Raw genomic sequence first — 56,647 nt, 5'->3', positions numbered from 1 at the left:
GCCCGGTGTGAGCAGCGCTTTGGTTTCCTGATAGAGATAAGTCTTGTTTGCGGAGCCGCCGCCCTTCGCGATGCAAAGGAATTTGTATTCATCGCCATCGACGCTGTAGAGGTCAATCTGCGCCGGCAGGTTGGTGCCGGTGTTCACCTCTTTATACATATCCAGCGCGGCGTTTTGCGAGTAGCGCAGGTTATCTTCGATGTAGGTGTTGTATACCCCACGCGCCAGCGCCGCCTCATCACCACCACCGGTCCAGACGCGCTGGCCTTTTTTGCCGACAATAATCGCCGTGCCGGTATCCTGGCAGGTTGGCAAAATACCCTTCGCCGCGATGTCAGAGTTGCGCAGGAACTGCAGCGCCACATATTTGTCGTTTTCGCTGGCGTCCGGGTCGCGCAGAATATCAGCAACCTGTTGTTGGTGTGCGGGGCGCAGCATAAATGAGGCGTCATGGAAGGCCTGGCGCGCGAGCAGTGTTAACGCTTCCGGATCGACTTTAAGGATCTCTTGTCCTTCAAATTCGGCGACGGAGACGTATTCACTGGTCAGCAGGGTGTATTCGGTATCATCCTTTTTAAGGGGAAAAGGATCCTGATAATGAAAGGGTTTGTTTGACATTGTTCTCTCACTTACTGCTCGGTCTGATTTTCTTAGGCTTCAGGGCAGATGTTCCATTGCCCTCGTTAAAAGCGAGTTACACTATCCTACACAATTTTTTAACAAAAACTGAGACAAGTACGACTTTTTGCGCCCACAGGTTACTTCCCACAGGTTTCTTGCTTTAATAGTCGAATTAAGTTCCCACTGATTTCCAACTTGCAACAGGGCATTGAACATGCAAAAACTCATCAACTCCGTGCAGAACTACGCCTGGGGAAGTAAAACGGCGCTGACGGAACTCTATGGTCTGGCGAATCCGCAGCAGTTACCTATGGCAGAGCTGTGGATGGGCGCCCACCCGAAAAGCAGTTCAAAAATTGAAGATGCCAGCGGTCAGGTCGTCTCGCTGCGTGATGTGATTGACGGCAATCAATCCGCGCTGCTGGGTGATGCCGTGGCAGAGCGCTTCGGCGAATTGCCGTTCCTGTTCAAAGTGCTGTGCGCCGCGCAGCCGCTGTCCATCCAGGTGCATCCGAACAAGCGCAATTCTGAAATTGGCTTCGCTAAAGAGAACGCCGCCGGTATCCCGATGGATGCCGCAGAGCGCAACTACAAAGATCCCAATCACAAGCCGGAGCTGGTCTTCGCGCTGACCCCGTTCCTTGCCATGAACGCGTTTCGCGAGTTCTCTGAAATCGTTTCGCTGCTGCAACCGGTGGCTGGCGCACACACTGCCATCGCTCATTTTCTCGAACAGCCCAACGCCGAGCGGCTGAGCCAGTTGTTTGCCGCTCTGTTAAGTATGCAGGGTGAGGAGAAATCCCGTGCGCTGGCAATTCTGAAAGCGGCGCTGGAAACCCAGCAAGGCGAGCCGTGGCAGACCATCCGTCTTATCGCGGAGTTTTACCCGGACGACAGCGGCCTCTTCTCACCTCTGCTACTGAACGTGGTGAAGCTCAATCCAGGTGAAGCGATGTTCCTGTTCGCCGAAACGCCGCATGCCTATCTGCAAGGTGTGGCGCTGGAAGTGATGGCCAACTCCGATAACGTGCTGCGCGCGGGTCTGACGCCGAAATACATCGACATTCCGGAACTGGCTGCCAATGTGAAGTTTGAAGCAAAACCGGCGAACCAGTTGTTGACCACGCCGGTGAAACATGGCGCGGAACTTGATTTCCCGATCCCGGTTAATGATTTCGCGTTCTCCCTGCACGACCTGTCTGCGCAAGAAACCGCGATTGACCAGCAAAGCGCCGCGATACTCTTCTGCGTTGAGGGCGAAGCTATCCTACGCAAAGGCGAGCAGCGCCTGGTGCTGAAACCGGGAGAATCGGCATTTATCAGCGCCGAAGAGTCGCCGGTGAGCGTCAGCGGCGTGGGCCGTGTGGCGCGGGTTTACAACAAACTCTAGCAACTTACTGAATTTTGTAGTTACTCTTGCTAAGCTTGTAATCGGCTTATGACTTTGCCAGGCGGTCTCTACCGCCTGGTTTCATTTTATGGATAAACAATATGAAAAAATCGCTGGTAGCTGCAGGTGTGATTGTCGCACTCGGCGTCGTCTGGACGGGCGGTGCGTGGTACACAGGTAAAAAGCTGGAAACCCATCTTGCTGAGATGGTCGACCAGGCCAATGCGCAGATTAAACTCACCGCGCCGGAAGCAAACGTGGAACTCGCTTATCAGAACTATCAGCGTGGCATCTTCAGCAGCCAGTTACAGTTGGTGCTCAAGCCGGTGGCCGGAAAAGAAAATCCCTGGCTGAAAGCAGGCCAAAGCGTGGTGCTTGACGAATCCGTCGATCACGGCCCCTTCCCGTTCGCGCAACTGAAAACCTTTAATCTTCTGCCGTCGATGGCCTCGGTGAAGACGACCCTGGTCAACAATGACGTCAGCAAACCGCTCTTTGAGATGGCGAAAGGTGAAACGCCTTTTGAGATCAATTCGCGAATCAGCTACAGCGGCGATACCCGTTCCGCAATGTCGCTGAAACCGCTGAACTACGAAAAAGGGGCGGAGAAAGTCGCCTTCAGCGGCGGCGAATTTATTTTCAATGCCGATAAAGAAGGCAACGTGGTTTCCCTTTCCGGTGAAGCGAAGAGCGGTCTGGTCGATGCGGTGAACGAATACGATCAAAAGGTCCAGCTCTCCTTTAACGACCTGAAAACAGAAGGTTCCAGCACGCTTGCCAGCTTTGGTGAGCGCGTCGGCGATCAGAAAGTCACGATTGGGAAAATGGCCCTCGCCGTTGAAGGCAAAGAGATGGCGCTGCTGGAAGGCATGGAGATCAGTGGGAAGACCGATCTCGTGGATGACGGTAAAACCATCAACAGCCAACTGGATTACACCCTGAACAGCCTCAAGGTTCAGAATCAGGATCTGGGAAGCGGCAAGCTGACGCTGAAAGTCGGTCAGATTGACGGCGCGGCATGGCATCAGTTTAGCCAGCAGTATAATGCCCAGACCCAGGCGCTGTTATCGCAGCCGGACGTGGCGGACAACCCGGAACTGTATCAGCAGAAAGTGACCGAAGCTTTCTTTGGTGCCCTGCCGCTGTTGATGAAAGGCGAACCGGTCATTACCATTGCGCCGTTGAGCTGGAAAAATGCCAAAGGCGAAACGGCGCTGAATTTGTCCCTGTTCCTGAAGGATCCGGCCACCGCGCAAGGTGAACCGCAAACGCTGGCCGACGAAGTCGACCGCTCGGTGAAATCGCTCGACGGTAAGCTGTCGATTCCGGTGGATATGGCCGTTGAGTTTATGACTCAGGTCGCCCGTCTGGAAGGTTATCAGCAGGATGAAGCCGCTAAACTTGCCAACCAGCAGGTGAAAGGCCTGGCCGCGATGGGACAGATGTTCCGCATTACCACCCTTGAAGACAACACCATTGGCACCAGCCTGCAGTACGCGAATGGTCAGGTGACCTTAAACGGGAAGAAGATGCCGCTGGAGGAGTTTGTCGGAATGTTCGGCATGGTGCTGCCCCAGCCGTAATCACCAGAACCCCTCTGCGGAGGGGTTTATTCTTGCACCACCAGTCGCGCAGATAGCGTCTGACTGCGGGTGTGACTTTCCTCACGCGCAATGCGTTGCAGGATGCGTTCCGCCAGACTGTAGCCCATTTCCCGCGCCGGCATTGTCGCCCAGACAATTGGCAGATCGTCCAGCGCGTTTTCCGCCACATCGGCAAAGGCGCCTAATGAAACCTGCTGCTCAAAGTAGCGATCAACCCCCACTTCACCGCTCTGCCGTCCCGCCCGCATCAGGCCAAACCATGCGCCCATCGCAATCGTTTCGTTGTAGCACACCACGGCGCTGATGGTCGGATTGCGTCGTAGTAACGCGCCGATGGCCTCGGCGGCCTGCTTCTGGCTGGATGCGCATTCCATGACCCAGTCGCTGTGAAACGGTAAACCGTATTTCAGCAGTGTCGCACAGTAGCCGCCGACGCGTTCCGCACGCGTTAATGATGAACTCTGCCCACCCAACCATGCGATGCGCTGATGACCGTGACGAATCAGATGCTCCGTCAACAGTTGCGCGGCCTGCATATTGTCCGGACGCACGGTATCTACGTCGTCCAGATAACTGGCTCGCGAGGCGAAAACCACCGGAATGCCCTTTTCTTCCGCCATCAGGCGCAGGTCATCGCTGCTGCCCGCCGCCCCGGCGATCACCACGCCGTCAACGCCCTGATTCAAGAGCATGGCAAAACGCTGCGCCAGTTGTTCACCATCCTGACCACCATGCAACAAAAACGCCATCCGGCCCTGTGCTTCCAGTGCTTCCGTTAATCCCGCCGTCAGTTCAGCATAAAACGGAGCCGACAGATCGCGGACAATCAATCCAATCACTCCGCTCTGGCCCCCCCGTAACACCGAAGCCTGACGGTTACGCACAAAACCGAGTTGTTCTATCGCCGCATTCACCCGTTCGCCGGTGGCGGTTGAAATACGACCTTTGCCGCTGAGTACCAGTGAAACCGTGCTGACGGAGACGCCCGCCGCCAGTGCAACATCGTGGATAGTGATTTTTTTGGCTATGGCCATAAAAACGCCAGACTCCCTGATAATGTGACAGATAAAACGTTTTATCTATTACTTCTATTTATACGCGTTAATATCGTCTGATAATGTGATTTTCACCGCACTAAAAAGTGATAAAACGTTTTATCTTCTTGATCAAATTTTCTCATTACCGATGGATTTGCACAAGGAGTCGTTAGATGACGGCGAAAACAACACCAAAAATTACGCTGTGGGAATTTTTCCAGCAGTTAGGGAAAACGTTTATGCTGCCCGTGGCGCTGCTTTCGTTTTGCGGGATTATGCTGGGGATTGGCAGTTCGCTAAGCAGCCACGATGTGATCACCCTGCTTCCGGCACTGGGTAATCCGGTGCTACAGGCCATCTTTACCTGGATGAGCAAAGTTGGCTCCTTTGCCTTCAGTTTCCTGCCGGTGATGTTCTGTATTGCGATTCCGCTCGGGCTGGCGCGCGAAAACAAAGGCGTGGCGGCGTTTGCCGGTTTTGTCGGTTACGCGGTAATGAACCTCGCCGTTAACTTCTGGCTGACAGCAAAGGGTATTCTGCCGACCACCGATGCGGCGGTCCTGAAAGCCAACAACATCCAGAATATCCTCGGTATTCAGTCAATTGACACCGGGATCCTCGGTGCGGTAATCGCCGGTATTATCGTGTGGATGCTGCACGAGCGTTTTCATAACATTCGTTTGCCGGATGCGCTGGCCTTCTTCGGCGGCACCCGCTTTGTCCCAATCGTCTCCTCAGTGGTGATGGGACTGGTTGGTCTGGTGATCCCGTTGGTGTGGCCGGTTTTCGCGATGGGGATCAGCGGTCTGGGTCATATGATTAACAGTGCGGGCGACTTTGGTCCGATGCTGTTTGGTACGGGCGAACGCCTGCTGTTGCCGTTTGGTTTGCATCACATTCTGGTGGCGTTAATTCGTTTTACCGACGCCGGGGGCACCCAGGAAGTGTGCGGTCATACGGTGAGCGGCGCGCTGACCATTTTCCAGGCGCAACTGAGTTGCCCGACCACGCAGGGCTTCTCAGAAAGCGCCACCCGCTTCCTGTCACAGGGTAAAATGCCGGCATTTCTCGGCGGCTTGCCAGGTGCGGCGTTAGCGATGTACCACTGCGCGCGTCCTGAGAATCGTCACAAGATCAAAGGGCTGCTGATCTCGGGTCTGATTGCCTGCGTCGTTGGCGGCACCACGGAACCACTGGAATTCCTGTTCCTGTTTGTCGCTCCGGTGCTGTATGTCATTCACGCATTGCTGACCGGTCTGGGCTTTACCATGATGTCGGTTCTGGGTGTGACTATCGGTAATACTGACGGCAATATCATTGACTTTGTGGTGTTTGGGATCCTCCACGGACTGTCCACCAAATGGTATCTGGTACCGGTCGTCGCGGCAGTCTGGTTCGTGGTGTACTATGCTATCTTCCGCTTCGCTATCACTCGCTTTAACCTCAAAACACCGGGTCGTGACAGTGAGATTGCCAGCTCGATCGAAAAAGCCGTTGCCGGTACGCCGGGAAAATCAGGTTATAACGTACCTGCTATTCTGGCTGCGCTGGGCGGTGCGGATAACATCGTTAGTCTGGATAACTGCATTACCCGACTGCGTCTTTCTGTTAAGGATATGTCGCAGGTTGATGTGCAGGCGCTGAAGGACAATCGTGCCATCGGTGTCGTGCAGTTGAATCAACATAACCTGCAGGTGGTGATTGGCCCGCAGGTCCAGTCGGTTAAAGATGAAATGGCCGGTCTGATGAACACCGTTCAGGCATAAGGACACGCACATGTTTGATTTTTCACAGGTTGTTGACCGTCACGGTACATGGTGCACGCAATGGGATTACGTAGCCGATCGCTTCGGCACTGCCGACCTGCTGCCGTTTACTATCTCTGATATGGATTTCGCGACGGCTCCCTGCATCCTGGAGGCGCTGAATCAGCGCCTCGCTCACGGTGTGCTGGGCTACAGTCGCTGGCAGAATGAGGCGTTTCTCGGCGCGGTTGCCCACTGGTTTGCCCGGCGCCACAATACGCGTATCGATACCGGATCGCTGGTGTATGGCCCTTCCGTGATCTATATGGTGTCACAGCTCATCCGCCAGTGGTCTTCTGTCGGTGACGGCGTGGTGCTCCATACCCCTGCCTATGACGCGTTCTATAAGGCTATCGAAGGCAATCAGCGCCATGTTGTTCCGGTGGCACTGGAACAGCGCAATGGCCACTGGCATTGCGATATAGAGAAACTGGATGCGGCGCTGGCGCGCCCGGAAAGTAAAATTTTGCTGCTGTGCAGTCCGCATAACCCAACCGGTAAAGTCTGGACGCGCGAGGAACTGGAAGCGATGGCGGAACGCTGCCAGCGTCACGGCGTGCGGGTCATATCTGATGAAATTCATATGGATATGGTCTGGGGCGAACAGCCGCACATCCCCTGGAGCAATGTGGCGCGTGACAATTGGGCGCTGTTTACCTCTGGCTCCAAAAGCTTCAATATTCCGGCGTTGACCGGCGCTTACGGGATGATTGAAGACGCTGACAGTCGTGATACGTATCTCAACGCGTTGAAAGGTCGCGACGGTCTGTCCTCTCCCGCCGTGCTGGCACTGACTGCTCATATCGCGGCCTATGAACAGGGTGAGCCGTGGCTGGACGCGCTACGGGCGTATCTCCGGGACAATCTACACTACATTGCAGATACGCTGAACGACGCTTTTCCTGAACTTAACTGGCCGGTGCCGCAGTCGACCTATCTCGCGTGGATCGATCTGCGGGCATTAAACGTTGATGATAATGCATTGCAGAATGCGCTGATTCAGCAGGAAAAAATCGCCATCATGCCCGGCTTTACTTACGGTGATGAAGGACGCGGTTTTGTACGACTGAATGCCGGTTGTCCACGTTCAAAACTCGAAAAAGGCGTGAACGGATTAATTAACGCGATCCGATCAGTACGCTGACCCCGGTTGCGCAATGGAATTAATCATTGCGCAACATAGCTTTTCTCCTGCTTTTGTTTTTATAATAGCGCGCACTTTTATATACGAATAATGAGTGCGACCATGATTGATAATTCCCTGCCGTTAACTGACATTCATCGCCACCTTGATGGTAACATCCGGGCACAAACCATTCTGGATCTTGGCCGCCAGTTCAATTTGCCCCTCCCCGCGCAAACCCTTGAAACGCTGATCCCTCATGTACAGGTCACGGCCACTGAACCGGATCTGGTTAGCTTTCTGTCGAAACTGGACTGGGGCGTGAAAGTCTTAGCGTCCCTCGACGCCTGTCGCCGCGTCGCGTTTGAAAATATCGAAGACGCCGCCCGCAATGGCCTGCACTATGTAGAACTGCGTTTTTCTCCGGGCTACATGGCAATGACACATCAGCTGCCGGTTGCTGGCGTGGTGGAAGCGGTCATCGCTGGCGTACATGAAGGCTGTAAAACCTTTGGCGTGCAGGCGCAACTGATAGGCATCATGAGCCGGACCTTCGGCGAGGCCGCGTGTCTACAGGAGCTGGAAGCACTGCTGGCGCACCGCGATCGGATCACCGCGCTTGACCTTGCCGGTGATGAACTGGGCTTCCCCGGCAGCCTGTTCCTGTCCCATTTCAACCGCGCGCGTGACGCAGGCTGGCACATTACGGTGCACGCCGGAGAAGCTGCCGGTCCGGAAAGCATCTGGCAGGCCATTCGCGAACTGGGTGCGGAACGCATCGGCCACGGCGTGAAAGCGGTTGAGGATCCGGCGCTGATGGATTTCCTCGCGGAACAACGGATTGGCATCGAATCCTGTCTGACGTCGAATATTCAGACCAGCACCGTGGCATCATTGTCCGCGCATCCGCTGAAAACGTTCCTCGAGCATGGCGTCCTCGCCAGCCTGAATACTGACGATCCGGCGGTTCAGGGAGTGGATATCATTCACGAATATACCGTTGCGGCACCGGCAGCAGGACTGAGCCGTGAGCAGATTCGTCAGGCACAGATTAACGGACTGGAAATCGCCTTCCTGAACGCGGCGGAAAAACAGGCGCTGCGAGAAAAAGTGGCGGCGGCATAGCGAAAAGAGGCCCGTCGTGATTCATCGGGCCTTTCAGACATCAGGCAAGGCATAACGTCGAACGATGTTTCGCCGACTCAATTCCCAGTTCAATCAGTTCCATAATCTGGATAGCCTGGCTCGCCGGTACCGGGTTCTCTCCGTGACCATTCAACGCATCGCGGATCCCGGCATAGTACGCCGGATAATTCCCCGGCACGGTCAGCCAGGTCTCTTCCACCCGTGTTTCGCCTTCAACGCGTGTGACGATGCCATCACGCATATCGTAGCCCCAGTCTTCTTGCGGCAGGCGCTCGCCATTTTTCAGACGCTCTTCCTGCGGATCCAGACCGTACTTCACATAGCTGCCGCGCGAACCATGCACGATGTAACGCGCCGATTCCGCTGCCGCCAGCATCGTACCGTGTAAGATCACCCGACGCTGCGGGTAGGAAAGCGTGGCATGGAAGTAGTCGGTTGACTGTGCCCCCGGGCGCAACTGGGCCAAATCTACCGTCATGCTGACAGGCAGACCGAACAGATTGATCGCCTGATCAAGCAGATGCGGTGCCAGATCGTACCAGATACCGCTTCCCGGTCCCCCTTGCTCACGCCAGCGATCCCGTACCTGCGGACGAAAGCGGTCGAAATGCGATTCAAAATAGGCGACCTCACCCAAAACGCCTTCCGCCAGCATCGCTTTCAGGGTCAAAAAGTCACTGTCCCAACGACGGTTGTGGAAAACAGAGAGCACCCGTCCCAGACTGCGTGCCAGCGCATCCAGTTCGCGCGCTTGTGACAGTGTCACGGTGAAAGGTTTATCAACCACCACATGTTTACCCGCTTCCAGCGCCGCTTTGGCCAGCGGGAAATGGGTATCGTTTGGTGTGGGTATGACGATCAGATCAATATTAGGGTCGTTAAACAGATGCTTCGGCTCAGAGACAACGGCCACGGAAGGCCAGTCCGCCTTCACTTTCGCTGCATCGCTACTGGAAACGACGGCCAGTTCCAGTCCCGGCGTGCCATCAATCAGGGGGGCATGGAACGTTTTACTGGCGTATCCGTAGCCAATCAGTCCTACACGGATGTTGTCACTCATATATATGCCTCTCGTTTCAGTCTGTGACTATTTCACACTATCCATGAACCACTCACAATAGTTTAATAACCCTGAGGCTATAAAGGTCGTTATTTAACTTAAGTCAAATAAATGTCACTTTCGGGCAGTTTGTCGGTATAAAGTCGCTGAAATCGTTCCCGAAACACTTGCCGGGATAATTATTGCTAAGTAACATCTGCTGCCGGTATTTAAGGATAAATCAAGCAAATGTCGTCAGTCATCAATCGTCTTATTGAATTAACAGGTTGGGTGGTTCTTGCGGTGTCCGTGGTCCTCCTTGGCGTTGCCAATCATATCGATAATTATCAGCCTCCCGAACCGACTGCCGCTGTTCAGCAGAAATAGCGCACCAGGCGGCGTATGTCGCCTGGAAAGTCGGTTTTCCCGAATTATTTGCAGAAAAAGCCGAAAAATTATCTGAAAAAGCGAATTGTGCGGCCTCCCATGCCGGCGCTTGTTGCCAGTGATGGCGAAGCGCGTTACCCTTCGCTCTGGTGTCGTCTGGCACTGCAAACATCATTTAAGAAAATACTTTTTCGGCCTTTACCTGCCGGTTCCTTTCACCGGGACAGGTTTATTTTACCTTCACCACTCGTGGCTTTATTTTTATATATAGGGATCCCTGTTTATGACTGTTCAGGATTATTTATTAAAATTTCGCAAAATTAGCTCGCTCGAAAGCCTGGAAAAGCTGTTTGACCACCTGCACTACACCCTGACCGACGATCATGACATTATCAATATGTATCGCGCGGCCGATCATCGCCGCGCAGAACTGGTCTCCGGCGGTCGCCTTTTTGATGTTGGTCAGGTACCGAAATCCGTCTGGCACTACGTGCAATAAGAAAGTAGCGCTTGCCGGTAAAAGCTTTATAATAATTGCCCCAAAAACAACGGTACGTCTGGCAATTCCGGAGATTTTATGACCACAACACCGGCACAGCGCATTGGCGGTTGGTTACTGGGCCCGCTGGCCTGGCTTTTAGTCGCCTTGCTGAGTGCGTCGCTGGCCTTGTTCCTGTATGCTACGGCGCTCGCCTCGCCCAAAACGTTAGCGATGCTGGCAGAGCAAAGTACCGGCAACCTGCTGTTGTGGGGCGTCTCTTTTCTCACCGCGATTGCCATGTGGTATTACACCCTGTGGTTGACGATTGCGTTCTTTAAGCGCAGACGCAGTGTGCCGAAGCACTATATTATCTGGCTGCTGGTCTCCGTCTTACTGGCGGTCAAGGCTTTTGCCTTTTCACCGGTGCCCGACGCCTTAGCTGTGCGTCAGTTACTCTTCCCGTTGCTGGCGGCAGCACTGTTAGTGCCCTATTTCAAGCGTTCCTCGCGTGTGAAAACGACCTTTGTGAACCCGTAATAACCTTACAGTTAACCTGTTGTCGCCTGCTGTAGATTGTCAGATAATAGGCGGCTTTTTTATTTCAGGCCGAAAAATGACTGATTACCTGCTGCTGTTTGTCGGAACTGTACTGGTCAATAACTTTGTACTGGTTAAGTTTCTGGGGCTTTGTCCTTTTATGGGCGTTTCCAAAAAGCTGGAAACCGCGATGGGGATGGGGCTTGCGACCACGTTTGTGATGACGCTGGCCTCAATCTGCGCCTGGCTGATTGACACCTGGATCCTGATCCCGCTCAATCTCATTTATCTGCGCACGCTGGCCTTTATTCTGGTTATCGCGGTCGTGGTGCAATTTACTGAAATGGTGGTGCGCAAAACCAGCCCGGCGCTCTATCGCCTGCTGGGGATTTTCTTACCGCTGATCACCACCAACTGCGCGGTTCTCGGTGTCGCGCTGCTGAATATCAATCTCGGCCATAACTTTTTACAGTCGGCGCTGTACGGTTTTTCCGCCGCCGTCGGCTTCTCGCTGGTGATGGTGCTGTTTGCGGCGATTCGCGAGCGTCTCGCCGTTGCAGATGTACCGGCACCGTTTCGCGGTAACGCCATTGCGCTGATTACCGCCGGGTTAATGTCTCTGGCCTTTATGGGCTTTAGTGGTTTGGTGAAGTTGTAATGAATGCTATCTGGATTGCCGTTGCCGCCGTGAGCCTGCTGGGCCTGGTGTTCGGCGCTATCCTGGGTTACGCCTCCCGTCGTTACGCGGTGGAGGATGATCCTGTCGTGGAAAAAATCGATGAGATTCTGCCGCAGAGCCAGTGTGGGCAATGCGGCTATCCCGGCTGTCGCCCCTATGCGGAAGCGATTGGCAGTCAGGGTGAAAAAATTAACCGCTGTGCGCCTGGCGGCGAAGCGGTGATGTTAAAAATCGCTGAACTGCTGAACGTGGATCCCCAGCCGATTGATGGCGATGAACAGGATGTGGCGCCGGTCCGCATGCTGGCGATGATTGATGAAGCCAACTGTATCGGCTGCACCAAGTGTATTCAGGCCTGCCCGGTGGATGCCATTATTGGCGCAACGCGTGCCATGCACACGGTGATGAGTGATTTGTGCACGGGCTGCAATCTGTGCGTGGATCCCTGCCCGACTCACTGCATTGAACTGCGTCCGGTCGCCGAAACACCTGACAGCTGGAAGTGGGATTTGAACACGATCCCCGTGCGTAATATCCCCGTGGAACAACATGCTTAAGTTATTCTCTGCTTTCAGAAAAGATAAGATCTGGGATTTCAACGGCGGTATCCATCCGCCGGAAATGAAAACCCAGTCAAACGGCACGCCGCTGCGTCAGGTTCCCCTCGCGCAGCGCTTTGTTATGCCGCTCAAACAACATATCGGTGCCGAAGGTGAACTGTGCGTCGCCGAAGGGCAACACGTATTGCGCGGACAAGCGCTGACCCGTGGATGGGGAAGAATGCTCCCGGTTCATGCGCCCACTTCCGGGACGGTGGTCGCCATTGCGCCCCACTCAACGGCGCATCCTTCGGCATTAGCTGAACTTAGCGTGATCATCGACGCCGACGGCGAAGACCGCTGGATTGAACGCGAAGGTTGGCAGGATTACCGTTCGCAGAGCCGCGAAGCCCTAATCGAACGTATTCACCAGTTCGGCGTCGCTGGACTGGGCGGTGCCGGCTTTCCAACCGGCTATAAATTAAAGGGTGGCGGCGACAAAATTGAAACGCTGATCATCAACGCGGCGGAATGTGAACCCTATATCACTGCCGACGATCGGCTGATGCAGGATTGTGCGGCGCAGGTTGTCGAGGGTATCCGTATCCTGGCGCATATTCTGCAACCGAGTGAAGTCCTCATCGGTATCGAAGATAACAAACCGCAGGCCATCTCAATGCTGCGTGCGGTGCTGGCCGACGCGCGGGATATCTCACTGCGTGTCATCCCGACGAAATATCCGTCGGGCGGCGCAAAACAGCTGACCCAAATCCTGACCGGGAAGCAGGTTCCGCACGGCGGTCGTTCTTCCGACATCGGCGTACTGATGCAAAACGTCGGTACGGCGTATGCGGTAAAACGCGCGATCGTCGATGGAGAACCGATTACTGAACGGGTTGTGACCCTCACCGGTGAAGCGGTCAGTCGTCCAGGCAACGTCTGGGCGAGGCTGGGTACACCAGTGAAACATCTGTTAAATGATGCCGGTTTCTGCCCTTCTGCCGATCAGATGGTGATTATGGGCGGCCCGCTGATGGGCTTCACCCTACCGTGGCTCGATGTGCCGGTCGTAAAGATCACCAACTGTTTGCTGGCACCGTCAGCGACAGAGATGGGTGAACCACAGGAAGAGAAAGGCTGCATTCGCTGTAGCGCCTGCGCCGACGCCTGCCCGGCAGATCTTCTGCCCCAGCAGCTTTACTGGTTCAGTAAAGGGCAACAGCATGACAAAGCCACGGCGCATAACATTGCCGACTGCATTGAATGCGGTGCCTGTGCCTGGGTTTGCCCGAGCAATATTCCGTTGGTGCAATATTTCCGTCAGGAGAAAGCCGAGCTTTACGCAATAAGCCAGGAAGAGAAACGCGCGGCAGAGGCTAAAGCGCGCTTTGAAGCGCGTCAGGCTCGCCTGGAGCGAGAGAAAGCGGCGCGTCTGGAACGTCACAAGAAAGCCGCCGTGCAGCCTGCGGCAAAAGATCAGGATGCCATTGCCGCCGCCCTGGCTCGCGTCAAAGAGAAACAGGCGCAAGCGACTCAACCGGTCATGATCAAAGCCGGTGAAAAACCGGACAATAGTGCGGTGATAGCCGCTCGCGAAGCGCGCAAAGCGCTGGCACGAGCAAAACAGGCCGGGAACGTCACCGCAGTGGATGCCGATCCGCGTAAAGCCGCCGTCGAGGCCGCTATCGCCCGTGCGAAGGCGCGCAAACAGGAACAGCAGGCCAGCGACGAACCAGTTGCCCCTTCCCTGGAACCGGTCGACCCACGCAAGGCGGCCATCGCCGCTGCAATAGCGCGCGCAAAAGCTAAAAAAGACGCTCAGCAGCAGGTTGTTAACGAGGAATAAATGGTATTCAGAATCGCAAGTTCTCCCTACACGCATAATCAGCGTCAAACCTCGCGCATTATGCTGCTGGTCTTACTGGCTGCGGTGCCAGGCATCGCCGTGCAATGGTGGTTTTTCGGCTGGGGGACGCTGTTCCAGATCGTACTCGCCTGCGCCAGTGCGCTGCTGGCGGAGGCCGCCGTACTCAGATTGCGTAAACAGCCGGTAGTGGCGATTTTAAAAGATAACTCCGCGCTGCTGACCGGTCTGCTGCTGGCCGTCAGTATTCCTCCCCTCGCCCCCTGGTGGATGGTGATCCTCGGTACGGTATTCGCGGTGATCATTGCCAAGCAATTGTATGGTGGTCTGGGACAAAACCCGTTCAACCCGGCGATGATTGGTTATGTGGTGCTGCTAATCTCCTTCCCGGTGCAGATGACCAGTTGGTTGCCCCCACAGGATATTGCCGCCAGCGCGCCGGGACTGGTCGATGCGCTGCAGGTCATCTTTACCGGGCATACCGCCAGCGGCGGTGATATGAATACGTTGCGTATGGGGATTGACGGGGTAAGCCAGGCCACGCCGCTGGATACGTTCAAAACCTCTCTGCATGCAGGTCATTCTGTTGAGCAGATCATGCAGTGCCCCATTTACAACGGTATGTTTGCCGGTGCGGGCTGGCAGTGGGTCAACCTGGCCTGGCTGGCTGGCGGTGTTTTTCTGCTACAGCAAAAAGCTATTCGCTGGCATATTCCGGTAAGCTTCCTGCTCTCATTGGGCGTCTGTGCGACGCTGGGCTGGCTGTTTGTCCCCGAGTCGCTGGCTTCCCCGCAAATTCATCTGCTCAGTGGGGCAACGATGCTTGGCGCATTCTTCATTCTGACGGATCCGGTGACGGCCTCGACGACCAATCGCGGTCGTCTGGTGTTTGGCGCACTGGCGGGCCTGCTGGTGTGGTTAATCCGTAGCTTCGGCGGCTATCCGGATGGCGTGGCCTTTGCCGTACTGTTAGCCAATATTACGGTGCCGCTGATTGACTACTACACGCGCCCGCGCGTGTACGGACACCGCAAAGGATAATCCATGCTGAAAACGATTCGTAAACATGGCATCACCCTGGCGCTGTTTGCCGCTGGCTCGACCGGACTCACCGCCGCCATCAACCAGTTGACCAAAACCACCATTGATGAACAGGCAGCCATTCAGCAAAAGGCGCTGTTTGATCAGGTCTTGCCTGCCGATCGCTATAATAACCGTTTGCAGGATCGCTGCGTCGTGGTCAGCGCCCCTGAGCTGGGCAAAGGCGAGCATCGCGTTTATATCGCTGAGCAGGACGGGACTCCCGTGGCGGCGGTACTTGAGGCGACGGCACCGGATGGTTATTCCGGTGCCATCCAGTTGTTGGTCGGCGCCGATTTCAGCGGTACGATTTTAGGCACTCGCGTGACGGAACACCATGAAACGCCGGGTCTGGGCGATAAAATAGAACGGCGTCTGTCTGACTGGATCACCGGTTTCAGCGGAAAAAAAATCCAGAGTGATAACGACAGCCACTGGGCCGTGAAAAAAGACGGCGGGGATTTTGACCAGTTTACCGGGGCGACGATTACGCCACGTGCGGTGGTCAATGCCGTCAAGCGTGCCGGACTGTATGCCCGGACGCTGCCGGCACAACTTCCTCAACTTCCGGCCTGCGGAGAATAAATCATGAGCGAAATTAAAGACGTCATCGTTCAGGGATTGTGGAAAAACAACTCGGCGCTGGTACAACTGTTGGGACTGTGCCCTCTGCTGGCGGTAACCTCTACGGCGACCAATGCGTTGGGACTGGGTCTTGCCACCACGCTGGTATTGACCCTGACTAATCTGGCGGTCTCGACATTACGTCGCTGGACGCCGGCAGAAATTCGTATCCCAATTTATGTGATGATTATCGCGTCGGTCGTCAGTGTGGTACAGATGCTGATCAACGCCTATGCCTTTGGCCTCTACCAGTCGCTGGGGATTTTTATCCCGCTGATCGTGACCAACTGTATTGTGGTGGGACGTGCTGAAGCCTTCGCCGCCAAAAAGGGTCCGGCGCTCTCTGCGCTCGACGGGTTTTCCATCGGGATGGGCGCAACCGGCGCTATGTTTGTGCTGGGCTCTCTGCGTGAGATTATCGGCAACGGAACCTTGTTTGACGGTGCGGATGGGCTGCTCGGTAGCTGGGCAAAGGTACTGCGCGTGGAAATTTTCCACACCGACTCTCCTTTCCTGCTGGCAATGCTGCCCCCCGGCGCCTTTATTGGCCTGGGACTCATGCTGGCGGTGAAATATCTCATTGATGAGAAGATGAAAAAACGTCGCGCCAGTGCGTCTGTCGCAACGGAGTTGCCTTCCGGTGAACCAGGGAATGTCTCATGAATAAAGCAAAGCGGTTAGAAATTTTAACCCGATTACGCGCGAATAATCCGCATCCGACGACCGAACTGAATTTCAGCTCGCCCTTTGAACTGTTGATCGCCGTGCTGTTATCGGCCCAGGCGACAGATGTCAGCGTGAACAAGGCCACGGCGAAACTCTACCCGGTTGCCAATACCCCCGCCGCCATGCTGGAACTCGGCGTTGAAGGCGTGAAGTCCTATATCAAAACGATCGGCCTGTTTAACAGCAAAGCCGAAAACGTGATTAAGACCTGCCGCATCCTGCTTGAGCAACATCATGGCGAGGTGCCTGAGGATCGTGCGGCGCTTGAAGCCCTGCCGGGCGTGGGTCGCAAGACGGCAAACGTCGTGCTGAACACCGCCTTCGGCTGGCCCACCATCGCCGTCGACACGCATATCTTTCGCGTCTGTAACCGTACCCACTTTGCGCCCGGCAAGAACGTTGAGCAGGTGGAAGAGAAATTGCTGAAAGTGGTTCCCGCAGAGTTTAAGGTCGACTGCCACCACTGGCTGATCCTGCACGGTCGTTACACCTGTATTGCCCGCAAGCCGCGCTGTGGCTCCTGCATCATCGAAGATCTTTGTGAATACAAAGAGAAGGTCGATATCTGACTCGTCGGGGCAACCCCATCCGCCCCGCCATAACTTTTTGTTATCCTCTACTTCTTCCTCTTCATTCCGTCAATGATTCCACGTCATCAGGTTTAGACAAATGAATAATCCTGGTGATTAGTGCTTATTCAGGTTAATCCTTTTTTTAATAACGAAAATTTCTATCCAACTGTGATCCCGATCATAGTGATAACCCTATGTAAATTATTTTGTTGAATTTGGTTAATTCTACAATCAGATGACAAGGAGTCAGTTTTTATACACAAAACATTACACTGGCTATTTTTTAGATACTGGCCTTTATCACTAGGTTAAACGGCATATAGCAGAACATATCGCCATATAGCGATTTTCAGGGCCCGTTGACAGCGTAAAAAACTGCCATTACGCAATTAAAAAAATTTAACGCTAGATAACATTTATCTACCCCGATGAATTCACCAGATGAGATATATGTAACAGGTTATTACAAAAGACTTGTCTGAAAGTGCAAGATAGTGAACATTACTTGCCGTTTCCCCTCCCACTATAACAATTTCACGGCTACCCAGTGGTATCACGTGACAGAACACCCCCGTTAATATGGGATGTAAAAAAAGAGGCTAAAGTGTCTACTGCAAACAAGAAACCAACGGAAAGCGTCAGTCTTAACGCTTTCAAACAACCGAAGGCGTTCTATCTCATCTTCTCGATTGAGCTCTGGGAGCGTTTCGGTTATTACGGCTTACAAGGAATTATGGCCGTTTACCTGGTTAAACAACTGGGTATGTCTGAAGCGGATTCAATCACTCTTTTCTCGTCTTTTAGCGCCCTGGTTTACGGTCTGGTCGCCATTGGTGGCTGGTTAGGCGATAAAATTCTGGGTACCAAGCGCGTCATTATGCTTGGTGCGGTAGTCCTGGCTATTGGTTATGCCCTGGTGGCATGGTCCGGACACGACGCTGGCATCGTTTATATGGGGATGGCCGCCATTGCCGTGGGTAATGGTCTGTTTAAAGCTAACCCGTCCTCGCTGCTCTCAACCTGCTATGCAAAAGATGACCCGCGTCTTGATGGTGCATTTACGATGTACTACATGTCCGTCAATATCGGTTCATTCTTCTCAATGCTGGCAACGCCGTGGCTTGCCGCGCATTACGGCTGGAGCACCGCGTTCGCGTTGAGCGTTGTCGGTATGCTGATCACCGTGGTGAACTTCGCGTTCTGCCAGCGTTGGGTGAAGAACTACGGTTCTAAACCTGACTTTGAGCCGATTAACTTCCGCAACCTGCTGCTGACCATCGTCGGTGTTATCGCGCTCATCGCGATCGCCACCTGGCTGCTGCATAACCAGCAAATCGCCCGCATGGTTCTGGGTGTGATCGCGCTTGGTATCGTGATTATCTTCGGTAAAGAAGCCTTCTCTATGCAGGGTGCGGCTCGTCGTAAAATGATCGTGGCGTTCATTCTGATGCTGGAAGCGATCATCTTCTTCGTGCTGTACAGCCAGATGCCGACATCGCTGAACTTCTTCGCTATCCGTAACGTTGAGCACTCCATTCTTGGCATCGCGTTCGAACCTGAACAGTATCAGGCGCTGAACCCGTTCTGGATCATCATTGGTAGTCCTATCCTCGCGGCTATCTATAACAAGATGGGCGACACTCTGCCGATGCCGACGAAGTTTGCCATTGGTATGGTGCTGTGTTCAGGCGCGTTCCTGATCCTGCCGCTGGGTGCCAAATTCGCCTCTGATGCGGGCATCGTTTCCGTTAACTGGCTGATCATCTGCTACGGCCTGCAAAGTATCGGTGAGCTGATGATTTCCGGTCTGGGCCTGGCCATGGTGGCACAGCTGGTTCCACAGCGTCTGATGGGCTTCATCATGGGTAGCTGGTTCCTCACCACTGCAGGCGCCAACATCATTGGCGGTTATGTCGCCAGCATGATGGCGGTTCCGGAAAACGTAACGGACCCGCTGATGTCTCTGGAAGTGTATGGTCGCGTGTTCCTGCAGATTGGCGTGGCGACCGCAGTGATCGCTGTTCTGATGTTGCTGACGGCGCCGAAACTGAACCGCATGACTCAGGACGACGAACCTCGCGAGAAAGCGTCTAAAACCGCTACCGCGTAAATTTCTGGGAAACGCATAATGAAGCTGCTAACGTTGCGTTAGCGGCTTTTTTTTTGCCTGAACCCGAACCAGGATACGTTAAACCTCAGTTGAAAGGAGTTATCGATGAAACTGTTCTACAAGCCAGGCGCCTGCTCTCTTGCCTCCCATATTACCCTTCGCGAGAGTGGGAAAGATTTCACGCTGGATGGCGTGGATTTGATGAAAAAGCGTCTGGAAAACGGCGATGATTTTTTCGCGGTCAACCCGAAAGGACAGGTTCCCGCTTTGCTGCTCGATGATGGTACGCTGCTGACCGAAGGCGTGGCGATTATGCAATATCTCGCCGACAGCGTTCCTGATCGCCAGTTGCTGGCTCCCGTGAGCAGCATTTCACGCTACAAGACGCTGGAATGGCTTAACTACATTGCGACTGAACTGCATAAAGGCTTCACGCCGCTGTTTCGCCCTGACACTCCAGAAGAGTATAAACCGACCGTTCGCGCGCTTCTTGAAAAGAAAATGCAGTACGTTGATGCCGCTCTCAAAGAGGGACAATGGATTTGTGGCTCGCGTTTCACTATCGCGGATGCCTACCTTTTCACCGTACTGCGCTGGGCGTATGCGGTAAAACTCAATATGGACGGGTTAGAGAATATTGCGGCATATATGAAACGAGTGGCTGAGCGTCCGGGCGTTGCGGCAGCGCTGAAGGCGGAAGGAATACAGTAAGCGAATCAGGCCGGATGGCGGCGGTCAACGCCGCATCCGGCAGGCAAGTCAAAGCTGTGTGGCGCTAAAGTAGTGGTCTGGTTGAGCGATACGATCCTGCGCCGCCACCACCTGCAGTTCATATTCCTGCATTGCTTTGGTAGCAATCATAATCTCATACACCGCCGCCGTCACATGTTCCAGCGCCTGCTGGATTGTCGCCCCCTGCAGCAATTTCACTAACAGTAAACCACTGGTCACATCGCCCACGCCGACCGGCTGACGGACACCGAAATCCACCAGCGGACGACTGATGTGCCAGGCGTCATCGGCAGTAACCAGCAGCATTTCAAAACGATCCTGACTGTAACCCGCTCGCGCCAGGTGTTTGACCAGCACAATCTCCGGCCCCTGTGCAATGAGCTCGCGGGCGGCGGTAACCGCTTCATCCACGGTGTTCACCGCGTGTTCACAGAGAATTTCCAGCTCAATCAGATTCGGGGCGATGATGTCGCTGGCAGGTAACGCGTGGCGAACATGAAATTCGGCGACGCCAGGCGCGACAATGCACCCCTTTTCCGGATGTCCCATCACCGGGTCACAAAAATATTTCGCCGCCGGATTCGCCGCTTTCACCTGACGCACAATCCCCAGAATATGCTCGCCCTGCTCGGCAGAACCCAGATAACCGCTCAGCACCGCATCACAGCGCTTCAGCTGATCGATATCGGCAATGCCCTGCACAATCTCCGTCAGATGAGAGGGCGGCATGACGCAGCCAGTCCATTTGCCGTATTGCGTGTGATTAGAGAATTGAACCGTATTGAGGGGCCAGACGTTGGCACCGAGGCGGCGCATCGGAAACTCCGCGGCGCTATTGCCAGCATGTCCAAAAACAACGTGGGACTGAATGGCGAGGATATTCTTCATTTTTTGCTTACCACAACCCTGAAAAAATAAAGGGGCGTGGTTTCCCACGCCCCTGCTAACTTTCGATTACTTCCAGCACACCAGACAGTAATTCTTCTTACCGCGACGCAGCAGCGTGTAGCGGCCGTACAGACGATCGCCTTCGGTGAAGGTGTACTCCGGATCCGACTGCTTCTCGCCGTTAATGGTGATCGCGTTTGACGCAATGGTCTTACGCGCCTGACCACGAGACGGCTGCAGTTCGGAATCCACCAGCGCCTGCATCAGATCTGCGCCTTTTTCCATCTCGACCATTGGCACACCGTCCTGCGCCAGTTGTTCGAAGTCCGCTTCGCTCAAATCGCTCAGCGTACCGTTGAACAGGCTCTCGGTGATGCGTTTCGCCGCGATAAGGCCCTCTTCGCCATGCACCAGACGCGTGACCTGCTCGGCCAGCACGTACTGCGCACGCGGCGCTTTCCCGCTGTTCTTGTCTTCTTCTTCCAGCGCATTGATCTCTTCAATGTCCATGAAGGTGAAGAACTTCAGGAAGCGATACACGTCGGCGTCCGCCGTGTTGATCCAGAACTGATAGAATTTGTACGGACTGGTTTTCTTCGGATCCAGCCATACTGCGCCGCCTTCGGTTTTGCCGAACTTGGTACCGTCCGCTTTGGTGATCAGCGGAACGGTCAGACCGAAGACCTGATTCTGATGCAGACGACGCGTCAGGTCGATCCCGGAGGTGATGTTACCCCACTGATCGGAACCACCGATTTGCAGCGCCACGCCATGCAGTTTATTCAGACAGGCAAAGTCATAACCCTGTAACAGGTTATAGGAGAACTCAGTGAAGGAGATCCCTTGATCGTCACGGTTCAGACGCTGCTTCACCGCTTCTTTGTTGATCATCTGGTTGACAGAGAAATGCTTACCGATATCGCGCAGGAAGGTCAGCACGTTCATGTTGCCGAACCAGTCATAGTTATTCGCCGCGATAGCGGAGTTGTCGCCGCAGTCGAAATCCAGGAACGGAGCAACCTGTTTACGGATTTTGTCTACCCACTCCTGAACGGTGTCTTCGGTGTTCAGTTTACGCTCGGCGGCTTTAAAGCTCGGGTCGCCAATCAGACCGGTCGCGCCACCGACCAGCGCCACAGGTTTATGGCCTGCCTGCTGGAAGCGTTTCAGGCATAACAAGGGAACCAGATGCCCCAAATGCAAGCTGTCAGCGGTAGGATCGAAGCCGCAATAGAGCGCGATCGGGCCTTGCGCCAGTCGCTCTGCTAACGCTTCCTCGTCCGTCACCTGGGCAACCAGCCCCCGCTCTTGCAATTGTTTAATCAAGTTACTGCTTGCCATCAAAATCTCCATGTATAAAACGACTGCACCTTTGCCGGTACACGACTTTTCGCCAGACGCGAAAGCTCTATAGAATAAAGCGCTGGCGCACACAGCGCTAGCGCTTAACGCAACAATTTTCCGGGTTTATGGTGCGAGACGGTCAATTTTCCATGCATCATTTTCACGCTGGTATAAAAAGCGGTCATGCAGTCGGTGCTCACCGCCCTGCCAGAACTCCATCTGTTCTATGCTGACGCGGAATCCGCCCCAGAAACTGGGCAGCGGCACTTCGCCTTGCTGGAATTTCTGTTTTAATTCGAGGAATTTACTTTCGAGGATCCCGCGCGCGGAAATGCGGCTGGACTGTTTCGAGACCCAGGCGCCAATCTGGCTGTCACGCGGACGGCTGTGGAAATACTTCACCACTTCCAGGGTCGATAAGCGTTCGGCTTTACCCGTCACCATCACCTGACGTTCCAGCATATGCCAGGGAAACAGCAGGCTGATGCGGGGATTTTTTTCGATTTGATGCGCTTTACGGCTGCCGAGGTTGGTATAGAACACCAGCCCTCTTTCATCGTAGTGTTTCAGCAACACAATACGCTGATACGGTTGGCCATTTTCGTCAACGGTCGCTACAACCATGGCGGTGGGATCCGCCAGTCTGGCGTCACATGCCTGAGCCAGCCAGCGTTCGAAAAGCGTTAATGGCTCAGCGGGAAGATCGCGGCGACGCAGACCGCCTTTGGTGTATTCACGGCGCAGATGCGCGATTTGCTGCAATTCGTCGTTATCAGACATGGGGTTCGCTACGGATTGTCAGTGGGTGGCGCTATTGTGCGCCGCCCTGCTGGAAATCTCAACGCTTCGGGTTTTGTAACTGGCAGTTATTCAGCACGATACGGTCACGTTTGTAGACGGTCGCGCCGTCGCCTTTCGACCAGAACACATAGATTCCGTCGGTATAGCGCGCGCCTGACGCCGAAATACCCTGCTTCAGATTAAGCAGTTTGTTGTCATAAACAAAATTCACCTCCTGACGGGTATTATTCAATTTTACCGTCAGCGGTTTTTCATCACACTGGTATTCCAGCGTATCCGTTTGCATACGTTCAACAAACTGGTTGTAGACGCTACAACCAGAGAGCATAAGCGGAAAACAGATGAGTAGCAGTTTTTTCATAGACGTATCCTGTAGACTTTCCTGGTCCAGGAGGGTGAATTCACCCTCCTAATCCCCACAGTGTAACGGCAGAAGACGAAAGAAAAATTCAGTTAACTCTGAGTTCGTGGGGTGGCGGGAAACACCGCGCCCAGAATGCTTGCTTCAGAGGCACCGGTCACCGAGGGCAAATTGCCCGGAAGACCTGCCAGCGTGCGCCACGCCAGCCAGGCAAATGCCAACGCTTCCATATCATCGCCGCTGATCCCGGCCTCATCGGTGGTCGTCACTTCCGTTCCCGGCAGCAGTCCCGCCAGTCGGGTCATTAACAAAGGATTACGACTACCGCCGCCGCAGACCATCAGACGTTCACAGCCCCCACTCAGCAACACCTGTTCAGAGATGGTGACCGCCGTCAGCTCCGTCAACGTCGCCTGAACATCGCGCGGCGCAATCCCCGGGAACGCCGTCAGTTGCCGTTCAATCCAGCCGTAGTTGAAGTATTCACGCCCGGTGCTTTTCGGTGCCGGTAGCGAGAACCAGGGATCGCTGAGCATCGTTTGTAGCAACGGAATAATCACCGTCCCACCGCAGGCCCATTGCGCATCTTTATCATAGGGTTTGCCGCACTGCCGCCAGATCCAGGCATCCATCAGCATATTGCCGGGTCCGGTGTCGTATCCACGCACGGGCTGCCCTGGAATCAGCAGCGACAGATTCGCAATGCCGCCAATATTGAGCACCATTCTTCGCTCGGTCGGATGCGCGAGCAGCGCCTGATGAAATGCAGGTACCAGTGGCGCGCCCTGTCCGCCCAGCGCGATATCACGACGACGGAAATCGCCGACTACCGTGATTCCGGTATGCGCCACAATTTGATTGTTATCGCCGATCTGCAGCGTATGCGGCGCCGCGCCGGTGGGTTCATGCCACACCGTTTGCCCGTGGCAACCGATAGCGATAATGTCTTGCGGACGCAGTTTTTCCTGCGCCAGTAGCGCGTTGACCGCCTCGGCAAACAGTTTGCCCAACCGAACATCCAACTGCCCCAACTGGGAAAGCGTCAGAGATTGCCCCTGGCAAATATCGAGAATCGCCTGTTTAAGGGAAACAGGCATCGGCCAGGTGAGACTCCCCTGTTGGGCCACCATCGTGTCATCTATCGTCGCCAGTACGACATCAACACCATCAAGGCTGGTGCCTGACATCACGCCAATGTAACGGCCCGATTTCATACATGTTCCTTTTTAAGCATGACTTTTTGCCAACACTCCATCATAAACGCGCAGTCAATGCTACGCTTCATTCACGTTTTTCCCGAAAGCACCCTCGCCGCGTTGATTTAATAAATTCACTGAATAGTTCGTTTAAAGTTGGTTAAGCTGCCTGTTATTATGATTTCTGCATCATTCAGACAGAACATGTGACCTTAAACGCGCAAATGCCATATAATTTGACCATGAGGGATGCTTGGGTAGCGTTTCATGGTGAACAGGAGATTTTTAAATGATTAAACGTGTACTGATCGTTTCACTGGCTGGCTTATCTTTAGTGGGTTGTGCCAACACGGATAGCCTTTCAGGCGATGTCTATACCGCTTCTGAAGCGAAGCAGGTTCAGAACGTTACCTACGGGACGATTGTAAACGTGCGTCCGGTAAAAATTCAGGCTGGTGATAATGATAACGTGATCGGCGCCATTGGTGGTGCTGTGCTCGGTGGCTTCCTGGGTAACACTGTGGGTGGTGGTACGGGCCGTTCTCTGGCAACGGCGGCGGGTGCTGTCGCCGGTGGTGTCGCCGGACAAGGCGTGCAGGGTGCGATGAACAAAACGCAGGGTGTTGAACTGGAAATCCGTAAGGATGATGGCAACACCATCATGGTTGTTCAGAAACAAGGTGATACGCGTTTCTCTGCCGGACAGCGTGTCGTACTGGCCAGCAACGGTCGTCAGGTTACCGTTTCTCCGCGCTAAGTGAATTAACGTGTGGTCAGGTCCTGACCACACGTTTCATGACATTAATCGTGCGACTGTAGCTCAATAATATTGTGTTCAAGTCGGGTGATCAGTTTAATCAGCAGGTCAATTTCCTGCGCAGAAATCCCTTCCAGAATTTCACCACGCGTTTTGTTGATAACCGCTTCCATATCAGCAATCAGCGGCTCTGCCTTTTCTGTCAGTTTAATCCGTTTGGCCCGGCGATCGCTGACACAGGTTTGACGCGAAATAAGCCCTTTCTCTTCGAGCTGATCCAGCGTACGTACCAGTGACGGCTGTTCGATGCCAATCGCTTTTGCCAGTTGTATCTGTGATTGATCCGGTGGCAGTTGATGAATATTATGCAGCGTAACCCAGTGCGTCTGCGTCAATTCCAGAGGCTTAAGACGGTGGTCTATCAAAGCACGCCAAATGCGCACCAACCGTGCCAGATCAGAACCTAGTGGCGATTCCAATTTCATCTCCTTATAATTAGCTTGCTAAGATATTATACTGATTTTAGAATAGTGTGCAGCAATTGTATTGCTAAAACAAATGTATTGCTGCATTTGGTTACCGACAGACATATTTTTCAGACATTACGCGAAAAAAGCACGCTTCGTACCAGTTTTTGCTAAACCTGGATAAACGTAGCCTGACGCAAAGGACTATTGCTTGTGACCTCCGCACACAATACAACAGGGATGCCCTTACAGGATTTAGTGATTGGCGCATCTGTTTACTTCCCGCCGCTGTTCAAGGCCTTTGCGCTGGGATTTCTCCTCTGGCTTTTCATCCATCGCCTGCTGCGCGACCGGATTTACTCGGGTGAAATCTGGCATCCTTTATTGATGGATCTGTCAATTTTTGCCCTCTGCGTCTGTTTGGGTCTTCTTTTATTGGTTGCATGGTAATTATGACGCTGAAAACACTGAAATATTTCTCCACCATTGTGGTTGCTACCCTCGCCGTTCTGGCGGGATGGTTTATGTGGAATTATTACATGCAATCCCCGTGGACGCGTGACGGAAAGGTGCGAGCCGAACAGGTCAGCGTTACGCCGCAGGTGTCCGGCGCCATCGTCGATCTCCCGATAAAAGATAACCAGTTCGTCAACGCCGGCGATCTGCTTTTTCGTATCGATAAGACCCCTTTTCATATCGCCGAGCTCAACGCGCAGGCGCAACTGGCTAAAGCACAATCGGAACTGGCGAAAGCCAATAACGAAGCCACTCGCCGTCGTCACTTATCGCAGAATTTTATCTCCGCTGAAGAGCTGGACACCGCCAATCTGAACGTCAAAGCGATGCAGGCAAGCGTAGACGTCGCTCAGGCGACGCTCAGACAGGCGCAGTGGCAACTGGCGCAGACGGATGTCCACGCCCCGGTCTCCGGGTGGATAACCAATCTGTCGACGCGTACCGGTGACTTCGCCACCTCCGGTCAACCGTTGTTTGCCCTGGTGGACAGCCACTCCTTCTATGTGATGGGTTATTTTGAAGAAACCAAGCTGCGTCATATCCGCGAAGGCGCACCTGCCCAGATTACACTTTACAGCGGCAATATTAAGTTACAGGGTCACGTATCCAGCATTGGCCGCGCGATTTACGACCAAAGCGTGGAGAGCGATTCCGGTCTGGTGCCGGATATTAAACCCAACGTGCCCTGGGTGCGTCTGGCGCAGCGCGTTCCGGTGCGTATCGAATTTGACCAGCTTCCACGTGACGTAACGCTCGTTTCCGGCACGACCTGTAGCGTAGCGATCGCCAACTAAATGAAGCGACTGCGCGTGTCTCTGGGCAATACGCCGTGGCTGAAAGCGACGGCCGGGCAGTGGCGCTATGCCCTGCGTAATACCCTCGCGATGTGCCTGGCGCTGACGTTTGCCTACTACCTCAATCTGGATGAACCCTATTGGGCGATGACCTCCGCCGCCGTGGTCAGTTTTCCCACCGTCGGCGGCGTAATCAGTAAAAGTCTCGGGCGCATTGCCGGCAGTCTGCTGGGGGCGACCGCAGCGTTAATTCTTGCCGGGCATACGCTCAACGAACCGTGGCTGTTTTTGTTGAGCATGTCCGCCTGGATTGGTTTCTGTACGTGGGCCTGCGCGCAGTTTACCAACAATGTGGCTTATGCCTTCCAGCTCGCGGGATACACCGCCGCCATTATTGCCTTCCCGATGGTGAACATTGTCGACATCACTCAACTCTGGGATATCGCCCAGGCGCGTGTTTGCGAAGTGATTGTCGGGATCCTCTGCGGCGGCACGATGATGATGATTTTGCCCAGCACCTCCGATGGCACCGCGCTACTGACCGCGCTGAAGAACATGCACGCGCGCCTGTTGGAACACGCCAGCCTGCTGTGGCAACCTGAGTCTACTGACGCCATCCGCTCGGCCCACGAAGGGGTGATCGGGCAGATTTTGACAATGAATTTACTGCGTATTCAGGCATTCTGGAGCCATTACCGCTTCCGGCGTCAGAATGCGCTGCTGAACGTCCTGCTGCACCATCAACTGCGCCTGACCAGTGTCATCTCGAGCCTGCGCAGAATGTTACTGAACTGGCCGACGCCTCCGGCCCACACACGTGATGTTATTGACCAACTGTTGACAGCACTGGCCCGTTCACAAACTGACAGTTATGCCGTCGCGCGGATTATTGCGCCACTCGCCCCCACCGACGTAAGCGACTATCGTCACGTCGCCTTCTGGCAGCGGTTACGTTATTTCTGCCGTCTCTATCTGCGTACCAGCCGTCAGCTACGCGTGATTGAAAATGGCGGGCCGCTTACTACCGTTAACATTCCGCGCGCGCCGGCGCTGGCACGGCATACCGACCACGCAGAAGCCCTCTGGAGCGGCCTGCGCACCTTCGTCACGCTAATGCTGATTGGCACATGGAGCATTGTTTCACAGTGGGAATCGGGATCGGCGGCGCTGACCCTGGCGGCCATCAGCAGCGTGCTTTACTCCGTCGTCGCCACACCGTTTAAATCACTCTCACTGCTGATGCGCACGCTGGTATTGCTCTCGCTGTTCAGTTTCGTGGTCAAGTTCGGGCTGATGGTGCAGATTAGTGACCTGTGGGAGTTCCTGCTGTTTTTGTTCCCCTTGCTGACCACCATGCAATTATTGAAATTGCAGATGCCAAAACTGGCGGGGCTTTGGGGGCAACTGATTGTCTTTATGGGTTCGTTTATCGCCGTGACCAACCCGCCGGTCTATGACTTTGCCGATTTTCTGAATGACAATACGGCGAAGATTGTCGGCGTGGCGTTGTCATGGCTGGCGTTCGCGATTTTGCGTCCCGGTTCGGATGCACGCAAAAGCCGGCGTCATATTCGGGCGCTGCGCCGGAGCTTTGTCGATCAGTTGAGCCGTTATCCGACGTACAGTGAAAATGAGTACGAGTCGCTGACCTATCACCATATCAGTCAGTTAAGCAACAGTCAGGATGCGCTGGCACGGCGTTGGCTGCTACGCTGGGGCGTGGTGTTGCTCAACTGTTCGCACGTCGTCTGGCAACTGCGCAGCTGGGAATCGCGTTCTGACCCGCTGTCGCAGGTCAGGGACATCTGTATTGCTTTACTGCATGATGTGATGAGCGAACGCGGCGTCCAGCAACGACCGCTTGCCGCGACGCTGGCTGAACTCCTGCGGATTTGCCAGACGCTGTCTCACCATCATCAACCCGCCGCGCAAGAACTGGCGGCGATCGTCTGGCGACTGTATTGTTCGCTTTCCCAACTGGAACAAGCGCCGCCAGAAGGGTCGCTGACGTCCTAATTATTTGATCACGCCACAAGCGAAACGCGCCCCACCACCGCCCAGGGGTTTGGGCTGATCGGACATATTATCGCCACCGACGTGGATCATCAGCGCTTTGTCTTTGATGTCGTTAAGAGATTTCAGGCGCGTTGCCGTGACAGGAACAATGGCTTTACCTTCGTCATTCACCACCAGCACGGGCAAATCGCCCAGGTGCCCTTCGCCATCCGGTCCGGCGTGTTTACCGGTTTTGTGCGGGTCAAAATGTCCCCCCGCAGACTCAGCAGCAGACGCTTTACCGTCTTTAATGGCAGGCTGACAGCTGCCGTTGGCATGGATATGAAAACCATGTTCTCCCGGCGGCAACGCTTTCAGATCCGGTGTAAACTCCAGTCCGTTCTCGGTTTCCGCAATGGTGACTTCCCCGATGGACTGCCCGACACCTTGCGGGGTAACCAGATTCATCTCCACTGTTTCACTGGCGGCTTGCGCCCCCGCACAGGCTAACAGGGTTAACACAGCCAGACTCAATCGCTTCATGGGACCTCCGTTCTGTATGTATGTCGGTTAAGTGTAAACCAGTGACGCGATTTTGAACGGAGATCCGCGATTTTACGTTTACGGGACGTCGTAACCCAGTGCAGCTTTACGGATACGGAACCACTGCTGACGACTCATTTTCAGAGACTCGGCTTTCACTGCCGCACGTACACGCTCGATTTTTCCGGAGCCTATGATCGGCAGCGGCTGCGACGGCAGACGCAGTATCCAGGCGTAAACCACCTGCTCAATAGAAGAGGCATTCAGTTCTTGCGCAATGACCGCCAGTTCGTTACGCAGCGGCTGGAACGCATCGTCATTAAAGAGACGTCCGCCACCAAGGCAGGACCAGGCCATTGGGCGAATACGCAGTTGCTGAAGCTGATCGAGGGTGCCGTCTAACAGCAGCGGTTGGTGAACCGGAGAGATCTCCACCTGGTTGGTCGCCAGCGTGAACGGAAGGCGCGATTGCAGCAGCGTAAACTGCGCCGGGGTGAAGTTGGAGACGCCGAAGTGACGCACTTTTCCACTCTGATGCAGATGTTTGAAGGCTTCGGCGACCTCATCGGCATCCATCAGCGGGTCCGGGCGGTGGATCAGCAGCAGATCCAGATGGTCGGTCGCCAGATTGATCAACGACTGTTCCGCACTTTTCACAATATGATCGCGGTCGGTGATGTAGTGGCCGAGCGCGTTTTCCGCACGGGCGGTGGTGGCGATCCCGCATTTGGTGACGATCTGCATCCGCTCACGCAGATGAGGAGCCAGTTTCAGCGCTTCGCCAAAGGCGGCCTCGCACAGATAACCCCCGTAAATATCCGCATGGTCCACGGTCGTGACACCTAAATCCAGGTGCTCTTCAATAAAGCTCACCAGCTCCCGGGGGGACATATTCCAGTCCATCAGTCGCCAGTATCCCATGACAAAGCGGGAGAATTCCGGGCCTTGTGGCGCAAGAGTAATACGCTGAACCATAACTGCTTCCTCGTGAAGTAAATTACAGCGAGTATATACAATTAGTGGCTTAAAAGAGTGAAGGCTGTTGAGGTTCTTCTGGCGCGGCGGGTTTATTTGCGCGTAATTTACGCAGCAGACGCTGGCGGCATAACCGCAGCACATCTTGTTTTTGTGCGTCGCTCATTTTTTGCCAGTTGAACCGCTCATCCCGACTGCGCAGGCACCCCCGGCAAAAACCGCGTTCATCTGACTGGCAAATTCCCCGACATGGGCTCTGAACGGGGAAAAACTCTAACTGCTCTGCCACGCCCTTTCCTCTTCATTAGGTCTTCACTCTATTGAAGACGTAAACACGATTTCTGGCAACCTGTCTTGCATTAGACCGACTGGTCTATTACACTCCCTGCCATGAACAAGCAAACTGAGTACGATACCCGCGAACACTTACTGGCTACCGGTGAGCATCTTTGCATGCAGCGAGGCTTTACCGGTATGGGACTGAGCGAGTTGCTCAAAACCGCCGGGGTGCCGAAAGGATCGTTTTATCACTACTTTCGCTCTAAAGAAGCCTTTGGCGTCGCCATGCTGGAACGGCATTTTGCCGGTTATCATCAGCGGCTGACGGTGCATTTTGACACGGGTCCAGGCAATTACCGCGATCGCATTCTGGCTTATTATCAGGAAACCCTGAATCAGTTTTGCCAGCAAGGAATCATCAGCGGCTGCCTGACGGTTAAACTCTCCGCCGAAGTGTGCGACCTGTCGGAAGATATGCGCACCGCAATGGACCAGGGGGCCGGGAAAATTATGGTCATCCTGGCGCTGGCGCTGGAAAAAGGACGTGATAGTCATTGTTTGACGTTTGCAGGAGAACCACTGCAGCAGGCGCAAATCCTTTATGCGCTGTGGCTGGGAGCGAATCTGCAGGCCAAAATTTCTCGCAGTGCCACCCCGCTGGAAAACGCGTTGGCGCACGTGAAAAATATTATCGCAACGCCTGGTGCTTAACAGGCGTTTTATTTAACTGCTTACTAGACGACCGGTCTATTCATAACGGAAAACATTATGTCATCAGATAAACTGTTTACCCCACTGAAAGTGGGCGCGATCACCGCACCAAACCGTATTTTCATGGCCCCGCTGACGCGTCTGCGCAGCATTGAGCCTGGCGACATCCCGACTCCGTTAATGGCCGAGTATTATCGCCAACGCGCCAGCGCGGGTCTGATCATCAGCGAAGCGACGCAGATTTCCGCACAGGCGAAGGGTTATGCCGGCGCGCCGGGCCTGCACAGTGATGAGCAGATCGCCGCATGGAAGAAAATCACCGCCGGTGTTCATGCTGAAAACGGCCACATCGCCGTTCAGTTATGGCACACAGGCCGTATTTCTCACGCCAGCCTGCAACCGGGTGGACAGCCGCCGGTATCCGCTTCCGCTATCAGCGCCGGGACCCGTACTTCCCTGCGTGATGAAAATGGTCAGGCTATCCGAGTGGATACCTCTATGCCACGCGCGCTGGAAACCGATGAAATGCCGGGAATCGTCAATGATTTCCGCCAGGCTATCGCCAATGCGCGTGAAGCCGGTTTCGATCTGGTTGAACTGCACTCCGCTCACGGTTATCTGCTGCATCAGTTCCTTTCCCCTTCTTCTAACCATCGTACCGATCAGTACGGCGGTAGCGTGGAGAATCGCGCGCGCCTGGTGCTGGAAGTGGTCGATGCCGGTATTAAGGAATGGGGTGCGGACCGTATCGGGATTCGCGTTTCGCCTGTTGGCACCTTCCAGAATGTCGACAATGGTCCGAACGAAGAAGCCGATGCGCTGTATCTGATTGAAGAACTGGGTAAACGCGGCATCGCCTATCTGCACATGTCTGAACCAGACTGGGCTGGCGGCAAGCCGTATACCGACGCGTTCCGCGAAAAAGTACGCGCTCGTTTCCACGGTCCGATTATCGGTGCCGGCGCCTATACGCGTGAAAAAGCAGAGACCTTAATTGAGAAGGGTCTGATCGATGCCGTCGCGTTTGGTCGTGATTACATCGCTAACCCGGATCTGGTGGCGCGTCTGCAACGTAAAGCTGAACTCAACCCGCAACGCAGTGAAAGTTTCTACGGCGGCGGTGCGGAAGGCTACACCGATTACCCGACGCTCTAATTCCCTCCATCACATTCCTTCATTGATAGCGGCGTAAAAACGCCGCTATACTAAAACAACATTTTGAATGTATTGACCATTTTTTAAGGGGACATAACATGCGTTTACTTCATACGATGCTGCGCGTTGGCGATCTGCAACGTTCTATTGATTTTTACACTAAAGTGCTCGGCATGAAGCTGCTGCGCACCAGTGAAAACACTGAATACAAATACTCACTGGCATTTGTCGGTTACGGCGAAGAAAGTGACGAAGCGGTGATTGAACTGACCTATAACTGGGGCGTTGACAAATACGAGCTGGGTACGGCTTATGGTCATATCGCCCTGAGCGTCGATAACGCGGCTGAAGCCTGTGAGCGCATTCGTCAGAATGGCGGTAACGTCACTCGTGAAGCCGGTCCGGTTAAAGGCGGCACGACCGTGATCGCTTTTGTTGAAGATCCGGACGGTTACAAAATCGAGCTGATCGAAGAGAAGGACGCCGGGAAAGGTCTCGGTAACTGATTCCTGCCGGGCGCAGTGGCTTTCTGCGCCCGTTGTTTTACTGCATCACTCCGCTTTTTTTGGCATAATGCGCGCTGCAATTTTTTCCGTACTAAGAGACCCTGATGTCCGATAACGCTCAACTTACCGGTCTGTGCGACCGTTTTCGTGGTTTCTATCCTGTCGTCATTGATGTTGAAACGGCCGGATTTAACGCCAGAACCGATGCGCTGCTTGAAATAGCTGCCATCACGCTGAAAATGGATGAACAAGGCTGGCTGATGCCGGACAGCACGCTGCAATTCCACGTAGAACCGTTTGAAGGCGCAAATTTGCAGCCTGAAGCACTGGCGTTTAACGGTATCGATCCATCCAACCCGCTGCGTGGCGCGGTGAGTGAATATGACGCCCTGCACGCCATTTTCAAAATGGTCCGCAAAGGCATTAAAGACAGCGGTTGCAGCCGCGCCATTATGGTCGCCCATAATGCAACGTTCGATCATAGCTTTATGATGGCTGCCGCTGAGCGTGCGTCGCTCAAACGCAACCCGTTCCATCCGTTCGTGACGTTTGATACTGCCGCCCTGAGCGGACTGGCTCTGGGACAAACGGTGCTCTCCAAAGCGTGTCTGGCGGCTGGCATGGAGTTTGACGGTACCCAGGCGCACTCAGCGCTGTACGATACCGAGCGCACCGCCGTGCTGTTTTGTGAAATTGTTAACCGCTGGAAGCGTCTCGGCGGCTGGCCGTTACCTCTGCCCGAAGAAGCCTGATTTGGTGACCTGATAACGTCGGTTATCAGGTCGCTCCCCCTTTCACTCATACTGTATATTTGACCAGTATCAATACACCCTGCGCATTTCCCGCTATTCTGTAAAAAGGTCTTGATTCGCCAACATCGCAAAAGGGACAGGGAACATGTCAGCAAAAAATGCGCCGCCTCCGCTGCCGGATATTTTCTCACCGGCAACCCGCGACTGGTTTACCTCGGCATTTCAGCATCCTACGCCGGTGCAGGCGCAAACGTGGGCCGTGACCGCCGCGAATCAGCACGCGCTAGTGATCGCCCCGACCGGTTCGGGGAAAACCCTTGCCGCGTTTCTCTATGCCCTGGATAGCCTGTTTCGTGAAGGCGAGGCAGCGCACGCCACCTCCTCCTCCGACAAAGAAAAGAAAGTCACCCGAATCCTCTATATTTCCCCGATAAAAGCCCTGGGTACGGATGTCCAGCGCAACCTGCAAATTCCCCTGCTGGGGATTAGCGAAGAACGGAAGAAATCCGGCGCGCCAGAGGTGGCTATTCGGGTTGGGATCCGCACCGGCGATACGTCGCCTCAGGAGCGTGCGAAGCTGAGTCGTCATCCGCCCGATATTCTGATCACCACGCCGGAGTCGCTTTATCTGATGCTCACCTCCCGCGCCAGAGAGACGCTGCGCGGCGTTGAAACGGTGATCGTCGATGAAGTACATGCGGTAGCTGGCACAAAACGCGGCGCGCATCTTGCGCTGAGTCTCGAACGTCTGGATACGCTTCTGGCAACGTCGGCGCAGCGCATTGGTTTGTCGGCGACCGTGCGTTCGGTTACAGCCGTTGCCGCTTTTCTGGGCGGCGATCGTCCGGTTACCGTTATCAATCCGCCTTCTACCCGTCACCCGGATATCCACATCGTCGCTCCAGCCGCCAATCTTGATGACGTCTTAGCGGACAATAGCGACAGCGGCGAGGCCATTCACAACGGGCGAGAAGGTTCCATCTGGCCGCGCATTGAAGCCGGTATTCTCGATCAAATCCTTAGCCATCGTTCCACCATTGTTTTCACCAACTCGCGTGGGCTGGCGGAAAAGCTGACGGCCCGCCTGAATGAACTGTATCTTTCGCGACAACAAGCGTTGCCCCAACCGCAGGCAAAGCCGGTGCACTTTGACTCGCTAACCGGGTCCACCAGTAACCGGGCGCAGGACGCCGCAGAATACATTGCCCGTTCGCATCATGGTTCGGTGTCCAAAGAACAGCGTGCCGTCACCGAACATGCGCTGAAATCCGGCGAACTTCGCTGCGTGGTGGCGACCTCCAGTCTGGAACTGGGGATCGACATGGGGGCGGTTGATCTGGTGATTCAGGTGGCGACGCCCCTTTCTGTCGCCAGCGGCCTGCAGCGCATCGGGCGCGCCAGTCACCAGGTCGGCGGGGTATCAAAGGGGCTGTTCTACCCCAGAACCCGTCGGGATCTGATTGACTCTGCCGTCATCGTCGAGTGTATGTACGCCGGACAACTGGAAACGCTGACGCCGCCACGCAACCCGCTGGATATTCTGGCGCAGCAAACCGTTGCTGCCGTATCAATGGATCCACTCAATGTTGATGACTGGTATGCCCTCGTCCGCCGGGCTTCACCGTGGCAGGATTTGCCGAGAAGCGCATTTGACGCCACGCTGGATATGCTGGCAGGGCGCTATCCCTCCGGCGATTTTGCCGTCTTCCGACCGCGCATAATCTGGAACCGCGAAACCGGGTTATTAACGGCCCGTCCTGGCGCGCAGCTTCTGGCGGTAACCAGCGGCGGTACCATTCCGGACCGCGGCATGTTCAGCGTGCTGCTTCCCGAAGGGGATGAACAAGCCGGATCGCGTCGCGTAGGCGAACTGGATGAAGAAATGGTGTACGAGTCACGCGTCAACGACATCATTACGCTGGGTGCAACCTCGTGGCGTATTCAACAAATCACCCGCGATCAGGTTATCGTTGTCCCCGCGCCCGGACGCTCGGCCAGACTGCCGTTCTGGCGCGGCGAAGGCGTCGGGCGCCCGGCGGAACTGGGAGAACGCATTGGTGATTTTATCCATACGATGTCCGATGACAACGCAGAACGCCGGCTCTCACCCCGACTGCGCGATGACAATGTTCTGTCGAATATCAAAGGGTTAATTGACGATCAAAAAAATGCTACGGGCGTGCTCCCCTGGAGTCGTCATCTGGTGCTTGAGCGCTGTCGCGATGAAATGGGTGACTGGCGGGTTATTCTGCATTCCCCTTATGGTCGTCGGGTACACGCGCCCTGGGCGCTGGCGATTGCCGGACGCCTCCATGCGCAGTGGGGAGCTGACGCGTCGATTGTTGCCAGTGATGATGGGATTGTCGCGCGCATACCGGACAGCGATGGGAAACTGCCCGATGCCGCTATTTTCCTGTTTGAACCGGAAAAACTGCTGCGCATTGTCCGGGAGGCCGTCAGCAGTACGGCGCTGTTTGCTGCCCGCTTCAGAGAATGCGCCGCCCGCGCCCTGCTGATGCCGGGCCGCACGCCAGGGCGTCGTTCGCCGCTCTGGCAGCAACGCCTGCGCGCCAGTCAGCTTCTGGAAATTGCGGCGGGCTATCCTGATTTCCCCATTATTCTGGAAACGGCTCGTGAGTGCCTGCAGGACGTTTACGATCTCGACGCACTTGAGCAGGTCATACGCCGGTTGAACACCTGCGAGATCCAGATGTCTGAAGTGACCACGCCAACCCCCTCACCCTTCGCCACCGATCTACTCTTCGGCTACGTCGCGGAATTTATGTACGCCACCGACGCGCCGCTGGCGGAACGTCGGGCTTCGGTACTGGCGCTGGACAGCGAGCTGCTGGGCAACCTGTTAGGCCAGGGCGATCCACTGGAGTTGCTTGACCCGGAAATTATCCGCCAGGTTGAAGATGAACTTCAGCGGCGGGCGGCGGGCAGGAAAGCCCAGGGGATGGAAGGCGTTTACGATTTACTGCGCGAACTGGGACCAATGAGCGTCGACGAAATTGCCGCCAGACACGAAGGAACGCTCGCTGACATCAGGACATGGCTTGATGAGCTGTCCGCTGAAAAACGTATTTTCCCGGTCGTTATCGCGGACACGGCGCAGATGGCCTGCACGGACGATGCAGCCAGACTTCGTGACGCGCTGGGTATTCGCCTGCCTGCGACGATTTCACCGGCGTGGCTGCATCCGGTGAACGCGCCGCTGCGCGATCTTTTCCTGCGCTTCAGCCGTACCCACACGTTGTTTACTCGCACCCAGATTGCGCAGACGTTCGGGTTGGGGGTAGCCGTCGCCGGCGATCAACTGCGTCAATTGCGCGATGAGGGTGTCCTCATTCCGTTGCGTGCCAGTACTTCTGCCACGCCTGACGAAGCGTCAACGTGGGTGAATGAGGACGTATTTCATCGTCTTCGCATCCGCTCGCTGCATGCGGCAAGAGAGGCAACCCGTCCGGTTCCGGCAACGAGCTACACCCGACTGTTGCTGGAGCGTCAGGGACTTATTTCATCCGCCGACGGCAGCCCTGCGCGCCTTCCGTCCTCCTCCACGGGTACGCTGGAAGGAAGTGACGGCGTCACGCGTGTTATTGAACAACTGGCCGGAGTCGGCCTGCCTGCCTCGTTGTGGGAAAGCCAGATTTTCCCTGCTCGTGTCCGTGATTATTCACCGGATATGCTCGATGAGTTGCTGGCGACGGGTGAAGTCATCTGGTCAGGACAAAAGAAACTGGGCGACGATGATGGACGGGTGGTACTGCATTTACGGGATTACCTGGCAGAAACGCTTTCCCCGCCATCCGGTGACAGCGAGGCGATTTCAGACTTACAGCGCGCAATTTTGGACGTTCTTTCTGGTGGTGGCGCATGGTTTGCGCAGCAACTTAGCGCGTTGATTCAGACGCGTGCGGCAGACGCTGGCGGTGACGAGTGGTTAACGCCAGCCACGCTGCATGAGGCACTTTGGGGTCTGGTCTGGCAAGGGTATATCACGACCGATATCTGGGCTCCGCTGCGTGGCCTGACGCGTACTGTCGCCGCATCGCGCCAGCCGTCACGACGTTCGCCGCGTATGCGTCGTGGACGCCCGGCTTATGCCGCGCCGCGCCTCTCGTCCATCGCTGTACCGGTTTCTTACACCACGCCTGCGCTGGCCGGTCGCTGGTCGCTGCTGCCGCGAGAGACGTTGAATGATACTGAACGGATGCTGGCCTGTGCCGAGAATATGCTCGATCGCTACGGCGTAATTGGTCGCCAGGCCGTGATTGCCGAGAATGTGCCTGGCGGCTTTCCCGCCATGCAGACGCTGTGCCGAAGCATGGAAGATTCTGGGCGAATTCTGCGTGGGCGGTTCGTGGAGGGAATGGGCGGCGCGCAGTTTGCCGAGCGGGACACTGTCGATCGTCTTCGCGATCTGACGTCGTCGACGTCTGAACAACAGGCGTTTACGGCGGTGGCGCTATCTGCGAATGATCCCGCTAATCCCTGGGGAACGCTACTACCGTGGCCGACACATCCGTCATCTCTGGTCCCCGGGCGGCGTAACGGCGCGTTTGTCGTGATTTCCGCTGGACAGTTGCGGCTGTACCTTGCTCAGGGAGGAAAAAAGATGATGATCTGGACAGAAAATGAGGAAATGCCTTCGCCGGAGATTTTCAGGGCGCTGGCGAGCGCCTTACGCCGTGAACCGCGACTGCGTTTCACACTGTCGGAAGTTAACGATAAACCGGTACGGCAAACCCCTATCTTTACCCTGCTACGGGAAGTCGGGTTTTCCAGTTCGCCGCAGGGGCTGGACTGGGGATAGGAAGCGCAGAAATGAAAAGGAGCTTAACCTGAGTCAGGAAAAGCTCCCCTTTAACCGTCTACTGATTACTCAGCGTCTGATTCTTCAGATTTGTATTTTGCAGCGGTCTCTTTGATCAACTGCTGCAGTTCGCCGCGCTGGTACATTTCGATCAAAATGTCGCAGCCGCCAACCAGTTCACCATCAACCCACAGCTGTGGGAAGGTCGGCCAGTTTGCATATTTTGGCAGTTCTGCGCGAATATCCGGGTTTTGCAGAATATCCACATAGGCAAAACGCTCACCACAGGCGGAAAGTGCCTGCACAGCCTGGGCGGAGAAGCCGCAGCTTGGCAGTTTTGGAGAACCTTTCATATACAGGAGAATCGGGTTTTCAGCGATCTGGCGCTGGATTTTTTCGATAGTGGTGCTCATTGTCTTGCTTCCTTAACTTCTTTTACGGCAGTCGACTGACATTGTAGCGTTTCAGAGCGACATCGGAAAATAACATTTTCATTACGCTTTACTATTTTATCGTCTGAACGCATAAGTTGCATTCCCAATAATAGTTTCCTCAGTGCCTGTGTCGAAAGTGTGCGCTAAATAAGCAGATTTAGCTTTGGCTGCTGTTTTTTTTTGCACTCAATAGCGAAACCGTATTTTTAACAATAAAAGCTATTAACTTTATTCGTTTCTATAGATTAGAATCATCAGGTTTTGTAAATCACACGCAGGTATGATTGCGACCTGCCTTAACAGAGGAATGCTCAGTGGCGCGGATAAACCGACTTTCCCTCACGCTCTGTGCTTTGCTATTTACAACGATTCCCTTTATGCCGATGGCACATGCGTCCAAGCAAGCCAGGGATACGGCTGGTCTTACGGATAGTAAGAAAACCAGCAACAAAAAGAAAAGTACGGCAACAGCAAAAAAAACGAATAAAACCAATCAAAAAACCGCCAGGAAAACGACCAGCAAAACCAGCACGAAAACCGCCTCTTCTTCTAAGAAAAAAATCACCGCCTCTGCCAAAACCAGCAAAACAGCCAGTCGCAAAAGTAAAACCGTCGCTGCGAAAAAGACAGCCGCTGTCAGCTGGAGTGAAAAGTGCACCCCGCGTAAAGGACACAAGCCGACGTGTGTGAAAGTGAAGAACACGGCGTCAGGAAAGATTGCGGATGCCCATAAAGTGAAAGTGCAAAAAGCGACCAGCACGGCGATGAACAAATTAATGAGTCAGATTGGCAAGCCGTACCGCTGGGGTGGTACGTCTCCGCGCACCGGTTTCGATTGCAGCGGTCTGGTTTATTACGCTTATAAAGATCTGGTTAAATTCCGTATTCCGCGCACAGCAAATGAAATGTATCACCTGCGTGATGCCGCACCGATTGATCGTGGGGAATTGAAAAATGGCGATCTGGTGTTCTTCCGCACTCAGGGACGTGGTACTGCCGATCACGTCGGCGTTTATGTCGGCAACGGCAAATTTATTCAGTCACCGCGCAGCGGTCAGGAAATCCAGATCACATCGCTCAGCGAAGATTACTGGCAACGCCACTATGTCGGCGCTCGCCGGGTCATGACGCCCAAAACTATTCGTTAAAACTTTACCCTGTTGTTAACGCAACAGGGTAAGTTCATCTTTTGTCTCACCTTTCAATTTGCTACCCTATCCTTACGCACAATAAGGTTATTGCGCGAAATACTATTAATAATAAGGAGAGAAGCAATGTCGTTCGAATTACCTGCACTACCGTATGCCAAAGATGCGCTTGCGCCGCACATTTCCGCCGAGACGCTGGAATATCACTATGGCAAACACCATCAGACCTATGTCACCAACCTGAACAACCTGATCAAAGGCACCGCCTTTGAAGGGAAATCTCTGGAAGAGATCGTACGCAGTTCGGAAGGCGGCGTGTTCAATAACGCTGCTCAGGTCTGGAACCACACGTTCTACTGGAACTGCCTGGCACCGAATGCTGGTGGCGAGCCAACCGGCGAACTGGCTGACGCGATTACCGCCTCTTTCGGCAGCTTTGCCGAGTTTAAAGCGCAATTTACCGACGCGGCGATCAAAAACTTCGGCTCTGGCTGGACCTGGCTGGTTAAAGGAAAAGAGGGCAAGCTGGCTATCGTTTCCACCTCCAACGCTGGCACGCCGTTGACCACCGACGCCACGCCGTTGATGACCGTCGACGTATGGGAACATGCGTACTACATTGACTACCGCAATGCGCGTCCTGGCTACCTTGAACACTTCTGGGCGCTGGTAAACTGGGAGTTTGTAGCGAAGAACTTCGCCGCGTAAAAAAGATAACGCAGAAGGGAATCCCTTCTGCGTTTTTGTCCTGCCGTTAACTGGCGACGCACACCTGTTCAGGTTGTTTTCTCGCCGAGACAAACACCAGCAACAGCGCCATACCCGCCACAATCGCCCCCATCACAGGAACAAAACTGTAGCCTAATCCGCCTGAAATGACGGCCCCGCCAGCCGCAGCGCCCAGCGCATTTCCAAGGTTAAACGCGCCAATGTTCACGGAAGATGAGAGACCCGGCGCTTCATGAGCCACACGCATGACGCGCATTTGTAACGGAGGGACGACCGCAAAGGTTGCCGCCCCCCAGACCACCATGCTGACCGCCGCGCCCAGTTCATTCTGCGCCAGGAAAGGGATCGCCAGCATAATTACCATCAGCAGCAGCAAAAAGCCCTTCAGCGTGCCGTTAACCGAGCGATCGGCCAGTTTCCCTCCGAGGTAGTTGCCAATGGAGAAGCCCACACCGATCAGAACCAGCATCCCGGTCACAAAGGCCGGTGTCGCATGGGTGATGCTTTGCAGAACAGGCGAAATATAGGTATAGAGCGTGAACATGGCGCCCGCTCCCAGTACGGTAGTCAGTAGCGCGGAGAGCACCTGAGGACGCATCAGCACCGCCAGCTCTTTTTTCACTTCCGGGCGCGCCCCGGCACCGCCTTTTGGCAATGATAAGAAGAGACTCAACATCGAGATAACGCCCAGCCCCGCTGTCGCCATAAACGACATCCGCCAGCCGATGGTTTCACCCAGCCAGGTCGCCGCCGGCACACCGCCGATATTGGCGATGGTCAGCCCCATAAACATGGTCGCAACGGCGCTCGCCTGTTTGTGCTTCGGCACCACGCTTGCCGCCACCACCGAGCCCAGGCCGAAGAATGCGCCGTGGTTAAGGCTGGTTAAAATACGTGACAACATCAGCGTGGTGTAATCTGGCGAAATCGCCGAGAGCACGTTACCGAGCGTAAAGATAGCCATCAGAAAAATGAGCGCATTACGGCGTCCGCGATGTGACAGCAACAGCGTCATCAACGGCGCGCCGACCATCACGCCAACCGCATAGGCACTAATCAGCATACCTGCCGCGGGAATAGACACATCAACGCCACGCGCGATGACGGGCAGCAGACCCATTGGCGAGAATTCGGTGGTGCCGATGCCAAACGCACCAATGGCCAGCGCCAGTAACGGATAATTAATTTTCATGCAGTGATGACTCCGGCTCTTCGCGACAGGGCGCGATGCTTAACAAAGAGTCAAAAGCATGACATCAATCACAAAAAAAGAGAAGTTAACAAAAATACAAAAGACTTTTGCAGATTCAATAACAATATGGCGGGAGGTTCGAGGGAGCAGGAACTCCCCCGAGAGGATCAGTGCAGTGCCGCCGTCAGGCCGCCCGCAACGATTAAAGCCAGAACAATAAACGTGGTCACTAATGAAAATTTCAGATCGGTGCTCATCAACTTTTCTCCTTTTTATACCCACACAAAAAGTGATATAGCGCATTTTTACACACTTGAGTGTAAAAATCTCCCACGATTTAGAGTGATATGTGCTTTTAATACTTCCCCTTTTCGTAAAGATCAGACAAAATTCGACGCTTACTTGATTAGCGTACCGGCCATTGACCCCTTCCTGACGTTCCGTGTCGTTTCCCGGCGTGCCGCAGCCCTGACGTTGGGCACAGGATGAGTAAAGGCAAACGTTTACTTGGCGTAATTTAATGTTCAGGTTGGGTCTGGAGTGAGATTTAATGGCAACAATTAAAGATGTAGCGAAGCGCGCAAACGTTTCCACTACAACCGTGTCACACGTAATTAACAAAACGCGTTTCGTCGCTGAAGAAACACGCAATGCAGTGTGGGCGGCAATCAAAGAATTGCACTATTCCCCCAGCGCGGTTGCCCGTAGCCTGAAAGTTAACCATACCAAATCTATCGGTTTGCTGGCGACGAGCAGCGAAGCCCCCTATTTTGCTGAAATTATTGAAGCGGTTGAGAAGAACTGCTTCCAGAAGGGCTATACCCTGATCCTCGGCAACGTCTGGAACAACCTGGAAAAGCAGCGTGCCTATCTGTCGATGATGGCGCAAAAACGCGTTGATGGCCTGTTGGTAATGTGTTCCGAATACCCCGATCCCCTGCTCTCGATGCTGGAAGAATATCGTCATATCCCAATGGTGGTGATGGACTGGGGCGAAGCCAAAGCCGACTTCACTGATACGGTGATTGATAACGCCTTCGAGGGCGGCTACATGGCAGGCCGTTACCTCGTCGAGCGTGGACATCGCGAAATTGGCGTGATCCCAGGACTGATGGAGCGTAACACCGGCGCAGGCCGTTTGGCCGGATTTATGAAAGCGATGGATGAAGCGCTGATTAAAGTGCCTGAAAACTGGATTGTTCAAGGCGACTTCGAGCCGGAATCCGGCTACCGCGCCATGCAGCAAATTCTGTCGCAGGCGCATCGCCCAACGGCGGTCTTCTGTGGCGGCGATGTCATGGCGATGGGCGCCCTTTGCGCCGCTGATGAGATGGGTCTGCGCGTCCCGCAGGACGTGTCGCTGATAGGCTACGACAACGTGCGCAACGCCCGCTTCTTTACACCAGCGTTGACCACCATCCACCAGCCGAAAGATTCACTGGGTGAGACGGCCTTTAATATGTTACTGGACCGTATCGTCAATAAACGCGAAGAGTCGCAGTCTATTGAAGTCCACCCGCGCCTGGTGGAGCGCCGCTCCGTGGCGGATGGCCCGTTCCGCGACTACCGTCGTTAAGCCTCTTCTGCGGGAGTCTCATCGGGCTCCCGCAGCCACTCTTTGTTCAGCGTTTCACTGTCTCCCAGATAATCCAGCAGCCAGATCAGCGCAGGTGACATATCATTCTGCTGCCAGGTCAGGCAACAGGCCGCATCCGGGAAAGGATTCTCCAGATTTAACGCGACCCACTGCCCCTTGTTGAGATACGGCTTGGCGAAATGTGTCGGGACCATGCCGACACAGAGTCCGGCGCTGATACAGGTCGCGGAAGAATCCCAGTCCGGCACCACCACCCGCTTCTGATTGTCCAGCAGCCAGGTCACGCGTTTCGGCAGCGTGCGGGAGGTATCTTCCAGCACCAGCGACGGCCAGTTGCGCAACGTGTCATCGCTTAACGGCCCGCTCATGGCGGCCAGCGGATGCGTACTGGCAACGACACAACACCAGCTCAGCTTACCCATATCGCGGAAAGTGTATCGTCCGCCAACCGGGATCGCCTGGGTTGCCCCGATGGCGAGTTCGACCCGACCATCTGACAGCGCGTCCCACACGCCATTAAACACCTCCTGGAAGACCAGTAGTTCCACGTCATCAAAGTGGCGGTAGAAATCGACGATCAATTGCCGCGTGCGTTCCGGGCGCACGATATTGTCCACCGCAATGGGGAGTTGCCCACGCCAGCCGTTAGCGATCTGCTGACACTGTTGACGCGTGATCTGCATTTTTTTGATGACAGAGCGGCCTTCTTTCAAAAACCAGGCGCCCGCCGGGGTTAACACCACATCACGATGGCGACGTTCAAAAAGCGGGACGGCCAGCCACTCTTCCAGTTGGCGAACCGTATAGCTGACCGCTGAAGGCACCCGGTGCAACTCCTGAGCCGCGGAACTGAAGCTCCCGTTGCGTGCCACGGCATCGACCACTTCCAGCGCATATTCTGACCACATAATCTGCCTACAAAATTTTTGAATGCAATAAACAAATATTACCGTTTCACAAGCCCAAATTCACTCCCTACACTCTGCGCCAGTGTGATTAATCAAAATTAGAGAACAACTATGCAACCAGGAAAAGGGTTTTTAGTCTGGCTGGCAGGGCTCAGCGTGTTGGGTTTTCTGGCAACCGACATGTATTTGCCCGCTTTTGCCGCCATTCAATCTGACCTGCAAACACCGGCCTCTGCCGTCAGCGCCAGCCTGAGTCTGTTTTTAGCAGGCTTTGCCGTCGCCCAACTGCTGTGGGGACCCCTCTCTGACCGTTATGGCCGTAAACCGATCCTGTTGCTGGGTCTGTCTGTCTTCGCCCTCGGTAGCCTGGGTATGCTGTGGGTGGAGAGCGCAACGGGCCTGTTAGTACTGCGTTTTATTCAGGCCGTGGGAGTCTGCGCGGCGACCGTCATCTGGCAGGCGCTGGTTACCGATTACTATCCTTCGCATAAAATTAACCGCATTTTCGCGACCATCATGCCGCTGGTCGGGCTGTCTCCTGCACTGGCGCCGTTATTAGGCAGTTGGATTCTGACCCATCTTTCCTGGCAGGCGATCTTTGCCACGCTGTTTTTCATCACGCTGCTGCTGATGCTGCCCGCCCTGTTTTTAAAGCCCACCACCCGGGCTCGCGATGACAGCAAGGACAAACTGACGTTCACCACCCTGCTGCGTGCGAAAGCGTACCGCGGCAACGTCCTGATTTACGCCGCCTGTTCTGCCAGCTTCTTTGCGTGGTTGACCGGTTCCCCGTTTATTTTGAGTGAAATGGGCTACAGCCCGGCGGTGATTGGGCTGAGCTACGTACCGCAGACCATTGCTTTTCTGATTGGCGGCTATGGCTGTCGCGCCGCGTTGCAAAAATGGCAGGGACAACAGCTCCTGCCCTGGCTGCTGGTTATCTATGCGCTGAGCGTGGTGGCAACCTGGGCGGCAAGTTTTATCCATCACATCACGCTTGCAGAGATCCTGATCCCCTTCTGCATAATGGCGATTGCCAACGGGGCTATTTACCCGATTGTGGTTGCCCAAGCGCTGCGTCCATTCCCGCAGGCGACGGGTCGTGCCGCAGCCCTGCAAAATACCCTGCAGTTGGGTCTGTGCTTCCTGGCAAGCCTGGTCGTTTCCTGGCTTATCAGCACACCGCTGTTGACCACGACCAGCGTGATGTTGTCTACGGTGGTACTGGCTGGACTGGGCTATAAGATGCAACTGCATCCTTCTAACGACTGTGCGCAGCATGATAATTGCGGGATTGCCCACAGCGAATCCCATTGATATCACTCATAATCACCGTTAATTAGTCGGCTAACAATTTTTGGTTGTATCATCGTTTTTTGAGGCCTATACTAAATTTCGGTTGTTAAAAATTACGATAATTATTATGTGTTAACGGGAACCGGAGCGTTCCCGGTTCCCCATGGATGGCCTTTTCGGCAAGGGGTCCTCCCTTCCTCTGTTCTACGTCGGATAATAGACTCGCGGAATGTTTCCGTGAGATTTCTCACAAAGCCCAAAAAGCGTCTACGCTGTTTTAAGGTTCTGATCACCGACCAGTGATGGAGAAACTATGAGTTCATCGTGTATAGAAGAAGTCAGCGTACCGGATGACGACTGGTACCGTATCACTAACGAATTATTAAGCCGCGCAGGCATTGCCATCAACGGCTCTTCACCAGCAGATATACGCGTTAAAAACCCCGATTTTTTCAAACGCGTTTTACAAGAGGGGTCGCTCGGTCTGGGTGAGAGTTACATGGATGGCTGGTGGGAATGCGATCGGCTGGACCAGTTTTTTAGCAAAGTTCTGCGAGCAGGACTGGAAAACCAACTTCCCCATCATTTCAAAGATACCCTCCGCATCGCGGCCGCTCGCCTGTTCAATCTGCAAAGTAAAAAACGAGCGTGGATCGTCGGTAAAGAACATTACGATCTCGGCAACGATCTGTTCAGCCGTATGCTCGACCCTTTTATGCAGTATTCCTGCGCGTACTGGAAAGACGCGGATACTCTGGAGGCGGCGCAGCAGGCCAAACTGCGGTTAATCTGCGAGAAATTGCAACTGCAACCCGGTATGCGTGTGCTGGATATTGGCTGCGGCTGGGGTGGTTTATCGCACTATATGGCGACGCATTACGGCGTCAGTGTGGTTGGCGTGACGATTTCAGCCGAGCAGCAGAAAATGGCTCAGGCCCGCTGTGCCGGGCTGGATGTGTCGATTCTGTTGCAGGATTATCGTGATTTGCACGATCAGTTTGACCGCATTGTCTCGGTAGGCATGTTTGAGCACGTCGGCCCTAAAAATTACGCGACCTATTTTGACGTGGTTGATCGCAATCTGAAACCTGAAGGGCTGTTCTTATTACATACCATCGGTTCGAAGAAAACCGACAATAATGTCGACCCGTGGATCAACAAGTATATCTTCCCGAATGGTTGCCTCCCGTCAGTACGTCAGATAGCCAACGCCAGTGAATCGCACTTTGTGATGGAAGACTGGCATAACTTCGGCGCGGATTACGACAAGACGCTGATGGCATGGTACGAGCGTTTTCTCGCTGCCTGGCCTGAAATTGCCGAGAACTATTCCGAGCGTTTTAAACGGATGTTCAGCTACTACCTCAACGCCTGCGCCGGCGCGTTTCGCGCCCGCGATATTCAGCTCTGGCAGGTGGTATTCTCGCGCGGCGTCGAAGACGGCCTGCGCGTAGCCCGCTAAACTTTCTTATGCCCCCGCCGTCTCGCGGGGGCTGGAGGGTTTTACGCTTCGCTGGCGGTTTTCGTTACCGCCGCTTCACGCGCAGCCAACACGCGTTCTACCGTATCCACCACCGCCTGCGTTTGCGGATCGATTTCGATATTGACGCGCGCGCCCAGTTTTTTCTTACCCAGCGTCGTGCGTTCCAGGGTTTCCGGAATGAGATGCACGCAAAAACGCGTCGTGGTGACTTCTCCGACGGTCAGGCTGATCCCATCAATCCCGATAAAACCTTTGTACAAGATGTATTTCATTAGCGTCGGATCCTGGACTTTGAACCAGATCTGACGGTTGTTTTCGGAGGTTAAAATCTTTGACACTTCCGCGGTGGTCATGATGTGACCGGACATCAGATGCCCGCCAATCTCATCGCTGAATTTTGCCGCACGCTCGACGTTAAGCAGGTCGCCCACCTTCAGATCGCCCAGATTGGTGATCCGCAGCGTTTCTTTCATCAAATCAAAACTAATGCGATTGCCGTTAATTTCTGTGACGGTCAGGCAGCAGCCGTTATGCGCCACCGACGCGCCCGTTTCTAGCGCGTCCAGCATGTATTCAGGTAATTCCACTACATGGGTGCGAAAATTGGGTTTTTCATCGATCGACACCAGTTTTGCGGTGCCCTGCACAATACCTGTAAACATACCTACAACTCCTGAATTCAGTTAAGCCATTTCTGCCTGCCACAATAGCAGTTGGAAAATCAGGTTGCCAGTGAAGTGCCCCTTGGCCTGTTTTTTTCACTGGTGAAATTAGCATTCATCGCTACAATAGACTGAAATTTCCCCTTACATCTTCTTCTTGCTGCCACCCGTGGCGGCTTTTTTAGTCTCTCAAATAAAAACAAAATGATAGGTGTACACGTGCAGAAGTATATCAGTGAAGCGCGTCAGTTATTGGCTCTGGCAATACCGGTGATTCTTGCGCAAATCGCCCAAACCGCAATGGGGTTCGTCGATACCGTGATGGCGGGTGGTTACAGCGCCACCGACATGGCGGCCGTCGCCATTGGCACCTCCATCTGGCTGCCCGCCATTCTGTTCGGCCACGGGTTGCTGCTGGCGCTGACTCCGGTGATTGCTCAGCTCAATGGTTCCGGACGCCGCGATCGCATTGCGCATCAGGTGCGTCAGGGCTTCTGGCTAGCGGGTTTCGTCTCACTGCTGATTATGATTGTGCTGTGGAACGCCGGTTATATCATCCGCTCTATGCATAACATCGATCCGGCCCTGGCGGATAAAGCCGTAGGTTACCTTCGTGCATTGTTATGGGGCGCACCGGGCTATCTGTTCTTCCAGGTTGCGCGTAACCAATGCGAAGGTCTGGCGAAAACCAAACCCGGCATGGTGATGGGTTTTCTTGGCCTGCTGGTCAACATCCCGGTGAACTATATCTTTATCTATGGTCACTTCGGCATGCCGGAACTCGGCGGTGTCGGCTGCGGTGTGGCGACTGCGGCGGTCTATTGGGTGATGTTTAGCGCCATGCTCTGGTACGTGAAACATGCGCGTTCAATGCGCGATATCCGCAATGAACAGCGTTTCAGCAAGCCGGATAACGTAGTGATGAAGCGTCTGGTGCAACTGGGTCTGCCGATTGCGCTGGCACTGTTCTTTGAAGTCACATTGTTCGCCGTGGTGGCGCTCCTGGTTTCTCCGCTGGGCATTGTCGATGTCGCTGGTCACCAGATCGCCCTGAACTTCAGTTCGCTGATGTTTGTTTTGCCGATGTCACTGGCGGCGGCGGTCACTATTCGCGTGGGCTATCGTCTCGGACAAGGTTTAACGCTGGATGCGCAAACCGCCGCGCGTACTGGTTTAGGCGTTGGCGTCTGCATGGCGTGTCTGACGGCTATCTTTACCGTGACGCTGCGTGAGCACATCGCCCTGCTCTATAACGACAATCCTGAAGTGGTGACGCTGGCGGCGCAACTGATGCTGCTGGCGGCGGTTTATCAGATTTCGGACTCCATCCAGGTCATCGGCAGCGGGATCCTGCGTGGTTACAAAGATACGCGTTCGATTTTCTTTATCACCTTTACCGCCTACTGGGTGTTGGGATTACCGAGCGGTTATATTCTCGCCCTGACCGACCTGGTGGTGGACAGGATGGGGCCGGCTGGATTCTGGATGGGCTTTATCATCGGCCTGACGTCGGCGGCGGTTATGATGATGCTGCGAATGCGCTTCCTGCAACGTCTGCCTTCTACGGTGATTCTGCAGCGCGCTGCGCGATAAAACGACGATAGCCGCCAGCTGGCGGCTATTCTCTCGACATTTTGCGCACTTCCTCCGCAATCGAGTGAAATCCGGAAGAAAATTACCATTTCCCTCTTGCCACCTCCCGGCTCTGCCGCTAATATTCGTCCCCGTTGTCACACACAACGTTGCGTTCATAGCTCAGTTGGTTAGAGCACCACCTTGACATGGTGGGGGTCGTTGGTTCGAGTCCAATTGAACGCACCATTTTGCGTCCGTAGCTCAGTTGGTTAGAGCACCACCTTGACATGGTGGGGGTCGGTGGTTCGAGTCCACTCGGACGCACCATTTCACCGCCTGGTGATAGGGTGCCTGTTCTTTTTCCCTGCTCTCTTATTTTTCTCTGGTATTATTTCTCATCACTCAGTTTCGCGTAATAAAAATCAATAAATTACCCATTCATTGATTCATATTCCTGACTTGCGGGTGTGGGGGAAGTCTTCGCTTACCTTCCCATTAACCGTGTTGTATTGATGCAGCTTATTAACTACTTTCACTCCTCGCTTGCCATGACCTCCACTGCAGCATGAATGGGGTTTGCGCGCCCTGATTCTGGTACACTCCCCGACATAGTGTCAGGGAGAAGAGTTCAGTTCATTGTCACTGTGAATGATCATTACGTCGTTGAATGGAGAATGGATATGCCGAAATTGTTACAACTTCACTTCGCTTTTACTGGCCCATTTGGCGCAGAAATGGCTGAGCAACTGCGTGGTCTGGCGGAGTCGATTAACCAGGAGCCGGGATTTATCTGGAAGGTGTGGACGGAGAGTGAGCAAAACAAGGAAGCGGGAGGGATCTATCTTTTCGAAAGCGAGGAGACCGCGCTGGCTTATCTGGATAAACATACCGCGCGTTTAAAAAACCTTGGCGTTGACGAAGTCATCGCGAAAGTGTTTGACGTGAATATTCCGTTGAGCGAAATCAACAACGCCAGAGTGGGTTAATAATGCCGCAGGGGGGGATTTTCCCCCTCTGCGGATTTAACGTGACGCCAGGCTGGAGAGATATTTTTCCCCCGAGCGTTGCACGATTTGACTGGCATTGTGGGTAATATTCTGCCCTTCAAATGCCCCGTACAGACTGGAAAACGTCACCGTGTTTAACCGCTGGATGATCCCACCGACGGTTTTCGATGACAGCGGCAACATGTTCGGATAGCTCCACATAAACGACACCGCGTCAGCACCGGGAGTGACCTGCAAGATATCTCCGGCGAGGATCGTCCCTTCCCCCTCCTCCAGATACAGAACCGTTCCCCCCGCAAAATGGCCGCCCAAACGCAATAAACTGACGCCAGGAAGCACGTTGTGTTCTTCCCCTTCCCATAGCCGAATCCAGGGGCTGTCGCGCATGATCCAGGCCCTGTCAGCCGCGTGGAGCCAGACGGGAGCGTCAAACGCCTCCGCCCAGTCCTGCATGGTGGTGTAGTAATGAGGATGCGAAATCGCGATGGCGCTCAATCCCCCCATAGCGCGGATGAGCGTTCGGGTTGCCGGATCCAGATTCGCAACGCAGTCCCAAAGGATATTTCCCACCGGCGTCCTGAGCAGAAACGCCCGCTGGTTTATGGCAAAGGAAGGAACCGTTTTCAGACTGAAAAGTTGCGGCGTATGCTGCTGCCACTTATTGGTATGGCTGGCGATGAGCTCATCAAAGTCCATCCAGGCCTGCCCGGATACAGGGATATATTGCCGCTCATCGTCGCAGATTTTACAACGTTTAACGTTGCCGTGGTGGTTATCGTATGAGGTGCCACAGGCTTTACATAGCGTTATCATCGTCACTCCTTTCCTCACAATAAACACCGTTAAGTATGGCAGAGGACACCGCTCGTCAGGCACGTAAGCGATTCCAGACCGAAACATCCGGGCCTTCCTCAACTACACTGACATGATGTAACCGCAATCCCAGCGGCAAAATAAAAATAACAGGACGGACAGGAGTATGAAAAAAATCGCGATTATCGGAGCTGGCCCCACAGGCGTCTATACCTTTTTCTCATTACTAAAAGAGGAGCAGCCACTGGAGATCGTCGTTTTTGAACGCGGAAACCGGGCAGGAATTGGTATGCCTTACACCCATTCTGATAATAGTCCAATGATGTTGGCAAATATTGCCAGTATTGAGGTCCCACCTCTTTTTGACACCTGGCTTGAGTGGTTGCAAACCCAGGAAGCGCAGTACCTTGCACAGTTTGCCGTTAAGAAAGAAACGCTGCACCAGCGTCAGTTTCTGCCACGCATTCTGCTCGGCGACTATTTTCGCGCGCAGTTTTTGCAAGCCGTCCACCACGCAGAAAATCGAGGATTTAAGGTGAGGTTGTACGAATCCTGTGAAGTCACGGATGTCTCAGCTGTGTCCACTGGCGTACAACTCTGGACCGATCAACACACGGAGCCGCTGCATGTCGACTTAGCAGTGATTGCCACGGGACACGTCTGGCCGGACGATGACGAATCCACGCACGCATTTTATCCCAGCCCCTGGTCCGGCTTGATGGACGCGGACGTGCCCGCCGCCAAAGTGGGCATTCTTGGAACCTCATTGAGCGCTCTGGATGCCGCAATGGCGGTTGCGGTACAGCATGGAACCTTTCACGAAACAGAGGAACATCAGGTCAATTTCACACTGAATAAAGGCAGTGAAGCGCTGGAGATTACGCTGATGTCCCGTTCCGGCATTTTGCCGGAAGCCGACTTCTATTGTCCTATACCCTATGAACCGCTGGAGTACGTTACCGATGAGGCTATTCAGCGCGAAATCGCTGCCGGTTCAACAGAACTCCTCGATCGCGTTTTTAGACTGATGCAGCAAGAACTCGCCTTAGCCGATCCCAAATGGGTCAGGCAAATGTCGCTCTCCTCACTGGATGCGGATAGCTTTCCCGTCGCGGTGTTTGCCGACAGAGCGCGCAGCGATCCGTTCGAATGGGCGGCTGCAAATCTGAAAGAGGTTGACGAGAATAAGCGTAACAAACACACCGTTGCCTGGCGCTATACCTTGCTGCGTTTACATGAAAAGGTTCAGGAGATCGTTACGCACCTGAATGAACAGGATAGTGAACGATTTAACGTCGGTCTCGCTCGCGTATTTATTGATAATTATGCGGCGATCCCCTCAGAGTCAGTTCGCCGAATGCTGGCGTTGCACGCAGCCGGTATTCTGCGCATTCTCACGCTGGGACAGGATTACAGGAAGGAGATAAAAGCGGATCGTACTGAGATTACGACGCACAACGATCGCCTGTCCTTTGACGTATTCATCGATGCACGTGGCCAAAAACCCCTGAAGACCAAAGACTTACCGTTCCCGCGATTACGCCAGCAATTACTGTCGTGTGGAGATGCAATTCCGGACGTTGGCGATGATTACACGCTTCAGGCACCAGAGAACGTTCGCGGACGAATTGCCTTTGGTGCCTTGCCCTATTTAATGCACGATCGGCCCTTTATCCAGGGACTCGTCGCCTGCCAGGAAATTGGCAACGCGATGGCCAGGGCAGTATCAAAACCGGCTTCCCGCCTGCGCAGACGTTTATCGATTTACGATCGCTAACGCCGCACGCATTGTGGATGCATCCAGATTCCTATTTGCTCTATACTTGTCGGAAGTCAAAAACGAGCGAAGAAAGGTGAATAATGGAAATTGATCTCGATAATCTGGTCTTTAACGGACTGGAAGAGGCGCAGGAACGTAACGCTGAACGTCTGGACGATGCGGACAAAAAAGCAGAATCGGTGATTGCCGATGATGACTGCGGCGACGCCTGCAAAATCTGATTTGTTTCAGCCTACCGCGCAGTTCTGCGCGGTAGTTCCTTCAACGTCTTTTATTTCCTTTGCATCTCCGTGGTGAGTGCAGATTTCATTCCAGTACACCTCGCGCATCCGACGGTGTTCAGCGTGTTGTTTGATCACGAAACCACTCCGGGTCAATGTTAGCAATGTCCACGCCGTACAGGCTGGCGACAGGAAGAATGGACTCCACAACGCGCTGCAGATTGACCTCTGCACCGGGCTGTCGGGTCCGCTTTAGCGTGATGGCAACTCGCATCCAACGACGCGCCATCTGCATGTTTACCTTCTCCATCTCCGGCTCCTCTGTTTTGTCAGGTGCTTTTCATTGCAGCGCAAATCGCACAAAAAATGAAATGCGAATTCTGCGCACCGTTATCTGTTTTTGTTCGTTAGTAACCCTTCGTTAACACACTGTTCACTAATAACTTTTTGCATATAAATAAGACTTTTTTCTTCTTTTGCTGCGGGTTCGGGTTGTGGGAGCGTAAAAGGACAAACCAATAATTTCAGGGATATCAAAGAAAATGATGGCAACGAAAACACAACGTACGAAAAAAACGATTCTCGCCCTCGGCGTCATGCTCGCCACGAGTTTTTTGAGCATTCAGGCGCAGGCCGATCAACTCGCTGATATCAAGGCCGCAGGCGTGGTCAAGGTTGCGACGTTTGACGCTAACCCGCCGTTTGGCTCCGTCGATGCGAAAACCCATCAGATCGTGGGTTACGATGTTGATTTCGCTCAGGCGCTGGCAGCATCGCTGGGTGTGAAACTGGAACTGGTCGCCACCAATCCCGCTAACCGTATTCCGCTGCTGCAATCGGGGAAAGCCGATCTGATCGTTGCTGATATTACGATCACCCCCGAGCGCGCCCAGGTCATCGACTTCTCTGTGCCCTACTTTGTCACCGGTCAGCAATTCCTGGTGCCTGCCTCGTCACCCGATAAGCTGGATGAGTACAGCCGCGCACGCATTGGCGCAGTGAAAGGAACCACCGGTGAGCAGGCGCTACATCAGCGGTTCCCGCAATCCCGTGTGCTGGCCTATGATGATATCCCGCTGGCGTTAACCGCCCTGCGCAACGGCAACGTGCAGGCTATCACTCAGGACTCCACTATCCTGGCGGGTTTGCTCAGTGGCGCACCGGACAAAGCGCAGTTTAAAATCCTGCCGGATTTACTCAGCAAAGAGGAAATCGGCGTGGGCGTGAAGAAAGGCGAACCGGCGTTGTTGAAAGCGGTTAACGATGAATTATTGCGACTCGAATCCAGTGGGCAGGCAGGCAAAATTTATGATGTCTGGTTTGGCCCGGAAACGAAAAATCCGCAGCCGCGCGCCTTTAAAATTGAGGCCAGATAAGATGCTGGCTGGTTTATTCACCCCGTCCGCAGCCGGAGCTGCGGATTTCCACACATTGAGCCAGGCGCGAGTTGAGTTACGCGACGTGGTGAAAGCGTACGGCGATCACCGGGTACTCAACGGCGTCAGTCTCACCGTCGAACCCGGTGAAGTTGTGACTATTCTTGGCCCCTCGGGATCGGGGAAATCGACCCTGATCCGCCTGATTAACCAACTGGAATCATTGAGTGGCGGCGATATCTTTATTGATGACAAACCGGTCGGTCAACTTAAGGGGGCCGCGCTGCGACAGCTGCGTAGCCGCATTGGTTTTGTATTCCAGCAGTTCAATCTGTATGCCCATCTGACGGCGCAGCAGAATATCACCCTCGCGCTGGAGTACGTCCACGGCTGGAATAAAACCGACGCCACACAACGCGCTTATGCCCTGCTGGAACAGGTTGGGCTGGAAGAGAAGGCTGGCGCTTATCCGGCACAGCTTTCCGGCGGTCAACAGCAGCGGGTGGCGATTGCCCGCGCGCTGGCCTCTTCGCCGCAAATTCTCCTGTTTGATGAGCCCACCTCTGCACTCGATCCGGAAATGATCGGTGAGGTGTTACAGGTCATGAAACGTCTGGCGCACAGCGGTATTACAATGATTGTGGTCACCCACGAGATGCATTTTGCCCGTGAAATCGCCGACCGGGTGGTGTTTATCGACGGCGGCGATATTCTCGAAATCGCCTCCCCGGAGGCCTTTTTTACCCGGCCGCAGCACCCTCGCACCCAGCGTTTTCTGCAAAAAGTGCTGGATCCGTTGCATCAGGAGTTATCACGATAATGCCGTCAATGGACTGGCAGGGAGTGCTCACCGGCCTGCCCCTGCAATGGATCCTCTCCGGATTTCTCACCACGCTGTGGGTCAGCGCCGCAGGCATTTTCCTCGCCACGCTGTTGGCCATCTTGCTGTTAGCCCTTCGTCTTTCCGGCCATCGCATGGGCCGTCGCCTGGTGGCTGGTTGGGTATCGCTGTTTCGTAACACCCCGCTGCTGGTCCAGTTGCTGTTCTGGTACTTCGCCGGCTGGAACCTGCTGCCGCGCAGTTTTATTGCTTTTGTCAACGCAGAGCATGGCTGGTCAATCCTGCCCGGCAACGTCTGGTGGCTGACCCCCGAGTTTCTTTGCTCAGCATGGGGACTCGGCGTCTTTACCTCGGCATTCCTGGTCGAAGAAGTCGCCTCCGGATTGCAGGCGGTCTCCGCCGGACAACGCGAAGCCGCGATTTCACAGGGATTTTCCTCATGGCAGACCTTCCGCCATATCCTGCTGCCGCAGGGACTAACCAATGCCTGGCAACCGGTGGTGGGGCAATATCTCAACCTGATGAAACTATCGTCATTAGCCAGCGGGATTGGCTTTGCGGAACTGACCTACCAGGTTCGCCAGATTGAAAGCTACAACGCCCATGCGCTGGAGGCCTTTGCCGTGGGCA

The 56,647-nt window shown here is 54.4% G+C and carries 56 protein-coding genes, 2 tRNA genes and 1 pseudogene (2 of these 59 running past the window's edge); 40 read left to right on the top strand and 19 right to left on the bottom strand.

The window, feature by feature from the left end; genetic code table 11:
• A protein-coding gene (fumB, locus tag HVZ37_RS10380; RefSeq protein ID WP_044254633.1) for a class I fumarate hydratase crosses the window boundary here: on the bottom strand, positions 1-618 show its 5' end (the start). The gene continues 1,029 nt to the left of window position 1, outside the view; 618 of the gene's 1,647 nt are visible here — the first part of the coding sequence; its start codon is at positions 616-618; its stop codon lies beyond the left edge, outside the window.
• A 217-nt stretch (positions 619-835) separates the two neighbouring features.
• On the opposite strand from fumB, the gene manA reads away from it, so the two are divergent.
• Complete coding sequence (gene manA, locus HVZ37_RS10375) at positions 836-2,011, top strand: mannose-6-phosphate isomerase (RefSeq protein WP_181628403.1); 1,176 nt, start codon at positions 836-838, stop codon at positions 2,009-2,011.
• Positions 2,012-2,112: 101 nt separating this feature from the next.
• The gene (locus HVZ37_RS10370; RefSeq protein ID WP_044254638.1) at positions 2,113-3,594 is read left to right on the top strand and encodes a YdgA family protein; all 1,482 of its coding nucleotides are present in this window, start codon (positions 2,113-2,115) and stop codon (positions 3,592-3,594) included.
• 26 nt (positions 3,595-3,620) lie between these two features.
• Here HVZ37_RS10370 and HVZ37_RS10365 read toward each other — a convergent pair whose 3' ends face one another.
• A complete protein-coding gene (locus tag HVZ37_RS10365) occupies positions 3,621-4,649 on the bottom strand; it encodes a Mal regulon transcriptional regulator MalI (RefSeq protein WP_043000778.1) in 1,029 nt (342 codons plus the stop codon).
• A gap of 176 nt (positions 4,650-4,825) precedes the next feature.
• On the opposite strand from HVZ37_RS10365, the gene malX reads away from it, so the two are divergent.
• The 3 genes from malX (at position 4,826) to add (ending at position 8,705) form a co-directional block, all read left to right on the top strand.
• The gene (gene malX, locus HVZ37_RS10360; RefSeq protein WP_044254641.1) at positions 4,826-6,418 is read left to right on the top strand and encodes a PTS maltose transporter subunit IICB; all 1,593 of its coding nucleotides are present in this window, start codon (positions 4,826-4,828) and stop codon (positions 6,416-6,418) included.
• A 10-nt stretch (positions 6,419-6,428) separates the two neighbouring features.
• Complete coding sequence (locus HVZ37_RS10355) at positions 6,429-7,601, top strand: MalY/PatB family protein (protein WP_181628402.1); 1,173 nt, start codon at positions 6,429-6,431, stop codon at positions 7,599-7,601.
• 102 nt (positions 7,602-7,703) lie between these two features.
• Positions 7,704-8,705, top strand: coding sequence for an adenosine deaminase (add, locus tag HVZ37_RS10350; protein ID WP_043000781.1), 1,002 nt, complete (start codon positions 7,704-7,706; stop codon positions 8,703-8,705).
• A 40-nt stretch (positions 8,706-8,745) separates the two neighbouring features.
• On the opposite strand, the gene HVZ37_RS10345 is transcribed toward add, so the two are convergent.
• A complete protein-coding gene (locus tag HVZ37_RS10345; protein ID WP_043000782.1) occupies positions 8,746-9,786 on the bottom strand; it encodes an oxidoreductase in 1,041 nt (346 codons plus the stop codon).
• A 240-nt stretch (positions 9,787-10,026) separates the two neighbouring features.
• Between HVZ37_RS10345 and blr the strand changes: the two genes are divergently transcribed.
• The 12 genes from blr to gstA all read left to right on the top strand — a co-directional run bounded on the left by blr (position 10,027) and on the right by gstA (position 20,075).
• The gene (gene blr, locus HVZ37_RS10340) at positions 10,027-10,152 is read left to right on the top strand and encodes a division septum protein Blr (protein ID WP_043001937.1); all 126 of its coding nucleotides are present in this window, start codon (positions 10,027-10,029) and stop codon (positions 10,150-10,152) included.
• A 283-nt stretch (positions 10,153-10,435) separates the two neighbouring features.
• The gene (gene ydgT, locus HVZ37_RS10335; protein ID WP_043000783.1) at positions 10,436-10,651 is read left to right on the top strand and encodes a transcription modulator YdgT; all 216 of its coding nucleotides are present in this window, start codon (positions 10,436-10,438) and stop codon (positions 10,649-10,651) included.
• Between the two features lie 78 nt (positions 10,652-10,729).
• The gene (locus HVZ37_RS10330; RefSeq protein WP_043000784.1) at positions 10,730-11,170 is read left to right on the top strand and encodes a DUF2569 domain-containing protein; all 441 of its coding nucleotides are present in this window, start codon (positions 10,730-10,732) and stop codon (positions 11,168-11,170) included.
• 76 nt (positions 11,171-11,246) lie between these two features.
• Positions 11,247-11,828 carry an electron transport complex subunit RsxA gene (gene rsxA / locus HVZ37_RS10325; protein ID WP_003029144.1) on the top strand — a complete coding sequence of 194 codons (582 nt, stop codon included), beginning with the start codon at positions 11,247-11,249 and terminating at the stop codon, positions 11,826-11,828.
• On the top strand, positions 11,828-12,406 hold the full coding sequence (gene rsxB / locus HVZ37_RS10320) for an electron transport complex subunit RsxB (RefSeq protein ID WP_043000785.1): 579 nt from the start codon (positions 11,828-11,830) through the stop codon (positions 12,404-12,406). Before rsxA ends, rsxB begins: the two co-directional genes overlap by 1 nt.
• The gene (gene rsxC / locus HVZ37_RS10315) at positions 12,399-14,234 is read left to right on the top strand and encodes an electron transport complex subunit RsxC (protein WP_181628401.1); all 1,836 of its coding nucleotides are present in this window, start codon (positions 12,399-12,401) and stop codon (positions 14,232-14,234) included. The genes rsxB and rsxC overlap by 8 nt, the downstream gene beginning before the upstream one ends.
• The gene (rsxD, locus tag HVZ37_RS10310; RefSeq protein ID WP_130097599.1) at positions 14,235-15,293 is read left to right on the top strand and encodes an electron transport complex subunit RsxD; all 1,059 of its coding nucleotides are present in this window, start codon (positions 14,235-14,237) and stop codon (positions 15,291-15,293) included.
• 3 nt (positions 15,294-15,296) lie between these two features.
• The gene (gene rsxG, locus HVZ37_RS10305) at positions 15,297-15,917 is read left to right on the top strand and encodes an electron transport complex subunit RsxG (protein ID WP_044254656.1); all 621 of its coding nucleotides are present in this window, start codon (positions 15,297-15,299) and stop codon (positions 15,915-15,917) included.
• Between the two features lie 3 nt (positions 15,918-15,920).
• The gene (locus HVZ37_RS10300) at positions 15,921-16,619 is read left to right on the top strand and encodes an electron transport complex subunit E (RefSeq protein WP_044254659.1); all 699 of its coding nucleotides are present in this window, start codon (positions 15,921-15,923) and stop codon (positions 16,617-16,619) included.
• Positions 16,616-17,251 (top strand): endonuclease III, encoded by a 636-nt coding sequence (nth, locus tag HVZ37_RS10295; protein ID WP_043000791.1) that lies wholly within the window; start codon positions 16,616-16,618, stop codon positions 17,249-17,251. The genes HVZ37_RS10300 and nth overlap by 4 nt, the downstream gene beginning before the upstream one ends.
• Positions 17,252-17,858: 607 nt before the next feature.
• Positions 17,859-19,364, top strand: coding sequence for a dipeptide/tripeptide permease DtpA (dtpA, locus tag HVZ37_RS10290; RefSeq protein WP_043000792.1), 1,506 nt, complete (start codon positions 17,859-17,861; stop codon positions 19,362-19,364).
• A 105-nt stretch (positions 19,365-19,469) separates the two neighbouring features.
• Entirely contained in the window at positions 19,470-20,075 is a 606-nt protein-coding gene (gene gstA, locus HVZ37_RS10285) for a glutathione transferase GstA (protein WP_043000793.1), read from the top strand.
• Between the two features lie 48 nt (positions 20,076-20,123).
• Here gstA and pdxY read toward each other — a convergent pair whose 3' ends face one another.
• The 5 genes from pdxY to anmK form a co-directional block, all read right to left on the bottom strand.
• A complete protein-coding gene (gene pdxY / locus HVZ37_RS10280) occupies positions 20,124-20,984 on the bottom strand; it encodes a pyridoxal kinase PdxY (RefSeq protein WP_043000794.1) in 861 nt (286 codons plus the stop codon).
• A 66-nt stretch (positions 20,985-21,050) separates the two neighbouring features.
• Positions 21,051-22,325 carry a tyrosine--tRNA ligase gene (tyrS, locus tag HVZ37_RS10275; protein WP_043000795.1) on the bottom strand — a complete coding sequence of 425 codons (1,275 nt, stop codon included), beginning with the start codon at positions 22,323-22,325 and terminating at the stop codon, positions 21,051-21,053.
• Between the two features lie 126 nt (positions 22,326-22,451).
• Complete coding sequence (gene pdxH / locus HVZ37_RS10270; RefSeq protein WP_043000796.1) at positions 22,452-23,108, bottom strand: pyridoxamine 5'-phosphate oxidase; 657 nt, start codon at positions 23,106-23,108, stop codon at positions 22,452-22,454.
• Positions 23,109-23,166: 58 nt separating this feature from the next.
• A complete protein-coding gene (mliC, locus tag HVZ37_RS10265) occupies positions 23,167-23,490 on the bottom strand; it encodes a C-type lysozyme inhibitor (RefSeq protein WP_044254665.1) in 324 nt (107 codons plus the stop codon).
• Between the two features lie 92 nt (positions 23,491-23,582).
• Complete coding sequence (anmK, locus tag HVZ37_RS10260) at positions 23,583-24,704, bottom strand: anhydro-N-acetylmuramic acid kinase (RefSeq protein ID WP_054176667.1); 1,122 nt, start codon at positions 24,702-24,704, stop codon at positions 23,583-23,585.
• Between the two features lie 271 nt (positions 24,705-24,975).
• Between anmK and slyB the strand changes: the two genes are divergently transcribed.
• Positions 24,976-25,443 (top strand): outer membrane lipoprotein SlyB, encoded by a 468-nt coding sequence (gene slyB, locus HVZ37_RS10255; RefSeq protein WP_043000799.1) that lies wholly within the window; start codon positions 24,976-24,978, stop codon positions 25,441-25,443.
• Positions 25,444-25,487: 44 nt separating this feature from the next.
• On the opposite strand, the gene slyA is transcribed toward slyB, so the two are convergent.
• On the bottom strand, positions 25,488-25,928 hold the full coding sequence (gene slyA, locus HVZ37_RS10250) for a transcriptional regulator SlyA (RefSeq protein ID WP_080343305.1): 441 nt from the start codon (positions 25,926-25,928) through the stop codon (positions 25,488-25,490).
• A 222-nt stretch (positions 25,929-26,150) separates the two neighbouring features.
• Here slyA and HVZ37_RS10245 point away from each other — a divergent pair, with 222 nt between their 5' ends.
• The 3 genes and pseudogenes from HVZ37_RS10245 (at position 26,151) to HVZ37_RS10235 (ending at position 29,294) form a co-directional block, all read left to right on the top strand.
• Positions 26,151-26,360 (top strand): DUF1656 domain-containing protein, encoded by a 210-nt coding sequence (locus tag HVZ37_RS10245; protein ID WP_181628477.1) that lies wholly within the window; start codon positions 26,151-26,153, stop codon positions 26,358-26,360.
• Between the two features lie 2 nt (positions 26,361-26,362).
• Positions 26,363-27,220 carry an HlyD family secretion protein gene (locus HVZ37_RS10240; RefSeq protein ID WP_061070164.1) on the top strand — a complete coding sequence of 286 codons (858 nt, stop codon included), beginning with the start codon at positions 26,363-26,365 and terminating at the stop codon, positions 27,218-27,220.
• A pseudogene (locus HVZ37_RS10235) lies at positions 27,221-29,294 on the top strand (FUSC family protein).
• Here HVZ37_RS10235 and sodC read toward each other — a convergent pair.
• From sodC to HVZ37_RS10220, 3 genes are all read right to left on the bottom strand, one after another.
• Complete coding sequence (gene sodC, locus HVZ37_RS10230) at positions 29,237-29,758, bottom strand: superoxide dismutase [Cu-Zn] SodC (RefSeq protein WP_043000802.1); 522 nt, start codon at positions 29,756-29,758, stop codon at positions 29,237-29,239. The pseudogene HVZ37_RS10235 and the gene sodC sit on opposite strands and share 58 nt — an antisense overlap.
• A 78-nt stretch (positions 29,759-29,836) precedes the next feature.
• Positions 29,837-30,733, bottom strand: a complete 897-nt coding sequence (locus tag HVZ37_RS10225) for an aldo/keto reductase family oxidoreductase (RefSeq protein ID WP_043000803.1) — start codon at positions 30,731-30,733, stop codon at positions 29,837-29,839.
• A 49-nt stretch (positions 30,734-30,782) separates the two neighbouring features.
• Positions 30,783-31,022: a DUF1289 domain-containing protein gene (locus tag HVZ37_RS10220; protein WP_043000804.1), complete on the bottom strand. Its 240-nt coding sequence runs from the start codon at positions 31,020-31,022 to the stop codon at positions 30,783-30,785.
• Between the two features lie 101 nt (positions 31,023-31,123).
• Here HVZ37_RS10220 and HVZ37_RS10215 point away from each other — a divergent pair, with 101 nt between their 5' ends.
• From HVZ37_RS10215 to HVZ37_RS10195, 5 genes are all read left to right on the top strand, one after another.
• Positions 31,124-31,723, top strand: coding sequence for a TetR/AcrR family transcriptional regulator (locus tag HVZ37_RS10215; protein ID WP_043000805.1), 600 nt, complete (start codon positions 31,124-31,126; stop codon positions 31,721-31,723).
• Between the two features lie 57 nt (positions 31,724-31,780).
• Positions 31,781-32,878 (top strand): alkene reductase, encoded by a 1,098-nt coding sequence (locus HVZ37_RS10210; RefSeq protein ID WP_181628400.1) that lies wholly within the window; start codon positions 31,781-31,783, stop codon positions 32,876-32,878.
• A gap of 98 nt (positions 32,879-32,976) precedes the next feature.
• Entirely contained in the window at positions 32,977-33,384 is a 408-nt protein-coding gene (gene gloA / locus HVZ37_RS10205; RefSeq protein ID WP_043000807.1) for a lactoylglutathione lyase, read from the top strand.
• A gap of 104 nt (positions 33,385-33,488) precedes the next feature.
• Positions 33,489-34,136 (top strand): ribonuclease T, encoded by a 648-nt coding sequence (gene rnt, locus HVZ37_RS10200; RefSeq protein WP_043000808.1) that lies wholly within the window; start codon positions 33,489-33,491, stop codon positions 34,134-34,136.
• A gap of 145 nt (positions 34,137-34,281) precedes the next feature.
• Positions 34,282-38,955 (top strand): ATP-dependent helicase, encoded by a 4,674-nt coding sequence (locus HVZ37_RS10195; RefSeq protein WP_181628399.1) that lies wholly within the window; start codon positions 34,282-34,284, stop codon positions 38,953-38,955.
• 65 nt (positions 38,956-39,020) lie between these two features.
• On the opposite strand, the gene grxD is transcribed toward HVZ37_RS10195, so the two are convergent.
• Complete coding sequence (gene grxD / locus HVZ37_RS10190; protein ID WP_042319226.1) at positions 39,021-39,368, bottom strand: monothiol glutaredoxin 4; 348 nt, start codon at positions 39,366-39,368, stop codon at positions 39,021-39,023.
• Positions 39,369-39,703: 335 nt separating this feature from the next.
• On the opposite strand from grxD, the gene HVZ37_RS10185 reads away from it, so the two are divergent.
• On the top strand, positions 39,704-40,537 hold the full coding sequence (locus HVZ37_RS10185; RefSeq protein WP_043000810.1) for a C40 family peptidase: 834 nt from the start codon (positions 39,704-39,706) through the stop codon (positions 40,535-40,537).
• A gap of 126 nt (positions 40,538-40,663) precedes the next feature.
• Positions 40,664-41,245 (top strand): superoxide dismutase [Fe], encoded by a 582-nt coding sequence (gene sodB, locus HVZ37_RS10180; RefSeq protein WP_043000811.1) that lies wholly within the window; start codon positions 40,664-40,666, stop codon positions 41,243-41,245.
• Between the two features lie 46 nt (positions 41,246-41,291).
• On the opposite strand, the gene HVZ37_RS10175 is transcribed toward sodB, so the two are convergent.
• Both HVZ37_RS10175 and HVZ37_RS10170 read right to left on the bottom strand, forming a co-directional pair.
• A complete protein-coding gene (locus HVZ37_RS10175; protein ID WP_043000812.1) occupies positions 41,292-42,458 on the bottom strand; it encodes an MFS transporter in 1,167 nt (388 codons plus the stop codon).
• A 167-nt stretch (positions 42,459-42,625) separates the two neighbouring features.
• Complete coding sequence (locus HVZ37_RS10170) at positions 42,626-42,715, bottom strand: YnhF family membrane protein (RefSeq protein WP_086512609.1); 90 nt, start codon at positions 42,713-42,715, stop codon at positions 42,626-42,628.
• Positions 42,716-43,008: 293 nt separating this feature from the next.
• Here HVZ37_RS10170 and purR point away from each other — a divergent pair, with 293 nt between their 5' ends.
• A complete protein-coding gene (gene purR, locus HVZ37_RS10165) occupies positions 43,009-44,034 on the top strand; it encodes an HTH-type transcriptional repressor PurR (protein ID WP_044265381.1) in 1,026 nt (341 codons plus the stop codon).
• Here the strand turns inward: purR and punR are convergent.
• The gene (gene punR, locus HVZ37_RS10160) at positions 44,031-44,963 is read right to left on the bottom strand and encodes a DNA-binding transcriptional activator PunR (protein WP_043000814.1); all 933 of its coding nucleotides are present in this window, start codon (positions 44,961-44,963) and stop codon (positions 44,031-44,033) included. The two genes, purR and punR, sit on opposite strands and share 4 nt — an antisense overlap.
• 111 nt (positions 44,964-45,074) lie before the next feature.
• Here punR and punC point away from each other — a divergent pair, with 111 nt between their 5' ends.
• Positions 45,075-46,280 carry a purine nucleoside transporter PunC gene (gene punC, locus HVZ37_RS10155; protein ID WP_044254694.1) on the top strand — a complete coding sequence of 402 codons (1,206 nt, stop codon included), beginning with the start codon at positions 45,075-45,077 and terminating at the stop codon, positions 46,278-46,280.
• A gap of 292 nt (positions 46,281-46,572) precedes the next feature.
• Complete coding sequence (gene cfa / locus HVZ37_RS10150) at positions 46,573-47,721, top strand: cyclopropane fatty acyl phospholipid synthase (RefSeq protein WP_043000816.1); 1,149 nt, start codon at positions 46,573-46,575, stop codon at positions 47,719-47,721.
• A 41-nt stretch (positions 47,722-47,762) separates the two neighbouring features.
• On the opposite strand, the gene HVZ37_RS10145 is transcribed toward cfa, so the two are convergent.
• Positions 47,763-48,404 carry a riboflavin synthase subunit alpha gene (locus tag HVZ37_RS10145; RefSeq protein WP_090050043.1) on the bottom strand — a complete coding sequence of 214 codons (642 nt, stop codon included), beginning with the start codon at positions 48,402-48,404 and terminating at the stop codon, positions 47,763-47,765.
• Positions 48,405-48,623: 219 nt separating this feature from the next.
• Between HVZ37_RS10145 and mdtK the strand changes: the two genes are divergently transcribed.
• From mdtK to HVZ37_RS10125, 4 genes are all read left to right on the top strand, one after another.
• Positions 48,624-49,997, top strand: coding sequence for a multidrug efflux MATE transporter MdtK (mdtK, locus tag HVZ37_RS10140; protein ID WP_181628398.1), 1,374 nt, complete (start codon positions 48,624-48,626; stop codon positions 49,995-49,997).
• A 151-nt stretch (positions 49,998-50,148) separates the two neighbouring features.
• A tRNA-Val gene (locus HVZ37_RS10135) sits at positions 50,149-50,225 on the top strand.
• 4 nt (positions 50,226-50,229) lie between these two features.
• A tRNA-Val gene (locus HVZ37_RS10130) sits at positions 50,230-50,306 on the top strand.
• Positions 50,307-50,659: 353 nt separating this feature from the next.
• Complete coding sequence (locus HVZ37_RS10125) at positions 50,660-50,965, top strand: monooxygenase (protein WP_104446421.1); 306 nt, start codon at positions 50,660-50,662, stop codon at positions 50,963-50,965.
• Between the two features lie 36 nt (positions 50,966-51,001).
• Here HVZ37_RS10125 and HVZ37_RS10120 read toward each other — a convergent pair whose 3' ends face one another.
• Complete coding sequence (locus tag HVZ37_RS10120; RefSeq protein ID WP_156595279.1) at positions 51,002-51,799, bottom strand: MBL fold metallo-hydrolase; 798 nt, start codon at positions 51,797-51,799, stop codon at positions 51,002-51,004.
• Between the two features lie 166 nt (positions 51,800-51,965).
• On the opposite strand from HVZ37_RS10120, the gene HVZ37_RS10115 reads away from it, so the two are divergent.
• A complete protein-coding gene (locus HVZ37_RS10115; protein WP_181628397.1) occupies positions 51,966-53,576 on the top strand; it encodes an FAD-NAD(P)-binding protein in 1,611 nt (536 codons plus the stop codon).
• Positions 53,577-53,659: 83 nt separating this feature from the next.
• Complete coding sequence (locus tag HVZ37_RS10110; protein WP_090050030.1) at positions 53,660-53,800, top strand: hypothetical protein; 141 nt, start codon at positions 53,660-53,662, stop codon at positions 53,798-53,800.
• Between the two features lie 118 nt (positions 53,801-53,918).
• On the opposite strand, the gene HVZ37_RS10105 is transcribed toward HVZ37_RS10110, so the two are convergent.
• Positions 53,919-54,110, bottom strand: a complete 192-nt coding sequence (locus HVZ37_RS10105; protein ID WP_043000821.1) for a hypothetical protein — start codon at positions 54,108-54,110, stop codon at positions 53,919-53,921.
• A 232-nt stretch (positions 54,111-54,342) separates the two neighbouring features.
• On the opposite strand from HVZ37_RS10105, the gene HVZ37_RS10100 reads away from it, so the two are divergent.
• The 3 genes in view from HVZ37_RS10100 to HVZ37_RS10090 are tightly spaced (at most 1 nt apart) and all read left to right on the top strand, a layout consistent with a single transcriptional unit that may run on beyond the window.
• Positions 54,343-55,176, top strand: coding sequence for an ABC transporter substrate-binding protein (locus tag HVZ37_RS10100; protein ID WP_043000822.1), 834 nt, complete (start codon positions 54,343-54,345; stop codon positions 55,174-55,176).
• Position 55,177: 1 nt separating this feature from the next.
• On the top strand, positions 55,178-55,996 hold the full coding sequence (locus tag HVZ37_RS10095; protein ID WP_181628396.1) for an amino acid ABC transporter ATP-binding protein: 819 nt from the start codon (positions 55,178-55,180) through the stop codon (positions 55,994-55,996).
• A protein-coding gene (locus tag HVZ37_RS10090) for an amino acid ABC transporter permease (RefSeq protein ID WP_181628476.1) crosses the window boundary here: on the top strand, positions 55,993-56,647 show its 5' portion. It continues 128 nt past the right edge of the window; the window shows 655 of its 783 coding nt (coding positions 1-655); it begins with the start codon at positions 55,993-55,995; its stop codon lies off the right edge, out of view. The genes HVZ37_RS10095 and HVZ37_RS10090 overlap by 4 nt, the downstream gene beginning before the upstream one ends.

This window comes from Citrobacter sp. RHB35-C17, from assembly GCF_013816795.1.
In the GTDB taxonomy this organism is placed as follows: Bacteria; Pseudomonadota; Gammaproteobacteria; order Enterobacterales; family Enterobacteriaceae; genus Citrobacter_A; species Citrobacter_A amalonaticus.
This window is presented reverse-complemented; position numbering and strand designations above follow the sequence as displayed.

What these genes read in the sequence shown, in the direction of transcription:
- HVZ37_RS10355 (WP_181628402.1), top strand. Translation starts at nt 6,429, where the DNA reads ATGTTTGATTTTTCACAGGTTGTTGACCGTCACGGTACATGGTGCACG.
- HVZ37_RS10365 (WP_043000778.1), bottom strand. Translation starts at nt 4,649, where the DNA reads ATGGCCATAGCCAAAAAAATCACTATCCACGATGTTGCACTGGCGGCG.
- manA (WP_181628403.1), top strand. Translation starts at nt 836, where the DNA reads ATGCAAAAACTCATCAACTCCGTGCAGAACTACGCCTGGGGAAGTAAA.
- punC (WP_044254694.1), top strand. Translation starts at nt 45,075, where the DNA reads ATGCAACCAGGAAAAGGGTTTTTAGTCTGGCTGGCAGGGCTCAGCGTG.
- HVZ37_RS10225 (WP_043000803.1), bottom strand. Translation starts at nt 30,733, where the DNA reads ATGGTTCAGCGTATTACTCTTGCGCCACAAGGCCCGGAATTCTCCCGC.
- cfa (WP_043000816.1), top strand. Translation starts at nt 46,573, where the DNA reads ATGAGTTCATCGTGTATAGAAGAAGTCAGCGTACCGGATGACGACTGG.
- HVZ37_RS10115 (WP_181628397.1), top strand. Translation starts at nt 51,966, where the DNA reads ATGAAAAAAATCGCGATTATCGGAGCTGGCCCCACAGGCGTCTATACC.
- anmK (WP_054176667.1), bottom strand. Translation starts at nt 24,704, where the DNA reads ATGAAATCGGGCCGTTACATTGGCGTGATGTCAGGCACCAGCCTTGAT.
- purR (WP_044265381.1), top strand. Translation starts at nt 43,009, where the DNA reads ATGGCAACAATTAAAGATGTAGCGAAGCGCGCAAACGTTTCCACTACA.
- nth (WP_043000791.1), top strand. Translation starts at nt 16,616, where the DNA reads ATGAATAAAGCAAAGCGGTTAGAAATTTTAACCCGATTACGCGCGAAT.
- HVZ37_RS10175 (WP_043000812.1), bottom strand. Translation starts at nt 42,458, where the DNA reads ATGAAAATTAATTATCCGTTACTGGCGCTGGCCATTGGTGCGTTTGGC.
- add (WP_043000781.1), top strand. Translation starts at nt 7,704, where the DNA reads ATGATTGATAATTCCCTGCCGTTAACTGACATTCATCGCCACCTTGAT.
- HVZ37_RS10145 (WP_090050043.1), bottom strand. Translation starts at nt 48,404, where the DNA reads ATGTTTACAGGTATTGTGCAGGGCACCGCAAAACTGGTGTCGATCGAT.
- HVZ37_RS10170 (WP_086512609.1), bottom strand. Translation starts at nt 42,715, where the DNA reads ATGAGCACCGATCTGAAATTTTCATTAGTGACCACGTTTATTGTTCTG.
- rnt (WP_043000808.1), top strand. Translation starts at nt 33,489, where the DNA reads ATGTCCGATAACGCTCAACTTACCGGTCTGTGCGACCGTTTTCGTGGT.
- grxD (WP_042319226.1), bottom strand. Translation starts at nt 39,368, where the DNA reads ATGAGCACCACTATCGAAAAAATCCAGCGCCAGATCGCTGAAAACCCG.
- pdxY (WP_043000794.1), bottom strand. Translation starts at nt 20,984, where the DNA reads ATGAAGAATATCCTCGCCATTCAGTCCCACGTTGTTTTTGGACATGCT.
- tyrS (WP_043000795.1), bottom strand. Translation starts at nt 22,325, where the DNA reads ATGGCAAGCAGTAACTTGATTAAACAATTGCAAGAGCGGGGGCTGGTT.
- gstA (WP_043000793.1), top strand. Translation starts at nt 19,470, where the DNA reads ATGAAACTGTTCTACAAGCCAGGCGCCTGCTCTCTTGCCTCCCATATT.
- rsxB (WP_043000785.1), top strand. Translation starts at nt 11,828, where the DNA reads ATGAATGCTATCTGGATTGCCGTTGCCGCCGTGAGCCTGCTGGGCCTG.
- HVZ37_RS10345 (WP_043000782.1), bottom strand. Translation starts at nt 9,786, where the DNA reads ATGAGTGACAACATCCGTGTAGGACTGATTGGCTACGGATACGCCAGT.
- punR (WP_043000814.1), bottom strand. Translation starts at nt 44,963, where the DNA reads ATGTGGTCAGAATATGCGCTGGAAGTGGTCGATGCCGTGGCACGCAAC.
- sodB (WP_043000811.1), top strand. Translation starts at nt 40,664, where the DNA reads ATGTCGTTCGAATTACCTGCACTACCGTATGCCAAAGATGCGCTTGCG.
- HVZ37_RS10105 (WP_043000821.1), bottom strand. Translation starts at nt 54,110, where the DNA reads ATGGAGAAGGTAAACATGCAGATGGCGCGTCGTTGGATGCGAGTTGCC.
- HVZ37_RS10245 (WP_181628477.1), top strand. Translation starts at nt 26,151, where the DNA reads ATGCCCTTACAGGATTTAGTGATTGGCGCATCTGTTTACTTCCCGCCG.
- malX (WP_044254641.1), top strand. Translation starts at nt 4,826, where the DNA reads ATGACGGCGAAAACAACACCAAAAATTACGCTGTGGGAATTTTTCCAG.
- HVZ37_RS10370 (WP_044254638.1), top strand. Translation starts at nt 2,113, where the DNA reads ATGAAAAAATCGCTGGTAGCTGCAGGTGTGATTGTCGCACTCGGCGTC.
- gloA (WP_043000807.1), top strand. Translation starts at nt 32,977, where the DNA reads ATGCGTTTACTTCATACGATGCTGCGCGTTGGCGATCTGCAACGTTCT.
- rsxD (WP_130097599.1), top strand. Translation starts at nt 14,235, where the DNA reads ATGGTATTCAGAATCGCAAGTTCTCCCTACACGCATAATCAGCGTCAA.
- rsxA (WP_003029144.1), top strand. Translation starts at nt 11,247, where the DNA reads ATGACTGATTACCTGCTGCTGTTTGTCGGAACTGTACTGGTCAATAAC.
- sodC (WP_043000802.1), bottom strand. Translation starts at nt 29,758, where the DNA reads ATGAAGCGATTGAGTCTGGCTGTGTTAACCCTGTTAGCCTGTGCGGGG.
- HVZ37_RS10300 (WP_044254659.1), top strand. Translation starts at nt 15,921, where the DNA reads ATGAGCGAAATTAAAGACGTCATCGTTCAGGGATTGTGGAAAAACAAC.
- HVZ37_RS10195 (WP_181628399.1), top strand. Translation starts at nt 34,282, where the DNA reads ATGTCAGCAAAAAATGCGCCGCCTCCGCTGCCGGATATTTTCTCACCG.
- HVZ37_RS10100 (WP_043000822.1), top strand. Translation starts at nt 54,343, where the DNA reads ATGATGGCAACGAAAACACAACGTACGAAAAAAACGATTCTCGCCCTC.
- HVZ37_RS10125 (WP_104446421.1), top strand. Translation starts at nt 50,660, where the DNA reads ATGCCGAAATTGTTACAACTTCACTTCGCTTTTACTGGCCCATTTGGC.
- HVZ37_RS10095 (WP_181628396.1), top strand. Translation starts at nt 55,178, where the DNA reads ATGCTGGCTGGTTTATTCACCCCGTCCGCAGCCGGAGCTGCGGATTTC.
- HVZ37_RS10120 (WP_156595279.1), bottom strand. Translation starts at nt 51,799, where the DNA reads ATGATAACGCTATGTAAAGCCTGTGGCACCTCATACGATAACCACCAC.
- rsxC (WP_181628401.1), top strand. Translation starts at nt 12,399, where the DNA reads ATGCTTAAGTTATTCTCTGCTTTCAGAAAAGATAAGATCTGGGATTTC.
- HVZ37_RS10210 (WP_181628400.1), top strand. Translation starts at nt 31,781, where the DNA reads ATGTCATCAGATAAACTGTTTACCCCACTGAAAGTGGGCGCGATCACC.
- HVZ37_RS10110 (WP_090050030.1), top strand. Translation starts at nt 53,660, where the DNA reads ATGGAAATTGATCTCGATAATCTGGTCTTTAACGGACTGGAAGAGGCG.
- HVZ37_RS10215 (WP_043000805.1), top strand. Translation starts at nt 31,124, where the DNA reads ATGAACAAGCAAACTGAGTACGATACCCGCGAACACTTACTGGCTACC.
- pdxH (WP_043000796.1), bottom strand. Translation starts at nt 23,108, where the DNA reads ATGTCTGATAACGACGAATTGCAGCAAATCGCGCATCTGCGCCGTGAA.
- mliC (WP_044254665.1), bottom strand. Translation starts at nt 23,490, where the DNA reads ATGAAAAAACTGCTACTCATCTGTTTTCCGCTTATGCTCTCTGGTTGT.
- HVZ37_RS10240 (WP_061070164.1), top strand. Translation starts at nt 26,363, where the DNA reads ATGACGCTGAAAACACTGAAATATTTCTCCACCATTGTGGTTGCTACC.
- rsxG (WP_044254656.1), top strand. Translation starts at nt 15,297, where the DNA reads ATGCTGAAAACGATTCGTAAACATGGCATCACCCTGGCGCTGTTTGCC.
- slyA (WP_080343305.1), bottom strand. Translation starts at nt 25,928, where the DNA reads ATGAAATTGGAATCGCCACTAGGTTCTGATCTGGCACGGTTGGTGCGC.
- ydgT (WP_043000783.1), top strand. Translation starts at nt 10,436, where the DNA reads ATGACTGTTCAGGATTATTTATTAAAATTTCGCAAAATTAGCTCGCTC.
- HVZ37_RS10330 (WP_043000784.1), top strand. Translation starts at nt 10,730, where the DNA reads ATGACCACAACACCGGCACAGCGCATTGGCGGTTGGTTACTGGGCCCG.
- slyB (WP_043000799.1), top strand. Translation starts at nt 24,976, where the DNA reads ATGATTAAACGTGTACTGATCGTTTCACTGGCTGGCTTATCTTTAGTG.